The 57,671-nt window shown below is 54.8% G+C and carries 44 protein-coding genes and 1 pseudogene (1 of these 45 running past the window's edge); 31 read left to right on the top strand and 14 right to left on the bottom strand.

Annotated elements, in window-relative coordinates:
* On the top strand, positions 1 to 185 hold a 185-nt coding region (locus ACRZ91_RS18625), incomplete at its 5' end, for a hypothetical protein (protein WP_480907710.1).
* A 132-nt stretch (positions 186 to 317) separates the two neighbouring features.
* On the opposite strand, the gene ACRZ91_RS18630 is transcribed toward ACRZ91_RS18625, so the two are convergent.
* The 7 genes from ACRZ91_RS18630 to ACRZ91_RS18660 all read right to left on the bottom strand — a co-directional run bounded on the left by ACRZ91_RS18630 (position 318) and on the right by ACRZ91_RS18660 (position 6,529).
* The gene (locus ACRZ91_RS18630) at positions 318 to 2,636 is read right to left on the bottom strand and encodes a caspase family protein (protein ID WP_480907712.1); all 2,319 of its coding nucleotides are present in this window, start codon (positions 2,634 to 2,636) and stop codon (positions 318 to 320) included.
* Between the two features lie 16 nt (positions 2,637 to 2,652).
* Positions 2,653 to 2,991: a hypothetical protein gene (locus tag ACRZ91_RS18635; protein ID WP_480423537.1), complete on the bottom strand. Its 339-nt coding sequence runs from the start codon at positions 2,989 to 2,991 to the stop codon at positions 2,653 to 2,655.
* 272 nt (positions 2,992 to 3,263) lie between these two features.
* Positions 3,264 to 4,538, bottom strand: coding sequence for a DUF4384 domain-containing protein (locus ACRZ91_RS18640; RefSeq protein WP_480907714.1), 1,275 nt, complete (start codon positions 4,536 to 4,538; stop codon positions 3,264 to 3,266).
* 98 nt (positions 4,539 to 4,636) lie between these two features.
* Positions 4,637 to 5,047, bottom strand: a complete 411-nt coding sequence (locus tag ACRZ91_RS18645; protein WP_170472026.1) for an ExbD/TolR family protein — start codon at positions 5,045 to 5,047, stop codon at positions 4,637 to 4,639.
* A complete protein-coding gene (locus tag ACRZ91_RS18650) occupies positions 5,044 to 5,478 on the bottom strand; it encodes an ExbD/TolR family protein (RefSeq protein ID WP_170472023.1) in 435 nt (144 codons plus the stop codon). Before ACRZ91_RS18650 ends, ACRZ91_RS18645 begins: the two co-directional genes overlap by 4 nt.
* A gap of 10 nt (positions 5,479 to 5,488) precedes the next feature.
* Positions 5,489 to 6,109, bottom strand: a complete 621-nt coding sequence (locus ACRZ91_RS18655; RefSeq protein WP_010443391.1) for a MotA/TolQ/ExbB proton channel family protein — start codon at positions 6,107 to 6,109, stop codon at positions 5,489 to 5,491.
* A gap of 3 nt (positions 6,110 to 6,112) precedes the next feature.
* Positions 6,113 to 6,529, bottom strand: a complete 417-nt coding sequence (locus ACRZ91_RS18660) for a hypothetical protein (protein ID WP_010443392.1) — start codon at positions 6,527 to 6,529, stop codon at positions 6,113 to 6,115.
* Positions 6,530 to 6,943: 414 nt separating this feature from the next.
* On the opposite strand from ACRZ91_RS18660, the gene tssA reads away from it, so the two are divergent.
* The 22 genes and pseudogenes from tssA to ACRZ91_RS18770 all read left to right on the top strand — a co-directional run bounded on the left by tssA (position 6,944) and on the right by ACRZ91_RS18770 (position 36,390).
* Positions 6,944 to 7,981: a type VI secretion system protein TssA gene (gene tssA, locus ACRZ91_RS18665; RefSeq protein ID WP_480907717.1), complete on the top strand. Its 1,038-nt coding sequence runs from the start codon at positions 6,944 to 6,946 to the stop codon at positions 7,979 to 7,981.
* Positions 7,982 to 8,051: 70 nt separating this feature from the next.
* Positions 8,052 to 8,567 carry a type VI secretion system contractile sheath small subunit gene (gene tssB, locus ACRZ91_RS18670; RefSeq protein ID WP_010443394.1) on the top strand — a complete coding sequence of 172 codons (516 nt, stop codon included), beginning with the start codon at positions 8,052 to 8,054 and terminating at the stop codon, positions 8,565 to 8,567.
* Between the two features lie 3 nt (positions 8,568 to 8,570).
* Entirely contained in the window at positions 8,571 to 10,067 is a 1,497-nt protein-coding gene (gene tssC, locus ACRZ91_RS18675) for a type VI secretion system contractile sheath large subunit (RefSeq protein ID WP_010443395.1), read from the top strand.
* A 96-nt stretch (positions 10,068 to 10,163) separates the two neighbouring features.
* Positions 10,164 to 10,658, top strand: a complete 495-nt coding sequence (locus ACRZ91_RS18680; protein WP_010443396.1) for an Hcp family type VI secretion system effector — start codon at positions 10,164 to 10,166, stop codon at positions 10,656 to 10,658.
* An 84-nt stretch (positions 10,659 to 10,742) separates the two neighbouring features.
* Entirely contained in the window at positions 10,743 to 11,564 is an 822-nt protein-coding gene (locus ACRZ91_RS18685) for a type VI secretion system accessory protein TagJ (RefSeq protein WP_480907719.1), read from the top strand.
* Positions 11,557 to 12,051 carry a type VI secretion system baseplate subunit TssE gene (gene tssE, locus ACRZ91_RS18690; protein ID WP_010443398.1) on the top strand — a complete coding sequence of 165 codons (495 nt, stop codon included), beginning with the start codon at positions 11,557 to 11,559 and terminating at the stop codon, positions 12,049 to 12,051. The genes ACRZ91_RS18685 and tssE overlap by 8 nt, the downstream gene beginning before the upstream one ends.
* A 4-nt stretch (positions 12,052 to 12,055) precedes the next feature.
* Complete coding sequence (gene tssF / locus ACRZ91_RS18695; protein WP_480907721.1) at positions 12,056 to 13,933, top strand: type VI secretion system baseplate subunit TssF; 1,878 nt, start codon at positions 12,056 to 12,058, stop codon at positions 13,931 to 13,933.
* Complete coding sequence (tssG, locus tag ACRZ91_RS18700; RefSeq protein ID WP_480715673.1) at positions 13,897 to 14,967, top strand: type VI secretion system baseplate subunit TssG; 1,071 nt, start codon at positions 13,897 to 13,899, stop codon at positions 14,965 to 14,967. Before tssF ends, tssG begins: the two co-directional genes overlap by 37 nt.
* A gap of 2 nt (positions 14,968 to 14,969) precedes the next feature.
* On the top strand, positions 14,970 to 17,687 hold the full coding sequence (tssH, locus tag ACRZ91_RS18705; RefSeq protein WP_480907724.1) for a type VI secretion system ATPase TssH: 2,718 nt from the start codon (positions 14,970 to 14,972) through the stop codon (positions 17,685 to 17,687).
* A gap of 62 nt (positions 17,688 to 17,749) precedes the next feature.
* Positions 17,750 to 18,985, top strand: a complete 1,236-nt coding sequence (locus ACRZ91_RS18710; protein ID WP_170472003.1) for a hypothetical protein — start codon at positions 17,750 to 17,752, stop codon at positions 18,983 to 18,985.
* Positions 18,986 to 19,048: 63 nt separating this feature from the next.
* A complete protein-coding gene (locus tag ACRZ91_RS18715; RefSeq protein WP_170472001.1) occupies positions 19,049 to 19,906 on the top strand; it encodes an ion transporter in 858 nt (285 codons plus the stop codon).
* A pseudogene (tssB, locus tag ACRZ91_RS18720) lies at positions 19,899 to 20,396 on the top strand (type VI secretion system contractile sheath small subunit); the annotation flags it as partial. The gene ACRZ91_RS18715 and the pseudogene tssB (ACRZ91_RS18720), both read left to right, overlap by 8 nt.
* A gap of 573 nt (positions 20,397 to 20,969) precedes the next feature.
* The gene (locus tag ACRZ91_RS18725; protein ID WP_480907827.1) at positions 20,970 to 23,951 is read left to right on the top strand and encodes a type VI secretion system contractile sheath domain-containing protein; all 2,982 of its coding nucleotides are present in this window, start codon (positions 20,970 to 20,972) and stop codon (positions 23,949 to 23,951) included.
* 34 nt (positions 23,952 to 23,985) lie between these two features.
* Positions 23,986 to 26,106 (top strand): type VI secretion system tip protein TssI/VgrG, encoded by a 2,121-nt coding sequence (locus tag ACRZ91_RS18730; protein WP_170471997.1) that lies wholly within the window; start codon positions 23,986 to 23,988, stop codon positions 26,104 to 26,106.
* A gap of 11 nt (positions 26,107 to 26,117) precedes the next feature.
* Positions 26,118 to 26,729, top strand: coding sequence for a DUF6931 family protein (locus ACRZ91_RS18735; protein WP_480609474.1), 612 nt, complete (start codon positions 26,118 to 26,120; stop codon positions 26,727 to 26,729).
* Between the two features lie 101 nt (positions 26,730 to 26,830).
* Entirely contained in the window at positions 26,831 to 27,040 is a 210-nt protein-coding gene (locus ACRZ91_RS18740) for a PAAR domain-containing protein (RefSeq protein WP_480907828.1), read from the top strand.
* A gap of 10 nt (positions 27,041 to 27,050) precedes the next feature.
* Complete coding sequence (gene tagH / locus ACRZ91_RS18745; protein ID WP_480907726.1) at positions 27,051 to 28,508, top strand: type VI secretion system-associated FHA domain protein TagH; 1,458 nt, start codon at positions 27,051 to 27,053, stop codon at positions 28,506 to 28,508.
* 37 nt (positions 28,509 to 28,545) lie between these two features.
* Positions 28,546 to 29,886, top strand: coding sequence for a type VI secretion system baseplate subunit TssK (tssK, locus tag ACRZ91_RS18750; RefSeq protein ID WP_480907728.1), 1,341 nt, complete (start codon positions 28,546 to 28,548; stop codon positions 29,884 to 29,886).
* Between the two features lie 108 nt (positions 29,887 to 29,994).
* Positions 29,995 to 31,416, top strand: coding sequence for a type IVB secretion system protein IcmH/DotU (gene icmH / locus ACRZ91_RS18755; protein ID WP_480907730.1), 1,422 nt, complete (start codon positions 29,995 to 29,997; stop codon positions 31,414 to 31,416).
* Entirely contained in the window at positions 31,413 to 34,985 is a 3,573-nt protein-coding gene (tssM, locus tag ACRZ91_RS18760; protein WP_480907731.1) for a type VI secretion system membrane subunit TssM, read from the top strand. Before icmH ends, tssM begins: the two co-directional genes overlap by 4 nt.
* The gene (gene tagF, locus ACRZ91_RS18765) at positions 34,985 to 35,671 is read left to right on the top strand and encodes a type VI secretion system-associated protein TagF (RefSeq protein WP_170471984.1); all 687 of its coding nucleotides are present in this window, start codon (positions 34,985 to 34,987) and stop codon (positions 35,669 to 35,671) included. Before tssM ends, tagF begins: the two co-directional genes overlap by 1 nt.
* Positions 35,668 to 36,390, top strand: coding sequence for a PP2C family protein-serine/threonine phosphatase (locus tag ACRZ91_RS18770; RefSeq protein ID WP_480907733.1), 723 nt, complete (start codon positions 35,668 to 35,670; stop codon positions 36,388 to 36,390). The genes tagF and ACRZ91_RS18770 overlap by 4 nt, the downstream gene beginning before the upstream one ends.
* 58 nt (positions 36,391 to 36,448) lie before the next feature.
* On the opposite strand, the gene ACRZ91_RS18775 is transcribed toward ACRZ91_RS18770, so the two are convergent.
* Both ACRZ91_RS18775 and ACRZ91_RS18780 read right to left on the bottom strand, forming a co-directional pair.
* Complete coding sequence (locus ACRZ91_RS18775; RefSeq protein WP_480907735.1) at positions 36,449 to 38,650, bottom strand: serine/threonine protein kinase; 2,202 nt, start codon at positions 38,648 to 38,650, stop codon at positions 36,449 to 36,451.
* Positions 38,651 to 38,688: 38 nt separating this feature from the next.
* Positions 38,689 to 39,264, bottom strand: coding sequence for an OmpA family protein (locus ACRZ91_RS18780; protein WP_170543757.1), 576 nt, complete (start codon positions 39,262 to 39,264; stop codon positions 38,689 to 38,691).
* A 166-nt stretch (positions 39,265 to 39,430) separates the two neighbouring features.
* On the opposite strand from ACRZ91_RS18780, the gene ACRZ91_RS18785 reads away from it, so the two are divergent.
* The 4 genes from ACRZ91_RS18785 to ACRZ91_RS18800 all read left to right on the top strand — a co-directional run bounded on the left by ACRZ91_RS18785 (position 39,431) and on the right by ACRZ91_RS18800 (position 47,766).
* Positions 39,431 to 40,270, top strand: coding sequence for a M15 family metallopeptidase (locus tag ACRZ91_RS18785; RefSeq protein ID WP_480907737.1), 840 nt, complete (start codon positions 39,431 to 39,433; stop codon positions 40,268 to 40,270).
* Between the two features lie 209 nt (positions 40,271 to 40,479).
* Positions 40,480 to 42,171: a ShlB/FhaC/HecB family hemolysin secretion/activation protein gene (locus tag ACRZ91_RS18790; protein WP_480907739.1), complete on the top strand. Its 1,692-nt coding sequence runs from the start codon at positions 40,480 to 40,482 to the stop codon at positions 42,169 to 42,171.
* Positions 42,116 to 45,811 (top strand): two-partner secretion domain-containing protein, encoded by a 3,696-nt coding sequence (locus ACRZ91_RS18795; RefSeq protein ID WP_480907741.1) that lies wholly within the window; start codon positions 42,116 to 42,118, stop codon positions 45,809 to 45,811. The genes ACRZ91_RS18790 and ACRZ91_RS18795 overlap by 56 nt, the downstream gene beginning before the upstream one ends.
* A 20-nt stretch (positions 45,812 to 45,831) precedes the next feature.
* Complete coding sequence (locus ACRZ91_RS18800) at positions 45,832 to 47,766, top strand: caspase family protein (protein WP_480907742.1); 1,935 nt, start codon at positions 45,832 to 45,834, stop codon at positions 47,764 to 47,766.
* Positions 47,767 to 47,787: 21 nt separating this feature from the next.
* On the opposite strand, the gene ACRZ91_RS18805 is transcribed toward ACRZ91_RS18800, so the two are convergent.
* A complete protein-coding gene (locus ACRZ91_RS18805) occupies positions 47,788 to 48,843 on the bottom strand; it encodes an OmpA family protein (protein WP_480907744.1) in 1,056 nt (351 codons plus the stop codon).
* A 150-nt stretch (positions 48,844 to 48,993) separates the two neighbouring features.
* Between ACRZ91_RS18805 and ACRZ91_RS18810 the strand changes: the two genes are divergently transcribed.
* A complete protein-coding gene (locus ACRZ91_RS18810) occupies positions 48,994 to 50,481 on the top strand; it encodes a caspase family protein (protein WP_480907746.1) in 1,488 nt (495 codons plus the stop codon).
* Positions 50,482 to 50,495: 14 nt separating this feature from the next.
* Here ACRZ91_RS18810 and ACRZ91_RS18815 read toward each other — a convergent pair whose 3' ends face one another.
* The 4 genes from ACRZ91_RS18815 to ACRZ91_RS18830 form a co-directional block, all read right to left on the bottom strand.
* The gene (locus tag ACRZ91_RS18815) at positions 50,496 to 50,915 is read right to left on the bottom strand and encodes a hypothetical protein (protein WP_480907748.1); all 420 of its coding nucleotides are present in this window, start codon (positions 50,913 to 50,915) and stop codon (positions 50,496 to 50,498) included.
* A complete protein-coding gene (locus ACRZ91_RS18820) occupies positions 50,912 to 51,613 on the bottom strand; it encodes a hypothetical protein (protein ID WP_480907750.1) in 702 nt (233 codons plus the stop codon). Before ACRZ91_RS18820 ends, ACRZ91_RS18815 begins: the two co-directional genes overlap by 4 nt.
* A complete protein-coding gene (locus ACRZ91_RS18825) occupies positions 51,583 to 53,154 on the bottom strand; it encodes a caspase family protein (RefSeq protein WP_480907752.1) in 1,572 nt (523 codons plus the stop codon). The genes ACRZ91_RS18820 and ACRZ91_RS18825 overlap by 31 nt, the downstream gene beginning before the upstream one ends.
* 328 nt (positions 53,155 to 53,482) lie before the next feature.
* Complete coding sequence (locus ACRZ91_RS18830) at positions 53,483 to 55,048, bottom strand: sulfatase-like hydrolase/transferase (protein WP_480907754.1); 1,566 nt, start codon at positions 55,046 to 55,048, stop codon at positions 53,483 to 53,485.
* Between the two features lie 216 nt (positions 55,049 to 55,264).
* Here ACRZ91_RS18830 and ACRZ91_RS18835 point away from each other — a divergent pair, with 216 nt between their 5' ends.
* The 3 genes from ACRZ91_RS18835 to ACRZ91_RS18845 all read left to right on the top strand — a co-directional run.
* Positions 55,265 to 56,038: a DeoR/GlpR family DNA-binding transcription regulator gene (locus ACRZ91_RS18835; protein WP_480907756.1), complete on the top strand. Its 774-nt coding sequence runs from the start codon at positions 55,265 to 55,267 to the stop codon at positions 56,036 to 56,038.
* Between the two features lie 18 nt (positions 56,039 to 56,056).
* Positions 56,057 to 56,845: an inositol monophosphatase family protein gene (locus tag ACRZ91_RS18840; protein WP_480907758.1), complete on the top strand. Its 789-nt coding sequence runs from the start codon at positions 56,057 to 56,059 to the stop codon at positions 56,843 to 56,845.
* A 127-nt stretch (positions 56,846 to 56,972) separates the two neighbouring features.
* On the top strand, positions 56,973 to 57,671 hold the 5' portion of the coding sequence (locus tag ACRZ91_RS18845) for an N-formylglutamate amidohydrolase (RefSeq protein ID WP_480907760.1). Its footprint extends 63 nt past the window's final position; 699 of the gene's 762 nt are visible here — the first part of the coding sequence; its start codon is at positions 56,973 to 56,975; the stop codon falls past the right edge of the window.

The following is a 57,671-nucleotide window of genomic DNA, read 5'->3' on the forward strand; positions in this document are numbered from 1 at the left end:
CTACAATCCGCGACGGCGGCACTCAGCATTGGGCTGGAAAAGCCCGGTCGCCTTCGAACGGAAAGTGGCCTAAACGAGCACCTGGGGCGGCACTAATACGCGACAGGTCCAATCCGTTGCATCCCCCTTCGATCGATTGGATCATGGGGCAGATATGCGAGATCATGAGCTTACATTCGGCCTGACACTTAATTGTATCATGAGCTCACTACATCCATGCCCGACATAGTAGTTCGTGGAATTGGTTGTGTAACCTTTTGGTCGGGTGAGCTTTCCATGGTAAGCAACGAACGTCAGGTCAGAACCAAAACATACCGCTAAAATAAATCGAAACGCACCGGGTTTCTGGCCCAGTACACTCTTGCCGCTAGCAAGAGCCGTTCTTTCGGATCCTCCAGTGCGGCGTAGGGAATGGGCACTCTGTTCAAAGCAGTTGCGTTTTCCAGAGATTTTAGAGTCTGCGCTCCAACCTGGCCGTCTACTTTGATACTTTCACCTAATTCGTTCAGTGCCATCTGGAGAGCACGGTCCAAGGCCTCGCGTGGTACATTGTCCAACTGCGATTGTGCCTGGGCGGCTGCTTCAGTATCTGCCAACAACGCCGCTTTTGCAGCTCTGAGGGCGGCGTCTGCCGGGCCTTTTCCAGAAACCTGACCGTCGAGAATGATATAAGCGCCGTTTGCCCCACCCCAAGCATCGCCCCTTGCAAGTGATACATCATACCACTCCAACGCTTCAGAGCGAGATCGGCCTTCAAGCTGGCCACGCAAGATCATCCGCGCGATGCTGGCCGGGGCAGTTGGGTGACCACCTTCGGAGGCTGCCATGAAATATTGCAATGCCTTGTCATAGTCGACAGGGTTATCGCCGAGGCCAAGCAGTGCGACATAGGCGAGGTTGTCGTAGCCATAGATGTCTTTTCGCAATTCAGACGCCCGGAGATATCGCATGCCTCTCTCCGGTATGTAATGCGCCGAGTCTTCCCGCAGGAAATACAGTCCAAGCTCGTTCATCGAAAATGTGTGTCCAAGTTCAACTGCACGCTCGAGAAGCTCAAACCCACGGCTCTTTTCCTGTTGGGTATCACCTTCTCGTAGCAGCTTCTTCCCAAGGCGGTGCATGGCGTACGGGTCTTGTTCGGCGGTGCCCTGTTCCAGCAGGCTGAGCGCTTGTTGAGGGTCATACGGAATCTTGGTTACACCACGGTCGATCCGTTCCGAGTCGAGTAGCATGGCCAAGGCAAATTTCGCCCGTATGTGGCCAGCTTGTGCCGCCGCAGATATATTGGCATGTGCATCTACCAGTTGCCCGGCGGCCTGTTGCACCCGCCCAAGCTGATATCGAAAACGGGCATTGCCGGGATATTCGGCGACAGCTTTGCCACACGCCTTCAGACCGGCCGGGATGTCCAGTTCGTTTGGAAGGCGAAATACGCCGACACCATTGAGATCAAGTGCATCACCTGCTTCGATGTCACATGCGTTAATGTCTAGCTGCAATGAGACGTCGACGCGTTTGCGTTCCTGATCGGAGGTGACTACTTCAACGCTAAAACTGTCCCGAACGCCATTATTGCTTATCTCGACCGCACGGACATCTGAAATTTCAGGAGAATATGAAATCGAGGCGGTTTGCTGAGTATCTTCCAGTGCGATTACACCCTGTTCAGGGCGTTCGACAATCTGAACATCAGTGATTTCGGTCCCGAGCGCCTGCGACAACGTTTGGATCAGCGGAATGCTTTTGTCGAACTGCTGAACGAGGTCCAGCGACTGGCTGGTTTCGCTCGGAACGGCCTGGGGTTGCTGTTCAACCTGGTGTTGGGCCAGGTAAAAAGGTTTCACCAGCGTAGAGCTTTCCCACGGTATTTGCCGCCCACCCGTCGCCTGGTGGACACGTTCCCGGATGACCGGGAACAATTGTTGGATGTTGTCATATGGAGTGGCCCGTGCAGCTTCTAATACGGCTGAAGTATAGGGGCTGTTCTGGCCGATGTCGCCATCGCTGGCCACGGCACCGGGTGAGGTCGAATATGCGACTAGTGAATTCAAAGGCGTGCTAAAAACATCAAAGCCTGGTCGCGTTTCGAACAGGTTTGCATCAAGATCCGCTGCCAACCTGATATCGCTGAACGGATTGTCTCGGCATGAATCAAGGATCGCTACATGGGCTGAACTTCTGGCGGATAATGTGTCGATAATCCGGTCCAGTGTCATCGTGGCCAAAGGAACGTCGTAGATGCTTTCGAATTTTGCATCGACCGGTAAAAGGTAGTTGCGTCGCCCAATCTGAATGCCATGGCCAGCATAATAAAATAGGACGTTGGCTGAATCAGGAATGTTTAGAACCGCAGTTCGAAGAAGCTCCTCGAATTCTCGCTTTTCAAGATTGTATCCGTCGTAAACCTTAAAGTTGAATTCCCGTAACAGAGCAGCAATGTCTTGCGCATCTTTTTGCGCATTCGCAAGGTCGACGACTTCGGAGTAATCCTGATTACCAATCACAATTGCAATCCGAGGCGCTTCAGTAATCTGCGCTGTGCTCTCAGAACTTGATTGCGCCCAAACAGAGTCGCTTGCCGCAGACAAAGCGACTGTGCCCCCGAAGAGCGCGCCTAGCAGACTACGCTTCAACATGTTTTATATCCCTGCGCTAGTTCCAGCTACCGCCGCCGCCGCCGCCGGTTCCACCGCCGCCGCCACTGCCGCCACCACTGCCGCCATCATTTCCTCCACCGCCATCATTTCCTCCACCGCTATCGCCACCTCCGTCGCCTTGGCGCTCTTCGCCGGAGATCAACGTGCTTTCGGTTGGTGCGGGAGCAGTTTGGACCACTGGGGCCGACACTTGGGTAGGTGTTGGCGAAGCCGCTGAAACAGGTTGTGTTGCGGGGCTTGATGGAACGGTTTGTGTCTCTGCAGTCCACGGCAGTTCGCATCCTGCCAAAATGAACGTACCCGACAATAGTATTGGCAGTGAAACTCGGGCCATAATAGCCTCCCAACTCTCTGAACTAATCAATTTCATCTCCAAGCTTACGCTTGGTAAACTCTCTCTGTCCATTGTTGTTTGCCACACAACCTAGGCCCAGACTGTAATCTGCATCACATCAGAAGTTATGTTGCAATCTTGCCGTGCGAACAGATCCGTGCTTTGCGGTGAAAACGAGTATCCGCGCACCTGCCAAGGCATAGGTTTGTGGCTGATACGAAACGTATCCATCGATGTGTGCCTCAACTAACTCTTATGGAAAAAGACGATGTCTACCGCTCGGTCGTAGTGATGAAGAAGTAAACCCATTCTCCTTTGAAGTTCGGGTTGCTTTTGCGTGCTTCGGCAATTTGTGATTTCAGGAAATTCAGATATCCCTCGGCAGGTTCAACCAACGGTCGATCGTCTTGATACAGCGGTTCCGACGCTGCGAAGGCGACAGCTATTTCCTGCCCATAAGGTGGCCCTATCGTAACAAAGAGGCCTGCGTCACCCGGTTCCGCTGCGCCGATCTGCAAAGCAGCCTTTGCAGGCGTCGGCGCCATTGGAGTTGACACGTTTGGCCTGAGGTGGATCACCTGACCTTCGGCATCGAAATAATCGACATAGACGAAAGCGTCGTAATCCGCCCCGGTCAGGTCCAATATCAGCTGCTGTCCTTTAACATAGTGAAATTCGCGCGCATGAATGTACTTTCCGATGAGAAGCGGATTGGTGATTTGATCTGTAGATTGCGGCAATCCGACATCCGCGATGCCACTGAGCGCACCACATTGTGGGCGAGGTAGGATGTGAAGCTTGTCGTCAACCCGTATGTTGTTTCCCATTTGTGCCTGAAGGGCTGTCAGTACAGGATTGCGCAATCCGTCTTCGGGGATATGACCGATGACCTGCAATGTGTTGGTGTCGGGTTGAAATTGAACTTGCAACCGCGCACACGGGATTTGCGCCAGCAGCCCATCGATTCCATCCCGCAGATTCTGAGCGCTATTCCCGGCGTCTTCGGGTCGCATGAAACTCTGGATCGCCGCCAGAGAGACGGGGTCGATCGGTTCATTGCCCGTGGTTGAAAACACCTCGGACGCGTTGGTGGAAGGGATATCAGGGACTGTCTGCTTTAGGGCGACGGGTTGGGGTCTCACAGGCTGGGCCAGTTCCTGTTTTGGAGGTTTGGGGGGCAAAGCCTGCTCTTGCGGTGAGCTTGAAAGGATCGGATTCGCCTGCAAAGTAGCTGGGACCAACCGAGATGGTGACACTGCTGCGGCTTGTAAGGGCTGAGGCGCGCCGGTGACTTGCTGTATCGGCTTGGCCAAATTTTCAAGCGTTGCCAGAGCATCCGGTTTCGCCTGGGTTGCCGCAAGCGTCTGCTGTGGGAGTTGCTTCGAAGCTGCGGTCGATTGATGTATCGCGCTTTGATCCAGCTGCGCCCCAATTGCATCCGTTGTCGGCGCAGCCTCGACTTCCGGTCGTGCTTCGATAGCCTCGCTTTGTTTGACCTGATGGGCGGACAATTGCATCCGGGTCTCGGGCACGGGCTGCTTCGTCACCGGGTCTGGCTCAACACTCCAAATCAGGGCCAGAGCGCCGCCGACATGAAGGGCAAGCGAGCAGACTAACCCAACCCCCCATATGAACGGCCCCTTGATCACCGTGCAGGCCCGGGAGGTGTCACCACCAGAACTACGTCGCGTGCACCCATCGCCTCGAATTGGGCGATCCGGGGCAGGATGTCGCGTAATGCAGCGTCGCGATGCGCGTTGATCCGGATCAGAATGTCTGGATCGGCCTCCAGTTGGGACTGAATGCGCTGATCAATATCTTGCAGAAATACCTCTTCGCCGTCTAGCGCCATCGTCCCATCGGCCGCTACGGATAACGTGATGCCTCCCGCTGGCATGTCCGCCCCGGTCAGGGCCGTTGGTGGGGTTACATCAAACGGCGCAGTGGCGTCCATGCGGCCGATCAACATAAAAAAGACCAGCAGGAAGAACACCACATCGATCAGGGCGATGATCGTCTCGGGGTGATGGCGACGAGCAGGGCGAGATATCCTCACTGGCGGGCCTCCAGTCGGACCACGCGCATGTTCACGGCCCCAGCGCTTGTGACAATATCCATGACAGTTACAAGCGACTGTAGTCGAGCACCTCCGGTCGGCAGGATGATGACCTGAAGCGCAGGGTTCCGATTAAGGCGGACTGTCAGCAAGCTGATCAGTTCGTCCCGGGTGAAATCCTTACCTTGATGAAAGGGGGAACCGTCTGTTCCGATGCGAATAAGCAGTGTTTCGGATTCAGTCTCGGCTTCGGCTGCCTGCGAGGGGACCGGGCGGTTGGACTGTGCCAGCGCCGGAATCATGTCTAGGTTCAGATAAGTCGACGTGACCATGAAGAACACCAGCAGGATCAACATTACGTCGATCATCGGAACCAGAGAGATCAATGGCCGGGTCGGCTTGCGTCTGTTCAGGCTGATATCGCTGTACATCGAAGCTTCCTTAATGCGCGCCGCGCTCCTCAAGCACCATCAGATTGCCAACAGCGTTCTCTATGGACTGCGCTCCTGCTTCGGCACGTCCGGACAGCAAAGAGGCGCCAATGGCAGCTGGAATGGCGACCAACAACCCGGCAGCGGTCGTCAACAGCGCCTGCCAGATACCACCCGCCAGGACCGAGGCGTTAGCCGCACCCTGCGCCAGCTCCAATTCCTGAAACGACTGAATCATTCCGGTCACCGTGCCTAAAAGCCCCAGCAAAGGTGAGATCATGGCGATCAATTCTAAAACGCGAATCCAGCTGTTCATTACGGCGAATTCCTGATTGCCGCGACGCGTCAGCTCGGCCATCAGGGCAGGTCCTTTGAAGCCATCGATAAGCGCTTGCATGGCATAGGCACAAACACGGTCCGCCGGTGATTTACCTGCGGCGACGGCCTGTTGCGCGGATTTTTTGTCTCCGCCCGACCATTGGACAAAAGCCGCGTCCCGAGCGGGCCCTCCAGCGCGTACCGGCGCGAGCCTGATAACCTTGACCACGATCACTGTCAGCGACAGCAAGGACAGTAGGCCAAGAAGGACGATGATTGGGCCTCCGGTGCCCAGATTTTCCAACCCCGGCATGGTTTATTGCGCCAGATTCGCTGTTGTCTTGCTGTCCAACGCTAATAGCGGGAAGCAATCCACAGGGTTTTCGTTCTGAGGTTTGCACGCGGGCAGGTCGTGTAAAAGCACCTCGGAAATATCTGAGCAATCAATCTCGGGAATCTCAAAGAGCTTTAGAACGGTCCGTTGTACCGGAAGGGGGGCTGCGTCGATGGACAGCAAGCGATCGATCACTCCGTCGCCGTCGAGGATCGCCAGTGACATTTCAAATTCTTCAAAGCTGTTACCGGTCTGGTTGCGAAACAAAAAGAAAGCGCGGCAGCCCCCAGCCTCGCCAGTTTCAAACTTGTTCAACTCAATGGACAGTTTACCTTCGTCAGCCTGCGCCATCATGGCTGCAAGTGTCAGTGCAATGACTGCAAATATCCCTGTTTTCATTTTATTCCCGTTCTCGATTGCCGATTTCTCCTAGTCGTCCGCAGGCGTCGTCTGTGAAGACGGTGTGCCAGGGTCCGTTCGATCGGGTTCGGACCTTCCATGATAATTGCAGCATCGGACTGCATGCGAGAAGAGGAAATTTTAGTCCTCTGCATCTAACTTCGTCTGCGAAACGAAAAAAGCGTGCCTTATCGGCGTAGCGGCCAAACCATGTCGTAAAAAAAACGTATTTATTAGGTTTGACTTTGGGCCTGGTATGGGGCTGATTCATAACAATGACTGCGCATAAAACGCGAAATGTTTGCAAGCTTTGTCATCGTGTGAAGTAGTTCATATCGGTTGTCGGGAATATCACGTTAAGCGGTGCCAACAAACGGACAAGCGGCAGACAACCGCCACGTTATTGGGGAGAGTATGGAACTATCATCTTATCTGGAGCCTAGAAGCGAAGATCAGCCAAGCGGTGAAAACCTGGAATATGATCCGGCATTTACTGATCTTGAGATCGCGGCTCAGCCAGGGGAAGAACGTCAGATGGGCGACGAGGTCGTCGCCGCTGAAGAACAAGATTGGGCTGATGTCGAGGCCAAAGCGCTAGCGGTTATGGAACAGAGCCATGATTTGCGCGCCGCGATCTACCTGGCCGAAGCGGTTTTGCATACAAAGGGTCTTACTGAATTTTCAGCTTCGATAAATTACGTCAGATCTCTGCTGGATGAATTCTGGGATACTTGTCACCCTGAGTTGGACGAAGATGATGGCGACGCGACGATGCGGATCAACGCGGTGCGTGGTCTGGCCTCGACTGAACGTATGGTACGAGCGCTACGTCGCACTGGCTTGACGGAAAGCCGAACTTTCGGACGCATCACCCTACGTCATCTGGATGTTGTCGATGGCAGCATAAACATGCCGGCCGATCTGGACGACATCCCGGACGAAAACAGCGTTGCCGCCGCTTTCAAGGATACTGATGAAGAAACACTTTCCGCCAACGCGGAAGCGGTTGCATCAGCGCTTGAGAATGTAAACTCTATCGATGCTGTCTTTGCTGACAAGACCCCGGGAGAAGGCCCGAATCTGGACCCTTTGATTGACGCATTGAAGAGCATCAAGCAGGCGATGTCCCGTTACGCTGATGTCGGTGACACCGCAGATGACGACGTGGACGAAATGGATGCACCCGCGGCTAAATCAGGATCAGGACCAGCTGCTGCGCCTGCAGGCGGTGGTGCGGTCAACTCGCCCGAAGACGTTACCCGAATGTTGGAACGCATTATGGATTATTATGCGCGCTGCGAACCTTCCAGCCCGCTACCGATTTTGTTGGAACGGGCAAAGCGGCTTGTGAATGCAGATTTTATGACGATTATCGAAGATATGGCCAAAGAAGGTCTGGACGAAGTGCGCCAGATCGGCGGATTGAAAGATGATGATGACGATGGATTTTGATACGTTTCCGGCGATGGCGCTGGAACGTGGATCGAAACAAAAAGCTGACGGATGAGTCGAGGAGCAACAGATGGCTGACAGTTCACAAAAATTCATAGCCCGGAACAGGGCTCCGAGAGTTCAGATCGAATATGATGTCGAGCTTTATGGAGCCGAGAAGAAAGTACAGTTGCCGTTTGTCATGGGCGTCATGAGCGATCTGGCTGGCAAATCCGAGGTCGAGCAGCCCGCCGTTGCGGACCGGAAATTCCTGGAAATTGATGTAGACAATTTCGACGACCGGATGAAATCGATGGCGCCGCGCGCTGCGTTCACGGTGCCCAACACCCTGACAGGCGAAGGCAATCTGGCAGTAGATATCACCTTTGAAAGCATGGATGATTTCAGCCCGGCCGCGATCGCGGCCAAGGTCGAACCGCTGAAAGAGCTGCTGGATGCACGCACACAATTGTCCAACCTCATGACTTATATGGATGGCAAAACCGGGGCCGAGGATCTGATTTCAAAAATTATGCAGGATCCCAGCCTGCTAAAGACACTGGCAGCCCAGCCCAAGCCGGGCAACGACGCTGCTGAGGAGGAGTAAAAGATGGCCGATGAAGAAGCCAAGGTAGAAGCCGCCGAAGGCGCAACCGCATTTGGATCATCCGAGTTCGAAGCTCTGCTGACCAAGGAATTTCGCCCGAAATCGGACCAGGCCAAGACTGCCGTTGAAAGCGCAGTGAAAACACTGGCCGAACAGGCCCTGGCCAACACTGGTCTAATTTCGGACGATGCGCTGCGCTCGATCGAAGGCATCATTGCTGAGATCGACAAGAAGCTGACCGAACAGGTTAACCTGATTTTGCACCATGCCGATTTCCAGCAGATGGAAAGCGCGTGGCGTGGTCTGCACTATCTGGTGAACAACACCGAAACCGACGAGATGCTGAAAATCCGCGTGATGAACATCTCGAAAAAGGACATGCACAAAACTTTGCGCAAGTTCAAAGGTACCGCGTGGGATCAGTCGCCGATCTTCAAGAAGCTCTACGAAGAAGAGTTTGGCCAGTTTGGTGGTGAGCCTTATGGCTCATTGGTTGCAGACTATCATTTCGATCACAGCCCGCAGGATATCGAACTGTTGGGTGAAATGTCGAAGATTGCCGCTGCTGCCCATGCGCCGCTTATCACCGGTGCCAAGCCCAGCCTGTTCCAGATGGACAGCTGGTCAGAATTGGCTAACCCGCGCGACCTGACCAAGATCTTCCAGACCCCGGAATATGCTGCTTGGCGGTCTCTGCGTGAAAGTGAAGATTCCAAATATGTGGGCCTGGCCATGCCGCGCTTCTTGGGGCGTCTGCCTTATGGTTCCAAAACCGAACCGGTCGAGGAGTTCGCCTTTGAGGAAGACACCACCGGTGCGAATAGCGACAGCTATAGCTGGGTGAATGCGGCCTATGGCATGGCGGTAAACATCAATCGGTCTTTCAAGGAATATGGTTGGTGCTCGCGGATCCGCGGTGTGGAAAGCGGCGGTACCGTTGAGGGCCTGCCAGCGCACACCTTCCCGACCGACGACGGTGGCGTTGACATGAAATGCCCAACCGAGATTGCGATTTCGGACCGGCGCGAAGCGGAACTGGCCAAGAATGGCATGATGCCGTTGATCCACCGCAAAAACAGCGACGCTGCCACCTTCATCGGTGCGCAATCGCTGCATAAACCCGCCGAGTATGACGATGCTGACGCGACTGCGAACGCCAATCTGGCTGCTCGTCTGCCATATCTGTTTGCGACCTGCCGGTTTGCTCACTACCTAAAATGCATGGTGCGGGACAAAGTTGGTTCGTTCAAAAGCCGTCAGGATATGGAATCCTGGTTGCAGGACTGGATCAACCAGTATGTTGACTTCAACGCTGATATTTCTGCTGAAGCTGAGAAGGCGCGCAAACCGCTGGCTTCCGCCGAGGTTGTTGTTGAGGACGTAGAAGGGAACCCCGGATACTACACTTCCAAGTTTTTCTTACGCCCACACTACCAGCTTGAGGGGCTATCGGTGTCTCTGCGCCTAGTTTCGAAACTTCCGTCGGAAAAAGCCGGTTAAACCGAAAAAAAAGTGGCGGCGGGTGAAGTGCTTCACTGCCGCCATTTCAAACCTCGAATATCTCAGTGTCATCATTAGCCCTTGAAGGAAGGTAAAATGGAAAACGTATTCATCAAGATGGACTTCCCCGGTGAGGCCAGGGAAAAACAACATACCGATTGGATCGCTTGTAAAGAGATCAGCTGGGAGGTCGCGCGCACCCTGGATATGGGCGACATGGGCACCACCCAGCGTGGTTATGCGAATGCAAATTTCGGCAAAGTCACGCTGAGCACCGAGCTCAGCAAAGCCTCGGCCAAGCTCATGACCTATGTTGCTTCGGGCAAGTCCAACGGCGAGATGACGATTCATCTGTGCCGGTCGGGTGACGATGAGAAGAAAGGTATGGAGCCATATCTGATCTTCACCCTGCGCGACGCTATCGTCGACAGCTATTCGGTTAGTGGGGGCGAAGAATCGATCCCATCAGAACAGTGGACCGTTGCGTATCGCGGCATCTCGATCAAGTACAAGATCGCCGATTTCAAAACCGGCAAACTCAGCGACTGCAACGAGTTCAAGTGGAATCTGGAAACCGGCGACGTCAGCTGATTTTTGGAGAAAAAATTGGCCTTGGCGGTATGTTTTCCGCCAAGGCTGTTTCCTTTTTTAACATCCTGACGACGCGAGGGCTTCATGACGCCGGAAGAACATCTAAGAACAGGCGATCTGACTGCCACGCTAACTGCGTTGCAAGATAAAATCCGCACAAATCCAGCTGATGCTAAGCTCCGGATTTTCCTGTTTCAATTACTTTGCGTCATGGGAGATTGGAAACGCGCGATCACTCAACTGAAGCTGAGCGCGGAAATGGATGAGGCGGCCACAATGATGGCCAAGACCTACCGCGAGGCCATCATTTGCGAAGTGTATCGCGAAAAGGTCTTTGCGGCCGAGAAAACTCCGATGATCTTTGGCGAGCCCGAAGAATGGCTGGCGCATCTGATTGAAGCCCAGAAGTTGACCGCGGGTAGGAACCTTGAACAAGCTGCCGAGATGCGAGCGAAAGCCTTCGACGCGGCCCCCGCAACGTCAGGTACCGTGAATGGCGAAACGTTCGAATGGATCGCGGATGCTGACATGCGTCTGGGTCCGGTGCTGGAGGTTATTGTGAACGGGCGCTATTTCTGGCTCCCGTTTGCTCAGATTGCCCGACTTGAAATCGAGGCACCCAGCGACCTGCGTGACGCCGTCTGGACGGCCTGCACTTTGACTGTTGCCAGTGGTGGAGAAATTGCGGCGTTGATCCCTACCCGATACCCGGGAACGACAGAATACGGAGACGATGCCGCTCGGTTGGCGCGTGCGACAAGTTGGGTCGATGCGGGATCTGATACCTTTACCGGCCTGGGTCAGCGCATACTGACCACGGACAAATCCGATATTGCTTTGTTGGATGTGCGCGAATTGGTACTGAACGTGGCCGCCGGGGCCGGGGAAACGGCCGGAGATGGCTGAGAAGACCCTTGCCGAACGCTTGCAGCCTTCGCTTCTGGATCGGCTGACGGACGACGCGCCGGATCAGAAAAAGGAAGGGCGCGACTCTCGTGTGATCGACGTGGGCCGCCTGAGAGAAATCATTCAGCGTGATCTGTCCTTGTTGCTCAATACCACAGATCAATCCGATCTGATTGACGAAGATACTTATCCCTACGCGTCGAAATCTGTTCTGAATTACGGCATCCGCGAAAGCTCGGGGTCGTTTTCAACACTGCGACAAGCCCAGCGAATCCAACGCTCTATCGCGGATTCGATCGAGGTATTCGAACCTCGTATTATGAAGGGCTCGGTCTCGGTTGATTTGCGGTCCGAAAAAGGATCGGGCGAAATGCACGTAGAATACGATATACGCGCTGTAATGTGGGCTCAGCCGATGCCTTTGGAGCTCTACCTGCGCAGTCGCGTTGATATTACGACCGGCGAAGTCGCGATCGAGCGGAGTTAGTGCGATGGATACCCGCCTGCTCAAACACTACGAAACTGAACTGGCCTTTCTTCGCGAAATGGGGGCAGAGTTCGCTGCCGCTTATCCCAAGATCGCGTCCCGTCTGGGGATGGAAGGGATCGAAGTTGTCGATCCCTATGTAGAACGCCTGCTAGAGGGGAGCGCTTTTCTGGCGGCGCGCGTGCAGTTGGAACTGGAAATGCAGTTCCCGACATTCACGTCGAACCTTCTGGAAATAGTCTATCCACATTATCTGGCCCCGACTCCATCCATGATGATTGCGCAGTTTGAACCGGACGTTGGCAATGCGGCCCTCAAAGAGGGCTATACGATTCCACGTGGTGCGACGTTGCGTTCTTACTTGGCAGAAGGGGAGCAGACCGCGTGTGAATTCAGGACCTCGGCCGACATGACGCTGTGGCCGATTGAGATTACCGAAGCCGAGTACATTGACGGGCGCGGTGAACTGGTCGCAGCAGGTGTGGCCAAGGAAACTGACGCCCGGGCTGGCATCCGGTTGCGTTTGAGACGCACCGACGGCGAACCTATGGCAGAACTGGGTTTGGACGATCTTGTGCTGCATCTGGACACCCAGAGCGGCAAGGCATGGGCGCTTCATGAATTGCTGGCGACTCAATGCGTGGGCCTGACAGGGCGGTCGACAGATCGGCGTGCGGACTGGACCGTTCGCCTAAACCAGGCAGATGTTATCCCCAAAGGGTTCGAGCCTGACGAAGCTTTGCTGCCGACACCGCGCCAATCCTTTGACGGCTATCGTCTGTTGCAGGAATATTTCGCAATGCCCGAACGTTTCCTGTTCGTCGAATTGACCGGCTTGCAACAGGCTTTGAAACAGTCGGCGGGCAGTGATGTTGATATTTATATCCTGCTGCAGGACGGGATGCGCGATGTCGCTCCGGCGGTTACGCCTGCGGCATTTGCGCTGAACACAGTTCCGGCTGTCAATCTGTTTCACCGCCGATGTGACCGGGTTCATATCACGCAAATGGACACCGAGCACCATGTTGTGCCGAACCGGACAGCTGGTTTGGATTATGAGATATTTTCGATTGATCGCGTGACCGGGATTCAGTCCGATGAAGAAGGGGACATTCCTTTCCGCCCGTTCTACAGCGACACCGATCTGACAGCTGCGGGCGATAACCACTCGGCCTATTACACGGTCAAGCGTCGGATGCGGCAACGGAACGAAAAAGAACGGTTGCGCGGAGTTCGCACATCTTATCTGGGCTCTGAAGTGTATCTGACGCTGGTAGATCGGGCTCAGGCTCCTTACCCCGGATCGCTTGACCAGTTGGCGGTTGAGGCGCTGTGCTCGAACCGGGATCTTCCTATGCTGCTTGCGGCGGGAGGGACAGATGTGTTCCATCTGCCAGAAGGTGGGCCAGTAAAATCGGTACGCACACCCGTAACCCCAACTCGACCTCATGCGACGTTGGCTCAGGGGGATGCAGCCTGGAAATTAATCAGCCATTTGAGTCTGAACTATCTTTCGATCTCTGGTGATGGCGCGGAAGGCGGTGCAGGCGCGCTGCGCGAGTTGTTGGGGATCTATGCTCCTCTGGGAAATCGGGTGACCGAAAAACAGTTGGAAGGCGTGGCGTCTGTTACCAGTCGCCCAATCGTGCGTCGGATGAGCGACGAAGTGCTCAGCACAGCCGTGCGCGGTCTGGAGATCACGTTGGGGTTTGATGAAAGCTTTTACGAAGGCACCAGCGTATATGTTCTGGGTGCCGTGCTTGAACGGTTCTTCCGTAAATATACGACGATCAACAGTTTCACGGAAACCGTTCTGAAAACCGAAAGACGAGGAGAGATTGCCAGATGGCGACCAGCAGCCGGCCTGGGCAGGATCATTTGAGCCTGCTTGCCGCGCTGGCGGCAGACCCTGAAAGGCATCATGTCTTTCAGGCACTTCGGGTGATCGAGGCGCATTATTCTGATGCACCGAGGTTGGGCGAATCCCGCCGTCCGCGCGAAGACAAAGTGCGGTTGGGGCAGGATGTGTCACTGGCCTTTCCTCCCAATACTCTAACCCGTTTTGAACCGGCGTCAGAAAACGCACCCGGCAAGCTGAACAACCTATTCTTTGGATTCTTCGGCCCGCAAGGCCCTTTGCCGTTGCACTTGACGGAATTCGCCCGCGACCGGCAACGTAATCACCGCGATCCTACTTTTGTCGCTTTTGCCGACATGCTGACGCACCGAATGATGAGCTTGCTGTACCGCGCATGGTCAGCAGCCGAACCGGCCCCCAGCTTTGATCGTGGGGATGATCCGTTCGAACAGCGGGTGGCTGCTTTGGCCGGTTTTAAAGGGCAGTCGTTCGTAGATCGCGATGCGATGTCGGACATTCTACGCCGATTTTTCGCTGGGCATCTGGGATCGGGCACCAAGACAGCTGAAGGTCTAATCGCGATACTGTCCGACTATTTCGGCGTCGAGGCACACATCCAACAATTTGTAGGATCCTGGTTGGAACTTGAGCCCGATGATACCTGGCAACTGGGTGGGCCCGCTCGTCTGGGACAGTCAACCAGCATCGGGAGCCGGGTTTGGTCTCGGTCGGCCAAATTTCGAATCCGGATAGGGCCGGTTTCACTAGAAGACTACAAACGCCTGCTTCCCGGCGGCCTGTCGCAGCAGCGGTTAGAGGCGATCCTACGCACCTATGTCGGCGACACTCTGGATTGGGAGATCAATCTGGTTCTGGCCGGTGACGAAGTGCCCCGCGCATCGCTGGGCGGCACGACGCAGCTGGGTCACACAAGCTGGATCAAAAGCCGCAATGAAGCGGACACAACCCAGCCGGATGCAGATGATCTGATTCTGTACCCCGGCTACACGACACAAGAATTCGAGGCCAAAGAACTGGCACCCAACGAGAGGTATTGAATATGACGGAAATCAGCCGTGTTTCGCTTTTCGGCAAGCTAAACAAGCTGGGCTATCAAGCGATCGAAGGGGCCACTGTATTTTGCAAGATGCGCGGCAATCCTTATGTCGAGATCCAGCATTGGTTGCATCAAATCCTTAATGGCCAAGACAGCGACATTCACCGGATCATCCAGCACTATGATCTGGATCCGGGCAAGATCGCGTCGGAACTGACCCGCAGTCTGGATATGCTGCCGCGCGGGGCGTCCTCGATCTCGGACCTCTCCGACCATCTAATGGATGCGATGGAACGCGGCTGGGTCTGGGGTTCGCTTTTATACTCCGATAGCAAAGTACGCACGGGTTATCTGATTTTGGGCATGCTCAAGACGCCCGCGCTGCGCAATATTCTGGGCAGTATGTCGCCCGAGCTTGCGAAGATAGGCGCGGATGATCTGGCCGACAGCTTTGCTGAGGCCACAGATGGTTCTCCTGAGGATACGTTGGGCGCACAGGATGGTTCCAATGTTGGGGGCGGGGCCGAACCTGGTGAGGCCAGCAGTGCGATGGCACCCGGCGCGATGGGTAAAGGTGAGGCGTTGGAGCAGTTCTGCACTGACCTGACCGAACAGGCGCGCAACGGCGAGATCGATCCGATTGTGGGTCGCGATGAGGAAATCCGTCAGATCGTCGATGTGTTAATGCGGCGCCGTCAGAACAACCCAATTTTAACTGGTGAGGCTGGCGTCGGTAAAACGGCGGTGGTTGAAGGGTTTGCGCTGCGGATTGCACGTGGTGACGTGCCACCGGCATTGAAGGATGTGCGCTTACTGGTGTTGGATGTGGGCCTCTTACAGGCCGGGGCCTCGATGAAGGGAGAGTTCGAAAACCGCCTGCGTCAGGTGATTGACGAGGTGCAGGCCAGCCCGGCGCCGATCGTAATGTTTGTTGATGAAACGCATACATTGGTTGGTGCTGGTGGTGCCGCAGGGACAGGAGATGCGGCCAACCTTCTGAAACCAGCGCTCGCGCGTGGTACATTGCGTACAATCGGCGCGACTACATGGGCTGAGTACAAGAAATACATTGAGAAAGACCCGGCCCTGACCCGGCGTTTTCAGGTCGTGCATGTTGAAGAGCCAGATATTCCAAAAGCTGTGCTGATGATGCGCGGTATCGCCTCGATGCTGGAGAAACACCATCGTGTGCAAGTTCTGGACGAAGGGATCGAGGCGGCGGTGACGCTATCGGCTCGCTACATCCCCGCGCGTCAGTTACCCGACAAATCAGTCAGCCTTCTGGACACCGCCTGTGCCCGCGTTGCGGTATCCCAGCACGCGGTTCCGGCGGAAGTCGACGATAGCCAAAGGCGGATCGAGGCATTGACGACCGAGTTAGAGATCATCGAGCGGGATGAGACAGCAGGGTATGACGTAGCCGAGCGGCGCGAAGCGGTGAATGCCGCGAAAGTGGCTGAGGAAGCGCGACTGGCAGAATTGACTGGACGTTGGGACGCCGAGAAAAAGGTGGTCGAAGAAATTCTCGACCTGCGTGCCAAGCTGCGCGAGGGTGGTCAGGAGGTTGAAGGAACTGGAACAGCCGAGGGTGAAGCCGCGACCGATGAAGCCCCGGATACGCAACCCGTCGACCGGGAGGCACTGCTGGCCGAATTGAAGGCCAAGAATGCAGAACTGGAAAAGTTACAAGGCGATATCCCCCTGATCCTGCCCATCGTCGATCATCAGGCGGTGGCCAGCGTCGTCGGTGACTGGACAGGTATCCCCGTCGGCCGCATGGTCAAAGACGAAATCGAGACCATCCTGAATCTCGAAGAGCGCCTGGCCAAGCGTGTGATCGGTCAGGACCATGCGATGAAGATGATCGCCAAGCGGGTTCAAACCAGCCGTGCGGGACTGGACAATCCGAACAAACCGATCGGTGTGTTCATGCTCGCAGGTACCAGTGGTGTTGGCAAAACGGAAACCGCGCTGGCACTGGCCGAGGTTTTGTATGGTGGCGAACAGAACGTCATTACGATCAACATGTCCGAATATCAGGAAGCTCATACCGTCAGCAGTTTGAAAGGCGCACCTCCAGGTTATGTCGGCTACGGCGAAGGCGGTGTGCTGACCGAAGCGGTAAGACGCAAACCGTATTCGGTAGTTCTGTTGGATGAGGTCGAAAAGGCGCATCCTGATGTACACGAAATTTTCTTTCAGGTCTTCGACAAGGGCGTGATGGAAGATGGCGAGGGTCGCGTAATTGATTTCAAGAATACTTTGATTCTGCTGACTTCGAATGTCGGGACCGAGATGATCATGGATATGTGTGCGGACCCCGACTTGATGCCCGACCCCGAGGGGATGGCCAAAGCGCTGCGTGATCCGCTGCTCAAAGTTTTCCCGCCCGCGCTTTTGGGACGTTTGGTCACGATCCCCTACTACCCGCTGAGCCCTGAAATGTTGGGCGAGATCACCAAACTGCAACTGGGCCGGATCAAAAAACGTGTTCAGGACGCTCATGGCGTGCCCTTCGAATACTCTGACACAGTGGTCGAAGAGATCGTCAATCGTTGCCAGGAATTGGACAGCGGAGGCCGCATGATCGACGCGATTGTGACCAATACGATGCTGCCTGATATCTCGGCTGAGTTCCTTCGTCGTATGATGGAAGGGCACGAAGTTTCAAAAGTGGTGATCGAGGTCACAGACGGCGAATTCACTTATGGGTTTGACTGACAAAGGCCGCCATTCGGACGGATCATAACTCAATAGATTATCGCCAGTGGAGGAGTCCCAAGATGGCAAAGACAACAGTTACCAAGCACAAGTTTTACGTCGTCGATCTGATCCGGTCGAAGCCAAAGCTTGAATACATCGAAATCCCAAAATACCGGGTTGATGTAGAATTCGAGATCACGAAATCGGGTAAGCTGAAAAAGCCCGCACCGGTACCCTCAACCGCGCTGAAACGTCTGGAAGATGCCGGCATGAAGGTGCTGGACGACTACGAAAAGACGATCACTCAAGAGGCTGTCCGGCTCGACAAAAAAGTCGGGGAGTTGATGAAGACGCCTGGGAAAAAATCCCAGGACGAGGCGGAAAAGCTGATCCAGGGCGTCAATCAGTCGATCAAGAATGCCATGGCCTCCGCCGAAGGTGCGGCCAAGGTGGCGATCGAAAAGAAGCTGAAAGACGAAGCGAACAAAGACAAGCTGCTGAAAGAGGCGCGCATAAAAACCACGGTGAAGGTAACCATGGGCGTCATCAAGATCAGTGGCGCAGTCGCGAGGTTGGTGGCATCTTCGGGCGCAGATGCGATGGCCTACAAGACCATTGCCAAGCAAGTGTATTCTCTGGGCAAGGAGCTTCAGCAACAGCTCAAGGGTGAGGAAAAGCTGCGCAAGGACCTGTATAAGGCAATCCAGAATTACATGAAATTGCGTGAATCTGTCATCATGCAGGCGGCCGAGCGACAAGGTATCACGGATACATCCGGTATTTCGCCGAAAAAGCCGTTGGAGGCGATTAAGAAATTCACCGCCAAAGCTATTGCGATGGGTGAGGAAGTTACAAAGGGCAAAGACCCCAAGACCATCGCCAAGAATATGCTGGATTTCGCAGCGAAAGCGGTGAAAGGCAAGGCGGAGGACGCAAAGAAGGCACGCGAGAAATACCGCGAACATACGACGAAGACACGTCATAAAGTGGATGATCTGGGCGCTTCGGCAGACAAATTGATGAAGGCGGCCAGAGGCTCCAAGACCCTCAAAGAGGGGATCAAGTTGGGCGCTGAATGTATGAACGTCAAACGCTCGGCCAGTGAACTTTCAAAGAAGCTGGAAGATCGCGAGAATTTCCTAAATGATATGAACGCGTTGATGGAAGGCAATGGACTGAAAGTGGACGACACCGCGATCATCGACAAGATCAAGGCGTTGGATAAGAAAACCATCGCAACGGAAGCCAAGAACATGTTCACCAACATCAAGACCGTGAAAGGTATGATCGACAACATCAGCGACGCTGTAGGTTGATCGAACCCTGACATGTTGGGCGCGCCACTTGTGCGCCCAACAGATGCTAGACGACAGGAGGCCATGTTGGATACCGGTATCGAGAAGAGCGAAACGCTCCGCGACACCGTGCGTGCATTTGTTGAACGCAAGGCTGTGACCAACACCATTCTTGGCGTGATCATTTTCAATGCGATCACGCTGGGATTGTCGACTTCGGCGTCCATACAGGCCAGTGTTGGCCATCTCCTGACCACGTTTGACAGCATCGTCCTAGGTATTTTCGTGGCCGAGTTGCTGCTGAAATTTTATGCTTACCGGCTGAGTTTCTTCAGAAATGCATGGAACATCTTTGATCTTGTGGTCGTAACACTGGGCCTGTTGCCCAATCGCGATGGCCTTTCAGCCTTGCGAGGGCTGCGGGTCATTCGCGCCATGCGCCTTTTGTCAGTCATTCCACAGATGCGGGCTGTGGTACAGGCCTTGCTTGATGCGTTGCCGGGCATGGGCGCAGTGATCATCATGATTTCGATCGTGTTCTATGTCTTTGCTGTCATGGCTACGCTGATGTATGGCCCCGATTTTCCCGAATGGTTCGGCACGCTGGGCCGGTCTTTGTATTCGCTGTTCCAGATCATGACGCTGGAAAGCTGGTCGATGGGCATCGTGCGTCCCGTGATGGAAACACATCCAACTGCGTGGTTATTCTTTGTCCCATTTATCGTCATAACTGCGTTCTCAGTGTTGAACCTGTTCATTGGTTTACTGGTCAATACGATGCAGTCAGCGGTCGAAGACGAGTCAGTTGAAGAGTTTTCGCATCTTCGTGAACTGGTACGCAGCGAAACGGACATTGTTGATGATCGCGTTAAGGAACTGCTTGTCGAAGTGAAAGCATTGCGTCGCGAGGTTGCGGAGTTGAAAGGGCAGGGCGATGGCTAACAGTTCTCAGAAGTTCATTGCACGCAACAGGGCGCCGCGGGTTCAGATCGAATACGATGTCGAATTGTACGGGGCCGAGAAAAAGGTTCAGCTACCGTTCGTGATGGGAGTTCTGAGTGATCTGTCCGGGAAGTCCAAGGCCGAAGCCGTCTCGATTTCCGACCGCAAATTTCTCGAGATCGACGTCGACAACTTCGATGACCGCATGAAGGCGATGGCTCCTCGTGTTGCATTTTCGGTGCCCAATACTCTGACAGGTGATGGCAATCTGTCGGTGGACCTGACATTTGAGAAGATGGGTGATTTCAACCCGGCCCAGATCGCGGCCAAGATTGAACCGCTGCAGAAACTACTGGACGCGCGCACTCAGCTAGCCACGCTCATGGCCTATATGGACGGCAAGGCCGGAGCCGAGGCGTTGATCGAAAAGATTCTGGCCGATCCTGGACTGTTGGCGACGCTGGCAAGCGGCCCGGTTGAAGATCCTGACCCAGCGTCGACACTGGATGCATTGCGGGAGTTGGCCCCCGAGGACGCTCCCGAGGATCACTCAATGGCCGAGGCATTGGCGACGCTGCCCCAAACTGAGGTCGTCGAACATCCGGATGAGACGTCAGACGTCTTATCGAACCTATCTGTCAATGCTCCCGAAGACCCGCCTGAGGATACGTCCCTGGTCGATGCTTTGGCTTCATTACCGGAAGCGATTGCAAGCGACGACGAAACCGACATGACCGCTGGCGTGCTGTCTGATCTGGCAGGTGCAACCCCCGAAGAGGCCGTAGAAGATACTTCGGTTGAAGACGCCTTGTCTTCAGTTCCAGACATGGCAGAAGACGAGGCGCAAGATGAGGCAGCAGGCATTTTGTCCGACCTCGCAGATCAGGCCTCAGATGCTGTTGCCGAGGACAATTCCCTTGAAGAGGCGCTATCGTCCCTCCCAGAGACAGAAGAAGCAACCGAAACCGATTATTCCGAAATCCTGTCTGACCTTGCCGAAGCAGAGCCGGAGGTCGAGTCTGAAGACAGTGGTGTTGATGATCTGCTTGGTGAACTTGCCGAAATGGCGCCGGTTGAGGACACCGCCGAGGATAGTTTAGCCAGCGATGCTCTGGCGTCGCTGCCTGATGTTGTCGAAGCCGAGGACATCGACGACAGCAGTGACATCCTGTCCGATCTCGCTGATGTTGCGCCAGATGATGCCCTGGATGACAGCACTGTAGATGGCCTGCTGAGCGACCTCGCGGATTTGGCACCGGATGACGAAGCGCTTGAGGATACCTCCTCAGCAGACGCGTTGGCCTCGCTACCGGTCATTGAAGAGGCCGATGACGACGACGAGAGTGATGACATACTATCCGACCTTGCCGACGCTGCGCCCGAGGAGGACACTGAAGACAGCAGCATCGATGATCTTTTGGGCGATATTGCCGAAATGGCACCAGAGGACATGGATCAGGATGATGAAGCGGATGATATCCTTGCAGCAATTCCGGATCTCGATAGCGCGGATGACGCAGAAGATTTAGATGATGTTCTTGGCGATCTGGCAGAGAACGTTCCCGAGCAAAGTGCGGATGACGGTGACGATCTGGATGCTTTACTAGGCGATTTGTCAGACAGCGCGACCGAGGAGGAGACCTCGGATGAGGTTGAACTGGACGATCTGCTCGGAGACCTGGCCTTGGATGATGAGGGTTCCGAGGCTACTGCGGAGGAAGCAGACGGGGACGATTTGGACCTCGATGATATTTTCGAAGATGACTCGTCAGACGATAACAGTCCCGTATCAGAAGGCGATACCGACGACCTCGATCTCGACGACCTGCTAGACAGCGACGCGACCGAAGGAAAAGACGCTGGGGATACTTCTGAGGCGGACCTCGACGACTTGGATCTGGACAGCCTGCTTGGCGATGACGACACGACCGGCGAAGCAGAAGAAGCTGAAGGCACTGAGACCGATCAGGACGATTTGGATATAGACAGTCTGCTGGACGACACGGATGAAGAAGATCCTGTGCCTGATGAGCTGGATGACCTCGATCTGGACGATCTGCTAAGCAGCGAAGCGTCTGAGGATGATGACGCGGCGGATATATCCGAGGAAGACCTCGACGATTTGGATTTGGACGATCTGTTCAACGAGGATGACTCCTCCGATGACGCAGATGACTTTGATTTGGACGATCTGCTGTCGGACGATGACGAATCCGAGGGCACCGATAACGAGGTCGCTTCGGAAGGGGCCAAACCGGATGGGGAACCGATGCTCGCTTTTGGTCGGATGAGCGCCGACAGGCCCGATCCTGAACGCTTGAAGCGTAGCCGTTTTCGTATAGCAGTTTTTGGCGATTTCTCGGGCCGTTCTGCGAGGGGCCAGATGGAGACGGGGGACGCTTTGGCCGCGCGCAAACCGATCCTGCTGGATCCGGATACGATTGAGGATGTGATCGCCGGCTTCGCCACCACACTTGTGCTGCCCATCGGGAAGGATGGCGCAGGGATTGAGGTGAAACTGAATGAGCTCGACGACCTGCATCCCGATGAGCTGTACGAAAATGTTGAGCTTTTTGAGGGTCTGGCGGGCCTGAAAGGCCAATTGAGTTCCGGAGCAACGACGGATCACGCGGCAAAACAGCTGACCGCATGGGGAGAGGAATTTGGCCAGGCTGTGGTTCCACCGCGCAAGTCTTCGGGTGGCAACACCGTACGAGCTGATCTGAAACTGAGCGATTTTCAGAAGCTGATCGGTGATACCGGCGATGAATTGGCGCAACCCTCTCCGGTGGACGATCTGTTGAAGCGCGTGGTTGGGCCGCATATCCACAAACTACCCAGTCCCGATGTCGCAGCAATGCAGACTGCGGTAGATGACGCGCTAAGTACGGCGATGCGGCTGGTTCTGCACCACCCGGAGTTCCAGTCGGTAGAAGCGCAATGGCGCAGTCTGGATCTGATCGCGCGCAGTGTAGAGGACGACGATACGCTGGATGTGATCCTCTACGATGTTTCCGCCGAAGAAATCGCCGCCGATCTGGCCGCCGAAGAGAATCTGGCCCAAACCGGACTTGTACGATTGTTGACCGAAGAGCCGCTAGATGAAGAGAACGGACGTGGAGGATATTCCGCGCTGATCGGTCTTTATACTTTCGAGGAAACACCGCCTCATGCAGAACTTCTCGGGCGCGTGGGCCGGGTTGCTGCACATGTGGATGCGCCCTTTATCAGCGCTATTACACCCGCCTATCTGGACATCAAGAAAGACGACCGCCACCCATTGGTGGTCAAGGCTTGGGACACGTTTCGCATGATGCCTGAAGCCGGGCACGTAGGGCTTGCATCGCCACGCTTTCTGCTACGTCGGCCATACGGGGCCAAGTCCGAACCAATCTATGAGTTTGAATTCGAGGAATTCACCGAGGCTGAAGGATTGCGCGGAATGCTCTGGGCCAATCCAGCGGTGCTGGTGACGATCTTACTTGCACGGTCTTTCAAGCAGAATGGCAAAGCGATGAATTTGGGTTCAGTCATGAGCCTTGGTGGAATGCCTTATCATTTCGTAAACGACCGCTATGGCGATCAGGTGGCTCTGCCCTGCACCGAGCGCAATATCAGTTTGGACAAGCACGAACATTCGGTTCAGCGCGGTTATATGCCCCTGCTGTCTGTCAAAGGGCGGGATGAGATCAGGCTGGGATCCTTCAATTCGGTCGCGGGTCAGGAGCTGCTAGGGCCGTGGTCAGGCGTCCCGGCTCCGGCGCCATCACCGGATGTGCCGGATGAGCCCGAGGCGGAAGAGGCGGCCTCGGACGATGAGTTTGATATCGATGATCTGGGTCTGGACGATGATTCCGATCCAGATCTGGCCCTTGACGATGACGACACATCGGATCTGGATGACGATGACTTCGACCTGGATCTTGAGGACGATGACTCTGGCGGTCTGGATGATTTTCTCTCGGCATTTGATGATGATGCCGGGGATGACGGGGATGAAGATGAAATGGACCCGGAACTGGCGGCTCTGCTGGCCGATCTGTAACGGCGTGTCGAACGAGATTTGGAAGGAATGGTAAATGGCGGAAAGTCTTCAAAGTAAAGAGTGGCCCCTTCGGATCACCGGTTCATATCCATACAAGGGTAGTGACGACAAAGACGATCTGGTCCTCAGGCGCGCCATCGTGACCGAAGAGCTGGGAACACTAACCGAGATTCAGGTCGAATTCATGTCGGAGAAGACGACGATTGAACTGGACAAGCTGTTGGGAAAGGTGATGACGATTCACCTGGCCGCAGAGGACGGGGCAAAACGCAAATTCACCGGTACCATCGTTCGGGTAGAGCGTCTGGCCCTGCGAGACGGGTTGGTGCAGTTCTTGGCCGAGCTGCGCCCGTGGTTCTGGTTGCTGACACAGAGAACCAATAGTCGAATTTTTCAGGATATGTCGGTCGTCGAGATTTTTGAGAAGATTTTCAAAGAAGATCACAATATCTCGGATTACAAAAAGAGCCTGACCAACACACACCCCAAGCGTGAATACTGCGTTCAATACCGAGAAACCGATTTTGATTTCATCTCGCGTTTGATGCAGGAAGAAGGGATATATTATTACTTCGATTGTTCGGACGCCGACGGTAAAAACGAAAAGCTGGTTCTGTGTGATAGCCCTTCTGCGCATACGCCAATAACAGGAGAGCCCAAGGTAGAGTTTCGTGGCGGTGACGATTATGAACAGCGTCTGGGGGACTTTATTACAGAATGGGCTGCATCTGAATCGATCAGATCGGGTGTTGTGTCGCTCGGGGATTTTGATTTTGAAAAGCCCTCGGCATCTTTGGACGCCCGTTCGAAAACGGGCACAAAGCCGGGCCATTCCTTCAAAGAGGACTTGGAGTTGTACGACACGCCCGGGCATTACAAGGAAACTGGGCTGGGTAATACCAGAGCAAAAGTGCGTATGACTGCACAGGATGCATTGTTTTCTCGACGCCGGGCACGGGCTTCGGTTCGATCGCTGGAAACAGGCCGGAAATTCACGCTCAAAGACCATCCGGACAAAGAGCAGAACGGGGAGTATTTGATAACAAGTGCCAAGTATTTCCTCCAGACCACCGAAGGATACGGATTTGAGAAGAAGGATAAAGATCTGGACACTGGCGCGCTGGAGTTTCCAGAAGACAACAGCGAAATGTTCATGGTCGAGTTCGAGGCTCAGCCCGCCAAGACCGAATTCAAATCCCTTTGTACCATTCCCTGGCCCGAGATATCGGGTCTGCATACTGCCATTGTGACCGGCAAATCCGGAGAGGAGATCTGGACTGATAAATACGGTCGCATCAAAGTTCAGTTTCACTGGGACCGCGAGGGTAAAAAGGACGAAAAAACAACCTGCTGGGTTCGTGTGGTGACCCCGTGGTCAGGTAAGAACTGGGGCATGGTCCATATACCGCGGATAGGACAGGAGGTTGTCATTCAGTTCGAAGAGGGCGATCCGGACCGTCCGATTTGTACCGGTATGCTGTATAACGCGGAAACCATGCCGCCGTACAAGCTGCCGGATAATCAAACTCAATCTGGGATAAAAACGCGGTCTACCAAAGGTGGCGCCACCAATACGTTCAACGAACTGATGTTCGAGGACAAAAAGGACGCGGAACTGGTGCGCTTTCAGGCACAGAAGGATCATGAAAAGCTGGTCAAGAACAAGTCCACAATCACCATTGGCTACGATGAGTTGGACACGGGCGGGAATGGCGGTGATGGTTGTCTGAGCCAAGTGGTTAAGCAGAACGTTGACGAAACGATCAAGAAAGGGGATCACACCTTTACGATCGAAACGGGCAGCCAGACCATCGGGATCAAGACTGACCAGACCGAGACTATTGAGGGTAAATCCACCCGGACGGTCACAGGGAATGTCGCTGAAACCGTAAAGACGGGTAACAAGACAACCACCGTGAATACCGGCAACATTCAGGTCGATGCGAAATCCGGTAAGATCACGATGACCGCTATGCAGTCGATTGAACTGAAAGTGGGCGGGTCATCGATCAAACTGGATCCGACAAGCATTACAATCAAGAGTACGATGATCAAGGTTCAGGCGAATGCCAAACTGGATGCAAAGAGCCCGATGACGACTGTAAACGGCGATGCCATGCTGACCCTCAAGGGCGGCCTGACGATGATCAACTAGGGGGCTGACCGATGAGTGAACGATTTGCAGATATGGTCAAGGTCCCGCAGGTGCCCGCCGCCCGGATGTTGGCCGACGCCAACGCGCGGCTCAGTGTTGAACTTGATGCCCCGGCCAGCGCTGCATTGGATGTTGTTCTGGCTGAATTGGATAAAAAGGAAGCCTACATTGATGTACTGCGTCTGTTGGGTGTTGCGCTGCCGCCACGTGAGCGCGTGTGGTGGTCTTGCCTGGCCGCACGCGATTACATCGGCAAAGCGCCGGACAACAATACCCGCGCTTTAGCTGCATCCGAGGAATGGGTGTTTCGCCCAACGCCCGAAAACCGGCAAAAAGCGGGGGAAACCATTGATCTGGCTGACCCGGATGACGAAACCGTGAATTGTGCCATCGGCGTGCTCTATTCAGATGGCACGCTGGGAACCGGTGATCTGGCGACAATGCCAGCCCCGCTCGGGGCGGCGGAAATCGTGGCCTTTGCAATGAATGTTGTTGCGATGGACAATCACGAAGGCGATTTTGATGCCTACCTACAGTTGCTGATTGATCGCGGCGTCGATATTGCTCGGGGTGGGAATGGTAATCTGGACCGCGACGGTGCCGGTCCAGGGACGGAGGAATAAACATGGGATTTCCACAGGCCCGTGTAACTGATCTGCACGCATGCACGCTGCCGGCACCGCCGCCAGCGCCGCCGCCTCCTGCGCCGGTACCGATGCCGATCATGCCACCTTGTTGTCCAACCGTTCTGGTTTCAAAACTGCCAGCGGCACGAGTGACAGATTTGGCGACACCTGCATTTCCGCATCCTATATTGAAAGGATCGGCGACGGTGCTGATTGGCAAGCTACCGGCGGCGCGGGTGATGGATACTTGCGCCTGCGGTGGTCCGATCCTGCCGCCTTGCTGCCCCACCGTTCTGGTTGGAGGATGAAGACAAACGAATGACGGTCACACTGAAATTTCAATCCACCGGCATAGTGCCGGGCGACGGGCGCCCGGTGTCGATGCAGGGGGGTTCTTTGACCGTGGGGCGTGGACCGGCCAATGACCTTGTCCTCCCCGACCCTGAGCGAACGCTCAGCAAGAACCATTTTGTCATCGAAGATCACAATGGCAACGTAGTGATCGTGGACTTGTCGACTAACGGGACCTTTCTGAACTACTCCAAGATCGCTTTGGGCCGGACGCCCACACCGCTGAACAACGGCGATGTGCTGACGGCAGGTGGATATGAAATGGTGGTCGAAATCGGCGCCGATCTGCCGTCGTTCGAAGAGATGATTCCTCAGCCGACGCAACAGGATCGAGTCTCGCCGGGGCAGTCGCAAAATGCGCCGGACCCGTTGGCTCTGTTGGACGACTCAGGACCGGGCGGGGATTTCCTTGATGATTTGTTGGGGGGAGATGCGCCGAAAGGGCCGGGCCAAATTTCAACGCCTGACCCGATGGATGAGCTGTTGCCGCCCTTGGATGATGACGACCCATTTTTTGCGAAACCAAAAGATGCGCATCAGGAAATGGGGCCCAGCGATCCGATGCACAATCCATCAGCCTCGGATGCGTTTTCAGCTCCAAGCAGTGGCGCAAATCTGATCCCGGATGATTGGGATGATGACCTGCTTTCGCCACAAGGCGCGTCACCCACAGACCCTTTCGGGGGCGCACCACAAAACCCGGCTCCGCCGCCAACTAAACCGACACCGGGTGGGCAGGCTGCTGCACCACCACCGATCTCCAAACCCGAAGCTTCATCTTCCGAACCTGCGCCGCAACAAGCAAAAGTGGACGTACAGGCCGCTACACCTGTCGCGACTGGAGATCAGTCGGCGGCGCGCGCTTTGCTTGAGGCGCTTGAGGTGGATGATCTACGCATTGACGATGCTGACCTGCCCGCAACGATGGGCCGGTTGGGCCGTGTGCTGCGAACGATGATTGTCGGTCTGCGCGAGATCCTGATGACGCGCACCTCGATCAAGTCCGAATTCCGGATCGATCAGACGATGATCAGCGCAGGTGGGAACAACCCGTTGAAGTTTTCGATCAGCCCAGAGCAGGCAATCGAAGCGCTCGTGAAACCTCGTGTCAAAGGCTATCTGGCTTCGGAAGAAGCGACCGAGGAGGCGCTGAATGACATTAAGGCGCATGAGATCGCCATGGTGACAGGCATGGAGGCGGCATTGAAAGGCGTGCTGTCTCGTCTTGATCCCGAAGTTTTGGCCGGAAAAATTGAAGGGTCTGGCAAACTTGGGTCACTTTTCAAGGGTAAGAAGACCCAATATTGGGAAGTCTATGAGAAGATGTACGCGGAGATTTCGGATCAGGCAGAGAATGATTTCCACGATCTATTCAGCCGCGAGTTCGCACGTGCCTATAAGGAACAGCTGGAGAAGCTGAAGTAACGTCCAGATTGGGCGCGATAACAAGGGAGGGCAGCCATTGTCCTGGGACAGCAAGGTGCTTTGGACCGAAGGGTTGTTTCTGCAGCCCCATCATTTCCAGCAGGCCGACAGATATACTGAGGCTCTGGTGGCTGGGCTGGCGCGTAGAATGACGCCCTATGCCTGGGGTCTGAGTGCGCTTGAGATTGATGACGAAGTACTCAAGGTCGGTCAGATCGCGCTCAAGTCTTGCGCGGGTCTGACATCGGATGGGCAGGTGTTTCGCGTCCCGCAGGCTGAAGATCATCCACCGGCGCTGGAAGTGCCCGAGTCGATCAAGGATTGCGTGGTATATTTGACGGTTCCGCAAAGGCGGCAAGGCGCGTCCGAAGTAGACTTGAGCGGGGCTGAACAGTCGGTTAGCCGTCTGCGCCCGGCAGAGCAGGAAATCACGGATGTGATGAGCCAGCAAAAAAAGCCGGTGACCCTTGGTGTTGGCAAGCTGCGCCTGCAGTTTGCACTGGCTGTTGACGATTTGGCCGACAAGCTTGCCATTCCGATTGCCCGGATCATCGAAGTGCGTCCGGACAAAGAAATCATAATGGACCGTGGCTTTATCCCCTCGGTTATGGATGTTCGCGCGGCTCCGGCACTGGCGGGCTTCATGAACGAGCTTGAGGGTATGCTGTCACACAGGATGCAGGCCTTGGCCGGAAGATTATCTGAAGGCGGTCCTGCCAAGGGTGCTGCCGAGATATCGGATTTCTTGTTGTTGATGGTGATAAACCGAAACTTGCCTCTTGTTCGCCATTTCGCAAATATCGAAAATGTGCATCCTGAACATGTTTATCGCGTCTGTGCCGCACTGGCCGGAGAGCTTGCGACCTTTATGAGTGCCGAAAAGGAAGCCGTGCAGTTTCCAGCCTATCAGCATGACAATCTGACCGAGTCATTTGCACCAGTGATCCGCGTTCTGCGCCAGTACCTGAGCTCAGTTTTGGAGCAGACGGCGATCTCGATCCCGCTGGAGCCACGGAAATACGGCATTAGCGTAGGGGTAATTGCCGACCGCAAGTTGATCGGAAATGCCGGTTTCGTTCTGGCAGTCAATGCCGATATCCCAGCCGAGGATGTACGGAGGCATTTTGCGGGCCAGGCCAAGACCGGGCCAGTCGAGGAAATCCGTCAGTTGGTGAACTCGGCCTTACCGGGAATCACGCTGCGCCCGCTCCCGGTTGCTCCGCGCCAAATTCCGTATCATTCGGGCGTGGTGTACTTCGAACTGGACGCCGCCAGCCCGTATTGGGGCAAAATGACTACCTCGGGTGGGATCGCGGTGCACGTGTCAGGACAGTACCCAGGTCTGCAGATGGAACTTTGGGCAATCCGCAATCAGTAAGCGTTCGTTTGAAAGACGAGGCCTTGAGTGGTTGCCAAGAAACAATTTGATGGGGCTGTCCGCGTGGGTCACAGTAAGATGCGGGGGCCTTGAGGAAGCAGGTAAACGATGTCCGACAACGATCCTTTTGCCGAACCGGACGACACAGACAAGACGGTGATCCGACCTAACCCGGGTGGGCGGCGTCAGCCCGGCGGTACGCAGCAGCAGCCTGCCGCGTCTCAGCAACCAGCAGGTTACCCGATGGAGACTCCACCTCAGCAGCCAGCGGCGGGCGGGGCAGAAATTGGCATACCACCTGCGCAGGCTTCGCAACCGCGCACGTCGCAGGGTGGTACAGGGCAGGTGGCAACCACCGGCATGAACCGCCTGAATGCCTGTGCCTCGCCTTTGTTTTCGCTCATCAGTCGAATTCGTAACCGCGCGCAACACATGGACCCCGACAAGCTTCGCCAAAGCGTGGTAGCTGAAGTGCGCAGTTTCGAGAACGCGGCATTGCAGGCGGGTATCCCAGCCCAGTCAGTAAAGATCGCACGCTATGCGCTCTGCGCCACTTTGGACGATGTGGTATTGAATACACCCTGGGGCGGGCAATCCAGCTGGGCCACGCAGTCTCTGGTTGGGACCTTCCACCGTGAGACGGTTGGTGGCGATCGGTTCTATGATCTTCTGGCGCGGCTGGAACAAGAGCCTGCGAACAACATCGAATTGCTAGAGTTCGTCTACATGTGCCTGTCACTGGGCTTTGAAGGGCGCTTGCGGGTGGAACAGGGAGGTCCGGACAAGCATTTGCAGATTAGGCAAGGTCTTGCGCGGATCATCCGGGCTCAGCGCGGCCCGGTTGAACGCGACCTAGCTCCGCATTGGGAAGGCGAAGATAAGCCATATCGAGCGCTCAGCATGTGGAAACCGGTTTGGATCGCGCTTGGCGTGACGGCCCTTTTGCTGATGATCGAGTTTGGTGGCCTGTCCTACGCGCTGTCTAATAAAACAGAAAATCTTGTAGGACAGATGTCGGTAATTGATGCGGGTCCTGTGACCGAATTGCAGCGTCGTGCACCTCCACCTCCACCGCCTCCACCGCAGGCACAGGTGGAAAAGGTCGTAGAATTCCTGAAGCCCGAGATCGACGAAGGATTGGTCGAGGTATTTGAGAAGGGCAATACACTGGTCATTCGCATCAAAGGCTCGGGCATGTTTGGCTCGGGTTCGGATCATCTGCAGGATAAATTCCGCGAGCCGGTGCGCCGGGTTGCGGTAGCGCTGAACGACGAACCGGGTTCCGTGATCGTGGCTGGGCATTCGGACAACGTGCCGATCCGGTCCTCTCGGTTTCCGTCCAATCTGGCCCTTTCACTGGCTCGGGCCAAATCTGTCATGAACCAGATGGCGGCGGATTTGTCCGATCCCAAACGGCTTAGCGCTGAAGGTCGGGCCGACAGTGAACCAATCGCCGACAATTCGACTCGAGAAGGTCGCGCGACCAACCGTCGGATCGAAGTCCTGTTGGTTCAGGAGGAAACCCCATGATTGTCCTCAGATTTCTGAAGTTTGTTTTCCTGTCCATCTACACGGTTCTGTTCTTTACCGCGACTGCTCTGTCGCTGAGCTTGTATTTCTTCGGGCCTTTGATCGGATCGGATGAATGGCGCCCGTTGGATGGTGTGGCGGCGCGCCTGATCTGGTGTGGCGTCATATTTGCCATCTTTTTGGCTATCGCGCTGACGGTATTCTTTGTCCGCCGCAGACGCGAAAAGAACCTAACCGAAGAAATCACCGAAGCCGTCAGTGATGGCGGCGATATGATCGACAGCGAGATTTCCGAGCTGCGTGGCAAGTTGAAAACGGCAATGGCGGCGCTGCGTAAATCCAAGAACGGACGACGCCATCTAAACGAATTGCCATGGTATGTGATGATTGGCCCGCCAGGCGCAGGCAAGACCACGGCGATCGTGAATTCAGGCCTTAACTTTCCACTGGCCGATGAAATGGGAAAAACAGCGATTGGTGGCGTTGGCGGAACGCGCAATTGCGATTGGTGGTTCACTGAAAATGCTGTTCTTATCGACACTGCGGGGCGGTACACAACGCAAGAAAGTGACGCTGAAGTCGACAATGCGGCCTGGATCGGTTTTCTTGGGTTGCTCAAGAAATATCGTAAACGCCAGCCCATTAATGGCGCGATGATTGCGATTTCGCTTTCTGATTTGTCTCTGCAGGATGAAATCACTCAGAAAGAGCACGCGAAAGCCGTTCGCCGTCGGCTTGAGGAGCTGCGCGAGAAGTTGGGTGTGCGCTTTCCGGTCTATATCCTGTTTACCAAAGCTGATCTGATTGCCGGTTTCGCCGAATTCTACGACAATCTGGGCAAGGAAGATCGTGAACAGGTGTGGGGCTTCACGCTGCCATTGGACAAGTCTCGATCCGAGCAATCTCCTGTTGCTGCCTTCGATGAAGAGTTCGCCTCGCTGCTGGGCCGCCTGAACGCCCAATCGCTGGAACGGATGCAGACCGAAACCGACCCACAGCGCCGCGCTCTGGTTGCCGGTTTCCCGATGCAGGTGGCATCCTTCCGGAAGGTTGCGCATGAATTTCTAACCGAGGTTTTTCAGGACAGCCGCTATCAGCATCGCCACATGCTGCGCGGAGTGTATTTCACGTCTGGAACGCAGGAAGGCACCCCGATTGACCGGCTGATGCTGGGGATGGCCCGGACCTTCGGGATCGGGCGTCAGGCCATTGGTACGGGGCAGGGTTCAGGGCGCTCGTACTTCCTGACCAGATTGTTTGATCAGGTGATTTTCCGTGAAGCAGGTCTGGTCAGTGCTGATGATAAGGTTGAACGCCGGTACAGGATTACCAAATGGGTTTCGGTCGCCGCGACTGTTATGGCGGCCGTGACGGTTGGCGCTTTGCTTGTGCGCAGCTTCTCGGGAAATTCCGAGCTGATTGCCGAGGCGCAGGAAGGTGTGTCCGCCTATCAGGCTGCTGCAGCAACGCTTCCGCCCAGCCCGGTGGGAGATACCGATCTTGTACCTGTCGTGCAGGCTTTGAATACGTTGCGCGATCTGCCTGCGAATCCGACACTGTCAGATCCGGATCCGGAAACGCGCCTGACATATGGTCTGTATCAGGGTGACGTGATTGGCACGCAGGCGGCGCAGACCTATCGCGCCGCATTGAACCAACGGTTCCTACCGCGCTTGCTGCTGCGTCTAGAGGAGCAGATGAGCGCGAATATCAACAATCCCGATGTTCTATATGAAGCGCTCAAGGTTTACCTGATGTTGGGCTTGCAGGGTCCGATGAACCCGAACCTCGTCAATGAATGGATGAATATCGATTGGACGGTTTCGTTCCCTGGCCCCTCTCGTGAGGAATTTCGCGCCGATCTGAATGATCACCTTGAAGCTTTGCTGAGTCAGCCGATGCAGGCCGTTGCCTTGAATGGGCCGATGGTGGAACAGATCCAAGGTATTCTATCGGAGCTGCCCTTGGCGCAGCGGGTGTATAATGGGATCATATCCAGCCCAACTGCAACGGCCTTGCCGGAGTGGCGCATTACCGAAGTTGGCGGCCCTGCGGTTGGTCGCGTTCTGGTCCGGTCGTCTGGGAAGCCGTTAAATGACGGGATCGAGGGGATCTTCACCTACAAAGGTTTCAACGACGTATTTTTGGGCGAAGCGGTCGGAGTGGCCAAACGGGTACAAAAGGAAAGCTGGGTTCTAGGTCCTCGTGGAGAAGCCGAGCAAACCGAACTGGCCCTTGCGGCGCTTAGTCGAGATGTTTTGGACCTGTACTACAACGACTACATCGCGCGCTATGACGCCATGCTAGGCGATATCGACATCGTTCCCATGGAAAGCCTGAGCCATGCAGTTGAGGTGACCAACGTACTGTCAGGCCCGACGTCGCCTATCGTGAACATCCTAAATTCGATTTCTGACGAGACGAAACTGACAGAAAGCCGTTCAGCCCTGCCCAATACGGATGCGTTGAACGAAGGGTTGTCAAATGCCGCAAGCCTGGAAGTGCAATCCGCAACCTCAGTCCAGACACAAATCCTGCTGGAAGCGCTGGCCAAGTCCAGCGGTGCAACTTCATCAGAGCCGGTGCCAGAACCGGGCCAATATGTCGAAGATAGGTTCTCTTGGTTGCATCAGTTGGTGGAACAGCAACAGGGACAACCCTCGCAGCTTGATCTTCTGATGGGATCGCTGACCGGTGTGTATCAAGAACTGAACAAGATGTCCTTCAGTGGTGTCACTGGCGCGGAATCCGGTCAGGCGTTGCAGCAGTTCCAGCAGGAAGCGGCGCGTATTCCTGGCCCGATGGAACGCTGGGCATTGCAGATCATCGATGGGTCATCGGGAATCACGTCGGACAGCACGCGCGCATCTATTAATGCGCGCTGGCAGGCTAATGTACTGCCCTTCTGTGAACAGGTTGTGACCGATCGTTATCCGTTCAACCGCAGATCGGGCGCGGATGTTGCCATGGGTGATTTCAGCAAGCTGTTTGGACCGCAAGGTTTGATTGATACGTTCTTCAACGAAAACCTCGCGAAGCATGTGGATATGCGTACCCGGCCGTGGTCTTGGAAAACCAGTGTAAATGAGGCCGATCTGGGGATCAGTCAGGCAGTACTGACCCAGTTTCAGAATGCAGCCGAGATCCGAGAAGCGTTTTTTGCAGCTGGCGCCCAGCCGCGGATACAGTTTCAGATCATGCCCGAAGCGCTGGACCCCAAGGCCAAGGGCGTGAAGCTGGAGATTGACGGTCAGACGCTGGAGTTCCGTCATCGTGGCGGGCTTCCGTCACCGATGGCCATTGCCTGGCCGGGTCAGGTTGGGCTGGCGCGCGTTAGCTTTGAACCGGAAAAGCGCAACATTGAAAGCGTCTTGTCCAAGGACGGACCGTGGGCCTGGTTCCGGTTACTTGACGCAGCCGAGGTGCGGCGCACAAACGTGTCAGACCGCAAGAAGGTAATATTCAACGTTGGCGGTCGCATCGCGATTTTCCAGCTGCAATCAGGATCGGTCATCAACCCCTTTGCCTTGCCGGCGCTGCAGAAATTCAGCTGCCCCAAGTCTTTCTGATGCCGAAGGCTGGATTTGGCGCATTCGGGAAGATGCCCTCGGTCGGAGATTTCTTTCGGCTCGGGGTAGCACCCGAGTTTGTCCAGCCCTGGGACACCTGGATACAGCACAGCATGCTTGCCGCGTCCGAGTCGCTGGGGCCTGCTTGGGATTCGCATTACATGTCGGCGCCTATCTGGCGCTTCTGCCTTGCCCCAGGCTTGGCAGGTCCGCAGAAAATGCTGGGCGTTCTTATGCCTTCAGTGGACAGAGTAGGGCGACGCTTTCCCCTGACATTGGTTGCAGCGATTTCGAACGAGGGTTCTGCTATTCTATCTCATTTTCGGGCTGCGGAGATTTACGGTCAGCTCGAAGATCTCGCATTGGCTGCGCTCGAGGACGACATGACCCGTGACAAGTTGGCTAAGGAGCTTGAGGCTTTGATCGTTCCAGTGCAGGAGCCAACAGCCCCGGTTCGTGCACAAGGCAACACCTTGGTACTGACGCGCGGAGAAGTATCCGACGGCCTGCTGCCCGATCTTGCTTCGGGATTAGTATCTGATCGTTTTCGGATGCCGACAATTTGGAGCACTGAAATCGGTGGTGTGCCTCGAATGATGGTCTGCGAAGGTTTACCGGAAGGGGCAAACATGCAAGGTTTGTTCAACCTTCACGCTGCAGTCTGGACCGAGGCAAGGCCAATATGAATTCAAGTCACCGCGTTCGGTACAGCGCCCGCAGCCATGTTGGCCTCAAGCGTAAGCTCAATGAAGATGCGGTGCTTGCACTGCCCGAGGAAAAATTGTGGCTGGTTGCGGATGGGATGGGCGGTCACGAGGCGGGTGATTACGCCAGTCGGCTTGTTGCGGATATGGTTGCGGCTATCCCCCCGGGTCTGCCACCGTCAGACCGGATGGTCACATTGCGCGATGTGCTTCGGCAGGCCCATTTGGCGATCCGCGCCGAGGCCGAGGCACGCGGTGGCGGAACCATCGGCACGACTGTTGCCTGCATGATGTTGGCAAATAGCCATTTTGTTGGGCTGTGGGCCGGAGATAGCCGAATTTATTTGTTGCGGAACAATCAAATTCAGATGCTGACCACCGACCATTCCGTGGTCGCTGATCTCGTTTTGGCCGGTCAGATGAGCTGGGACGAGGCTGAGCAACACCCTCAATCCAACGCCATCAACCGTGCGGTGGGAGTTGGGGATGAGCTGGAATTGGACAAGATCCGTGGCGAAGTTCAACCGGGGGACCGGTTCCTGATATGCTCGGACGGATTAAGCAAATATGCTTCTTTTCCGATGCTCGAAAAAGCACTGTCCGAAATGCCGATTGAGACAGTGGCAGATCAGTTGATCCAAATCGCTCTGGATGGGGGTGGCGCAGATAATATCTCGGTGATTGTTGTCGACATTCCCTGAAGGCAAATGATGCCTTCAGGCGTCGCTAATGACCAATGGCTTGCAGTTCGAGGCCAGGTTATTGTTCCAGGGTAGTCAGAATACGGCTGTCCAGCGACAGGATCTGCGTATCGACGTTGCGATCTTGCTCGCGCAGCGCTTCGGCATATCCTGCTGCGGATTCGGTTGTTGGTCGCAGGGTGTCGAATAACTGTTTGTCACTATGCAACACGATGACTTTGCTTTTGCCCAAGGTGGAATCGTCAACCTCGAAAGCAATGCCTCCGTTTTCCTGGCTCTCAGGTATCGAATAAGCAACGCGTACTGACATGGGTCCTGTTTGGCCTTCCCTCAAGGCCGGGATGCCGTTTTCCTGGCGCGTCACATTGGGCAGCAGGTGGAATACGTTTCCTGAGACATCAAGAACTGAAACAGACAGAAATCCATCCTGTGCATCATCTGGCAGTTTGACGTCGATCACCGGGTTCTGGCCGACGATAAAATCACCATTGGGATTTGGCGCGTTACCCTGTTCACCATTATAGAATGCGATCGAAATATCGCTTGTCGGTGCAGTTGGAAGATAATTCTCGATCAGACACAGGGTAGGATTCAAGAGCGCAATCTGATCCAAATCCACGGGTCGTGTGCCAACAAGCGCCGTCAAAGCGGTTTCAAGCCCGATTAAGCTGTCCTGAGACGCCAGTGTGCCGCTCACCCGAACCGGGGTTTCAAGCCCGTATCCGGTTGTGGGCGGGTCAACCAATTGCAACGTGCCACAATCGGCCAAGCCTGCCAAAATTGGTCTGATCTCTGCTGCTGTAACGAATAGAGGTTCAAGTTCCAGATCGACTGTTCCCTGCAGCCCAGCCGGTAATCCTGCGGAAAAAAGCTGCTCCAACTCTGTGTGCAGGGCCTTGTTCGTGGTCTGTCCGGTCAACTGGGCGTCATTGCCGTTCACGACCAGACGCCATTCTTCCAGGTCCATCACCGCGTCTACGACATCGCTGACGGCGCTTCCCCAGGATTCTGAAATGTCGCCCGATGCCAATGTCAAATTGACCGTACCGCCATCTCCGGTAATCTCGCGTGTCATAGCATCCCGAGTTTCTTCCGATGGTACGAACCCGACCGCACGGGGGGGCTGCCCATCGCGTTTGTCCGCTACCAATGTGTAGGGCGCGACGGCGGGGTATGACGGGCCCAACAGTCCATCGAAGGTGCCGCTTAGATAGCCGCCAATCCCGGCCCCTCCGACGATAACAACGCCCAAAGTCGCCATAAGCCCTGTCCGTGACTTTATTGCGGTTGCAGGCTGAGAGGGCTTCGGCGTCTGCACTTCCTGAGTAGGCGTGGATTCAGGCGCGGCCATCGCAGGTGCGGGAGCGCTACTTTTAGGAACAATTATAGTGGCATCTTCATCAGTGTCAGGGATTGCCCTCTCAACTGGTTCTGATCGTGCAGAGGCAAGCGCCCTTAGTACATCACCGGCCGATTGAAATCGGTCATTTGGATCCGGCGCGGTCATCTTGTCGAGGATGGATTTCAGAGGCTCAGGCACATTTGTTGTGTCCAGGGGCTCTTTCTTGCTTTCGACAACCTCCAGCAGGTTGCGCCCTGAGTTTGCTTTTTCGCCCCGGAAGTTTGCAAGTAGCAACGCGCCCAAAGAGTAAATATCTGTGCGTTGATCGGTTTTACCCGACAACTGCTCGGGCGCTGCATAGGCATATTTGCCGGCAAATTCACCACCCACGATGGTCTCCGCGCCAGGATTGGTGTCCTTGGCAATACCGAAATCGATAATCACCGCCTGTGCAGGATCGCCGTCACGCAGGATGATGTTATCCGGGCTCAGATCGCGATGGACGATATTGCGGGCATGGGCGGCCTCCAATCCCTCGCACACCCGTTTGCACACAGTGAGAATTTCAGGCGCAGACATCGGACCCTCGGCCAGCTTCCGGTCCAGTCCGGGTCCGTCGACGTAATCCATCACCAGATAGACATGTCCGTCGGCGGTGCGGTTATTTTCAGAATACCGCACAACCGCGTCGTGGCGGATGTCGCGAATTTCTTCTTCTCGGGTCAGAAGGACAAGATAATCGTCGTTACTGGAGAATTCGGCCTTCAATACCTTCAGTGCGGCAAGGCGCCCCGAAATCTCGGAGCGTGCCCGGTAAACGTCTGACGTTCCACCCCGCCCAAGGATCGCCTCGATCCGATAGGTATTGTTCACCAGATCGCCCGGCTGAAACAGGTCACCTGTGCGGGATTCAGTCATGCCGCCCTCGAATTTAGTTGTTATCAGAGGAGACTAAATCAGCCGAGAGCCTGAAATTCAACGCGGCGATTTTCATCAGCACGCGGGTTATCCTTATTCAGAGGTTGTGCTTCACCGACGCCGAGCACTTCAAGGCGTTGGTCCGAGATGCCGCAATCGCTGACAAGAAAGCGTTTGACTTCTTTTGCGCGCAACAGAGACAGGTTTTGATTGTACTCCGCAGATCCTGCGCTGTCGGTGTGCCCGATAATCTGGAAGACATTCACGTCGACGTTCTTCATCGCCTGACAGAGCGAGGCCAATTTCGGTTTTTCATCGTCCCGCAGTGCGGCCGAGGCGAAATCGAAACGAACCTGAATGTTGACCTGATCTTCTGTTGCGACGGGCTGATACTCGGCGGGCGCTGCAGCAACAGTGGTTTCAGCGGTGTCTTGTGTAGTTTCGGTGCCGGAATTTGAGGGCACGATCACAAGTCCGCGTGTTTTTTGTTTGTTGAATGCGTCGGTGATTTCGTCGGCTGTCAGTTCATTTGACTGCGCCAGTGCAAATTGTGTCGCACATACAAATGCAAAAGCCGAAGCCCCGATAGTTTTCGTCGATGAAAATGCAGGCATTACTGAAGTCCTTCCATATTTGAGACAAAGAGTACCCCTGCCTCTGAGCAGCGACAATGAAGAAAGTCACATATGAGATTAACAATTTCGGGCAAAGACGTGACATCCTGTCCGTCGACTTCTAGGTTGATGCACAAAGGCAGTGAGACACAGGAAAACACAGCAGATGCGCACCGTTCCAGCGATAATCCTTGGTGTGGCGATAATCCTTGCCCCGATCATCTGGTATGTCTTCCCCAAAATAGTCCCTATTGAAAGTGATTTTGAGGGGCCCGCAATCGACTCAGGCGCTCGGATCGAGATTGAAATGCTGAGCCAGCAAGTCGAAGACATGCGCAATCAGATTGAGCAGTTATCTCTGGAAATCTCCCGATCGCAAAGCGGTGGACCTTTGTTGCAACAAGGTGCCGACGGAGCCGATGATTATGGTTATGACAGCACCACACCAAACGACATCATCGATGCCTATGCTCAGGTTGTTCTGATTGCCAATCGTAAGAAGGTAAATCAGCAACTTCAGCTGGCAAATTCAACATTCTTGAAAGAGACGTTTGGTCTGCCGCGCGAGGACTTGACAGACAGTTGCCAGTCAATGACTAATCCGCGTCTGGAAAGTCTGCTGATCCTTGAAGAAGTGGGGCCTGTTCGTGTGCGGATGCTGAAACCTGCAATCGATTCCCTGCGCACTGTATTCGACAATATCCGACGAACCGATCCTGATTTATTTGCCCGTATTAATACGGCAGGGTCTTTGTGCGTCCGCCGAATTCGAGGAGCGACATCCTCAGCCTCGGCGCATGCTTATGGACTGGCTGTTGATCTGAACATCGACGGTGTGCTGGACACTTTGGGCGATGGAAAAACTCAACTTGGCCTCACTATCCTTGCCGATTTTTTCCGCCAGGAAGGCTGGGTCTGGGGGGCTGCATGGGGGCGCGAGGATTCCATGCATTTCGAAGTCAGTCGAGACAAGATAGAAGAGTGGCTGGAACAAGGTCTGCTGTAGTTGCGCGTTATGTGAAGTGGGACACGGACTTCAAAGCCACTAAACGTGATACCCAGAACAGTAATTCCAACGAGTTTTCGTAAATGGTAAATACAATCTTGCTTTGGCGTATACGCTGGGTTTTTCTGAGTACTGTTTCTCGCCTTCACCAAAGGTCACCAATGTCGAAGCTACTGCCTAGGAAGTTTCAGCGCCTCCAAAATATCGGTGTGATATTTTCACTTGTTGCCGGCAGCTTGAACATTCTTGCGGATAGCGCCTGGGCGCAAAGCGCGTCCAACATTGCACCTTCGACGTTTCAGCCACAAAATCAGCAAAGCACTGGGCCAGTGACTGTGGCGCGGGATCCGGGTGCTCCGATCCCGGAGGGCGCGGACCGGTTATTCGTGACGGTTGGGCGGGTCGATATCGAAGGCGCTCTGCCACAGATGGAGAGTGCAAATACCGCCTTTGTTGAGCGGTTGTCGGGCAAGCGCGTCGCGGCGTCTGAAATCTTTGCGGCGACCAACCGTCTGGAAAGTGCGTACGCCAATGCCGGGTTTGTCCTAAGTCGTGTGGTTTTGCCTCAGCAGACTCTGCGCGACGGTGGAACCCTTCGCATTGTTGTGGTTGATGGGTTTGTCGAGCGTATCGATGCCCGGAAGGTTCCCGAACAAGTTCGCGACCGGGTGGTGGCGATCACTGAACCACTGATCGGCAAACGCGGTATCAGGCTGCAAGAGATTGAACGGGCACTATTGCTAGCGGGTGATACATTTGGAGTTCGGCTGGCATCGACACTATCAGCTGGGGACGCCAATGGCGGAACGATTCTAACACTGGACGGAGAATTCAAAGAAATTACCGGTTCATTTGGGTTCGACAACACGTTGTCGGATGAGCTTGGTCCCGTGAACCTGAGCCTGGGGCTTGAGATGAACGGTTTTCTCGATCTTGGAGAGACCTTCTACTTCAATGTGGGCGGGTCCCCTACGCGGTTTTTCTCGAGTAATCCTGAATACCGAATAGTCGCGGCAGGTACCGTATTCCCGATTGGCTATGATGGTCTGACGTTTAATGCAGAAGTAACATCCAGTAAGGCGCGCCCCGAAACAGACCTTGTTCCGAATGAAAGCGAATTCGAGAGGTTGTCTCTGAGGCTGTATTATCCTTGGATTCGATCGAGGCAGCTAAATCTGACATCGCAGCTGATCTTTGACCGTATCAGCGATTCTCAAGATTTGCTGATCGGATCAGATTCAGTCCCGGTATACGACGACGATACAAGCGTCTTGCGCGCAACATTAGATGTTACGCGAAACTATGATAACGGGGCATTCTTGCGCGGCAGTGCTATCCTGTCTCGTGGGTTAGATGCATTTGGAGCCAGCACATCGGTCGGGCCTGATGAAGCACCTTTGTCTCGGCAGGGTGCCAGTGCCGAATTCACCAAACTCGTTTTGGCCGGTCAATATCAGCGCCCGATAAATGCCAATTGGTCGTTGAATCTAAGCGGCCGCATTCAATCTAGTTTTGGCGATCCGCTGGTTACATCAGAGCAGTTCAGCGTCGCCAGCTCCAGCGAGCTGTCAACGTTTGACGCGGGCTCGCTACGTGGTGATGATGGTTGGGTCGTGCGGTCCGAAGTGGGACGATCTCAACAGATTGAACTCGCCGGAGTTCCGCTGCTGTTGAAGCCCTATATCTTTGGTGCTTATGGGGAACTGGGATTAGAACAGCCTACGATATTTGAGCAAAGCACCACCACGGCCTATTCCTATGGGATCGGCGCTGATTTGTTTATCATTGAAAACTCGACCTATAAGTCGGGTTCGTTACGAGTTGAGTATGGGAGAGGTGAACGCGATGACCTGGGAGCTGATGGAAACCGCTTCAGTATCGTTGCGAGCCGGAGATTCTGAGCGCACCGACAAGATACTTCGGACTGCGATAGTTTCAGCCACGGCATTGCTTTGGGGCACGACTGCGATGGCGCAGTCCTTGCCGACAGGTGGTTCCGTGGCCTCAGGCAGTGCGACAATTTCACAGCCCAGCAGCACACAACTGGACATAACTCAAAGTTCAGACACCGCTATTGTGAACTGGGACGGATTTTCGGTCGGTTCCGATTCGACGGTTAACATTCATCAGCCCAGACAGCAGAGCGCGATCCTGAACCGGGTGACGGGTGATACCACTAGCCAAATCCACGGGCAGCTGAATGCGAACGGGCAGGTGTTTCTCGTCAACCCCAATGGCATTTTCATCGGGCCGAACGGTCATGTAAACACAGGCGGATTTGTAGCCTCGACCCTCGCTATCTCGGATGATGATTTCCTGAACGGGAGATATCGTTTCGAAGGTAACGGAAATTCAGCTTCGGTTGAGAATGCCGGAACGATCTCCATCGTTCCCGGTGGCTATGCGGCGCTGATCGGCGGCAAGGTATCTAACTCGGGCTTGATCAGGGTGCCATTGGGCAAGGTCGGTTTGGGTGCTGGTGAACAGGTAACCCTTGACGTCTCAGGCGATGGGTTTTTGCAGGTGGCGGTTCCATCGGACAGCGATGATGCCACGATGGAGGCCTTGGTCACCAATTCGGGGCGGATCGAGGCCGAGGGTGGTCTGGTTCATCTGAAAGCAGCCAGCGCGCGCGATGCCGCGCGGCAGGTGATCAACATGTCTGGAGTGATTGAGGCGAAATCCGTCGGAGGCGTTTCCGGCGCAGTTGTTTTAGGTGGTAGCGGTGGAGTGGTTCGTATCAGCGGAACAATCGACACTTCGGCCCGCGAGACGATTGTAGAAACCTCGTTGCGGCCAAGGGTTCGTGCGCAAGATGGTGGAACAATCACGATCACGGGCGAAGCGATTGCATTAGCCGGTGCCACGCTGAGCGCTGATGGGGCTGGTGGTGGTGATGGCGGCACAATCTTGGTGGGCGGAGACTATCAGGGTGGCGGTACGCTGCAGACAGCACAGACAACCAGTGTGGACGCAAGCTCTACCCTAACCGCCGATGGTGGTGAGGAGGGCAATGGCGGACGCATCATCGTTTGGTCTGACTATTCTACGATCTTCTCAGGCTTCAACTCAGCCCGCGGGGGCGAACAGGCGGGTGATGGCGGATTTGTCGAGGTTTCTGGTAAAATCGAGCTCAGCTACCGAGGACTGACCGATACGCGCGCGCCCAGCGGTTCTCATGGGACGTTGCTGCTTGACCCGTCTAATATTTTTATCAATTCGAGCGGCGCTCTCGGGACAGTCGACCCGGCGACGATCGTTGCCAACCTCGACCTTGGTGATGTTATCATCACCACTGCCGGAACCGGAGAGCTTATCCCCGGCAGCGGCCCGCCAGTGGATTTGGGTGGACCTGACGGCCAAGCGGGGGACATCACTGTCGAAGAGGCTGTTGTCTGGGCTAGCTCTTCCAACCTTACCCTACGTGCGGACAACGATATTGATATCAACGCCGCTATTACAGCGCCTGATGGCGGATTAACGATCGATGCGGTTGGTGACGTTGAAACCGGCTCTGGCGGCGCAATCGATGTTGCGTCGTTCACTCTGGAAAGCGGCTCATGGGATCAGAACGGCGGCGCGATTCCGTCCTTTTCGGCGGGCGATTTTTCGATCACGGACGGGGCCACATTCCTGAGGGCGCTGGGTGGTAGCGGAACTGCCGCCAGCCCCTATCGGTTGACGGATGTATATGGCCTGCAAGGAATAGATAGCACGGGGCTGGATGCTGACAGCTTTGAATTGGTGAATAACATCGATGCGTCTGTCACATCCGGCTGGTCCGGAGGGTTTGACCCAATCGATACTTTCTCGGGGTCACTGGACGGAAATCGGTTTGCGATTGATGGGTTGAACATTGATCGGGGCGGTAGCACTGCCATGTTCGGAATAATCGAAACATCGGGATCAGTTTCCAACTTGTCCGTAACCGATGCAGATATAGATGGCGAAACCGCGGCTGTTTTGGCTGTGTTCAACGACGGTTTGATAAGCGGAGTCTCAGTCGATGGATCGGTTACTGCCGAAGGCGCGGGTGGCGGATCTGTAGCGGCAGGTTTGGTTGTTTCGAACATCGGTACAATCGAAGACAGTTTTAGTACAGCTAGAGTCGAATCCATCTTTCCTATCGACGCGTCCAGTACATTCTTATCCGCGGCAGGACTAGTCGGTGACAATGTCGGGACTATCGAAAGGTCTAACAGTTCCGGCCCCGTCATTTTGTCCAGTCAAACGGGTGGTGGAGACGCTATTGGCGCGGGTTTGGTGACGTTTAACAGGGGTATTATCCGAGATTCATACTCCACATCAGACATTACGGCCGTCAATATTGATGATACCGTAACCATCGGTGGCCTTGTGGTCGACAACGAAACAGACCCTGATTTTGGAACTGTCGGTACGATCGAACGCACATTTGCGACTGGCGACATAACCTCTGGCGGGTTGGCGTCGACAACCTTCGGCGGTCTGGTCGTCTTTAACGATCCCTCAGCGTCGGTCACGGCTTCATTCTGGGATAGCCAATCTACGGGGGTTAGCACCAGTGACGGTGGCACTGCACTGAGCACATCGCAGCTGCAGAACACCGAAAGCTTTTACAGACGCGCCTCTTCTCAGGGATGGGATTTCACCAGCGTGTGGGCACCGGGAACAGGCAGCACAAACCCTGCGAATTACACAACTTCGCCCGTGCTCTTCGCCATACCTGACGATGTTGCCGTCCCGGCCGGCGAGACATCTAGCGCCTCCACGACGGGTACGGTCTATGGTGGGCCATCGCTTTATCGGTTTGGTCCGGCATCCGATACGCTGAATACTTCCAGCGTTTTCAGTCCGTTGAATTTCGCCAGCACTTCACCCGGGGCGACGACCTTTACATTGGGCAGAAGTTCAGTGACCAGCAGCGGCGGGCAGGTCTATACGATTGCCGCTTTGCCGGGGGCGGCCGTCATTACAAACGGCACGATTATTACAGTTCCTCCGACGCCTACAATTGAGGTTACGCCGACCGTCGACACTACAATCACCGGCGGAGGTGGCGGAGGCACAGCCGTGACAACTGTCGCCGAGGCAGAAGCCGCGCTAGGGACGGTCGAAAATGTGTCGCAGGAATTTGACGAAGAGATTGCATCCTGTGCCAGTAGTGGTGAAAGCGTTAGCGAATATCTTGCCTGTCTGGCCCAAGCGATGGATGAGTATGCTGCCGATCTAGATGGGATCGTTAAGGGCCTACCACCGGGTCTGGATTCCGTTGGGGATATCATTCGCGGTGCCAGTGCCGGTATCCGCGAAACTGGCGAAGAAGCCAGCCGCCGTCTGTCGTTTGCCACGACCGCAGAGGAACGCAACGCGATTCGACGCGAAGCTGTCCAGCAGGCACGGCGTCAAATTCGTCAGGCTCAGAGGGAGATCCGAAAAGCTATCACGTTGATAAGAGCAAGCGACCCCGAACTTGCCATCATCCAGAACCAGCAGGTAGAAACGATAGTGGCGGCTGTTGGTCAGGCGGAAATCGGACTGACGCGCGCCATCGGTCTCTAAGACGTCGGAGAACTTAGCCAGTGTACCTGAAACGTTGCCTCGCGGCGCTTCTACTGTTGATGTTCGGTGCTTCAATCGCACTGGCTGACAAACGTGTTGCGCTAGTCATCGGCAACTCGGACTACCTGTCGGTGAGCCCGTTGGACAACCCGATCAACGATGCGTCCGATCTGGCCATCGCGCTTGAAGGGCTCGGGTTTGAGGTGTTTCTGGGCACCGATCTGACGCATGATGAAATGCTGTCACTCGCAGAATCTTACGGTGCAACTGCGGCGGATTCCGATGTGTCGCTGCTTTTTTATGCAGGCCATGGGTTTCAAGTGGGCGGGCGCAATTATCTGGTCCCAGTTGATGCTCAGATCACGGAACCGGATGACATTCCGGAACAGACGATTCAGATGGACGAATTCGTTAGCCGAATGGAACGGTCAGACGGTATTCGACTGGTTTTTCTTGATGCCTGTCGCGACAATCCTTTTGTAGGCACCGGGATTGAGGTTGGCGGTGATGGGCTGGCACGTGTTGGCAGCGCCGCGGATTTCATGTTTGCCTACGCGACCCAACCTGACAACGTGGCCTATGACGGCACCGGTCGAAACAGTTTTTTCACCGAAGCGTTGCTGAGCCATATCTACACGCCCGGACAGGACATCTCGGATTTGATGATTTCGGTCCGTAAGGATGTTCTGGCTTCAACGGGGGGACGTCAAATTCCTTGGGACAACTCGTCTTTGACGCGGCAGTTCCGTTTTGACAACAGCCCCGTTACTGCCTCGGAGGAGACGTTGCTGTGGCAGGTTGCGGCTAATGCGCAGGATGCCTCGCTCATGCAGCTTTACATAGATCGCTACCCGCAAGGCGCACATGTGAACGAAGTCGTGGCATTTCTGGACCGGGCAGGGCAAGCGCAAACGCTGACCCGCGCGGTGACCGTCGAAGAGGAAGACGAGCAAGCCGAGCGTCTTTGGAAACTTGCACAGCGCAGCCGCATGCGCCCGCTGCTCGAATTCTATCTGGAGCAATACCCCAACGGTGCTCATGCCGGTCAGGCGCAGCGCTTAATTTCATCAATTCCGCGCCCCGAAGACAGTACCCCGGGCGGTATATGTGAACGTCTTGCGACCCATCCCCGAGACCGAACGGCCAGCATCCCTGGGGTGCCATTCAGCCGCCTTCAGGAAAACGCATTGACGGCTATACAGGCCTGCAGTGCTGCCACTGCGCAGACGCCTGATCTGTCGCACTACGTAGCCTTGTTGGCGCGGGCAACCATTGCTGCAGGGGATGTGGATCGCGCCGTTACGCTTTACAAGCAGGCGGCTGAGGCAGGTGACTTGCGGGCGATGGTTTCGCTGGCGCAACTGCATGAAAGCGGAACAGGGGTGCCACAGGATCAAGACATGGCGCTGTCTCTCTACGAACGCGCGGCAGAAGGCGGCAGTTTTGACGCCATGATCAATCTGGCTGTGACACTATTCGAAGGGAATATCGTGCCTAAGGACGAGGCGCGCGCGATCGCGCTATTGCAGCAAGCCGCCGAAGGTGGATCAGCTAAAGCAACCTTCAACCTTGGTGTGCTGGCGCAGGATGGGGTTTCCGGAGAGCCAACAGAGGCGCTGAACTACTTTGAGAAAGCCGCGCGCGATGGTGAATATCAGGGGTATCTGGCGGCGGCGATCTTGTTGGATGAGGGGCGTGGCGTTGCACAAGACCCCGTCGAAGCAGCCCGCATGTTGCTGCGGGGTGCGGCAGAAGATAACGGCACGATTGTGAACCAGTTGTCACTGGCCTCGGATCAGTGGACGCGGGATACTTTGATGGAAGTGCAAAAACTGCTGCAAAAAGCCGGCTACTACTCCAGTACCATCGACGGTGTGCCAGGGCCAAATTTCATTTCAGCCCTGCAACAATGGCGCAGCGGCGGTTTCAAACCGATTATTCTGGCCGGGGATTGAGCCCTTGTTCTTCAATTTCGGTTAATTCACCGGCACAAATTCGATCCGACGATTGCGCCGCTTGCCTTCGGCCGTGTCGTTTGAAGTCACAGGACGGCTTTCACCATAACCGACGGTTACAAGACGTTCGGGTGCGATACCCTGATTGACCAGATAGGTGTTGACGGCCTGCGCGCGACGTTCGCTGAGCACCCGATTTGCTGAATCCGAGCCGTCACTGTCTGTATGGCCTCCGATCTCGATCGTCAGTTCAGGGCAGCGATCAACGATATTGTGCAGGTTGGTCAGCAGCGGGATGGACGCATCTGACAAGCGGGCGCTGCCCGAATTGAAGTAGATGTTGCCTGTACGCGAAAGAATCTCCATGCGGCCTTCACAGGCTTCGCGGTCAAGATTGCCTTTGGTTTCAAGCGCTGCGGCCCCGGGGATCGTCGATGCCGCGACAAGTTGCGGAGGGGTGCCGGCTTGCGCCCGGTCGAACACGAAGCCAAAGCTGACGAAACCGAAGGGCAGGATGTCAACGCCCGCAGCCTCCTGCAGTTTGCCCCGCCCTTCCTCGAGGTTGAAATCGGGCAGTGCGATTGCAATCGGTGTAGTATTTGCCACAGCGACACGGTCATTGTCGACCAATGTGATGGCAACCTGCGCGACACCGTCCTTTGTTACGCCGTGCAGCGACAAGGTATAGGGCAGGTCAATGATTTTGTGACGTGCCTGATGCAGGTCAACCAACTTTTCAGGTGGAAGCTGCGCTGTGATGACAGCCTCAGGGTAATTGAAGGTCTCAAAAAACAGAAACCGCATGCGCACATTGCGCAGATCAATGTTGGTGTCGACGCTGTCCATCAGAACTCTGATCTCTGCGGCACCATCCGGGTTGATCACACCTGTGAGTGTTGCAAATCCACTGTTTTCAGCCACCGAATTTTTCTTAACGGACAAAAACTGCAATTCGGAGGTTTCGGCATCAAGCGTCCAGCCATGCTCAAATGGATCAGCGCTCTGTGCCGATGCGGCATTCGAAAGTACCAAGAGCGCGATGGCAATAAGAACTCGCATCAAGGTTGAGCGTGGCATGTGTGAACCTCTTCCTTTGCTTGATACTCAAATCGGAATATGTCAGTCCGTGGCCATAATAAAGCCAAAAGACACATATAACCAATTTCTAGCTGGCTTGATGTCTCGGCGTCACGGATATGCTAGGATGATGGTGGCAAAGGATCTGGCGTGTTTCGCATTTATTACGTTCTGATTGCGATGATATCGATATCATGGGCCGCTCAGGTAGGGGCCGAGACGCGTATTGCGCTTGTGATTGGGAATTCTGCCTATGGTTCAGTCTCGCCGTTGGACAATCCGGTCAATGACGCAAAGCTGATTTCGGAAAAGCTCACTGACCTTGGCTTTGATGTCCGAAATCTGACGGACAGTAATCAGATTGAGATGAAAAGGGCGATTTCCCAGTTTGGCCGCGACCTGCGTCAAAGTGGTGAAGATGCGGTCGGGCTCTTTTACTATGCCGGACATGGCGTACAGTCCTTTGGTTCGAATTACCTGCTACCGGTCGATATCTCACTCAGTGATCCGGCCGATCTGGATCTGATGGCAGTGGAAGCGCGTTCTGTCCTGCATCAGATGGCATCAGCACATAACAAGACCAATATTGTCATTCTTGACGCTTGTCGGAACAATCCATTCGAAAGTCTTTCGAACATGGATGACAATGGCCTGGCCGAGATGAAGGCCCCGACGGGCACTTTTCTTGCCTATGCCACCGATCCCGGTGGGGTTGCACTGGACGGCGAAAAAGGCAACAGCCCGTTCACACTCAGTCTGGCAGAACATATCGAAACACCGGGCATGGCCATCGAACAGTTGTTCAAAAAAGTTCGCGTTGACGTACTGCAAGAAACGCGCGGCCTGCAAACCCCTTGGGATACATCGTCTTTGACACAGGATTTTGCATTCTCACCGCAGATCCAAACGCAAATTGCCAATAATCAAAGTGAAGATGAACTGTGGCAGGAAGCGATTACCACACGCGACCCTGTTCAAATCATGCTCTTCTTGCGGGCGTATCCCAATAGTTCGCGTGCCGAAGAGGCTAGCAGTCTTTTGCAGACGGTTATGGCAGAGTCCTTTGGGACATCCCCGCTGCTTGGAGCGAATGCGCCGGAGCAGCAGGAGGAAGTTGCCGAGGCTAACGAGACAGAACGCCTGATGTATGAGCTCGCTCTGGCCGACGATACCGTTCACGCCTACGAAGTGTATTTGCAGAGCTTTCCCGAAGGTGTGTTTTCGAGCAAAGCGGAGGACCGTCTGGCGGCCCTGAGGTATGGACAGGAATCCGTGACACGTAAGACTGCGCCCGATTCCGACGTGTCAGAGCCCCAAGGCGGGGTTGATGCGTCAGTAGATGTGCTGGTTACGCTGGACTCTCTGCTTGATTTTGGAAACGCGTATGTACGCGGTCAAACCATCAATCAACTGGTGGTGGGCACGCCACAATTTCCGCCAATCGAGGGGTTGCCGGACGAGTTGTGGAAAGACCAGAACTGCTCCAATTGCCATCAATGGACACCCGAAGCCCTTTGCGATCAGGCACAGACCTACGTGAATCGCCCCGAGGCCGGGAATGTTACCAAACAACACCCCTATGGAGGTGGTCTAAAGGTCAATCTCCGCCGCTGGGCTCTTGGTGGGTGCCAGGGTTAATGCGCTGAGGCGGATCAACCCGACAGTTTGGCAAGATCGGCACTCAGGGCGCGGGCTTCAGCGATGCTCTTTTGTAATGCTGCCAGTTTATCATCCGGGGTTGCACCGGTAGGCGTGTCGTTCAGCACACGGTCGATGCGGGCAGCCGTTGCGGCGTCGCCCCCTCCGATTGCATCGCGCTGTTGTAGAATATCCAACTTCAACTGTGCCAATTCGGATTCAGAATTCCGGATTTGCGCGGCGAGGGCTTCGTTGCGCGCCTCTGCGGTGGCCACATCCCCCTCGGCAGCAGCGATGCGATCATCATAGGCTCCGGTTGTGATACCTGAGACTCCGGCAAAGAAACCGCCGTCCGCCGGATCGGTCGTGGTCTGACATCCGGCCAGCAATAGGCAGGGCAGGGCGGCGAAACGAGTTGCTGTGCCTTTCGTCATAGCGAAGATGCCAGATCGTTTGCGATCCCGCGCATTTGCGTGATCTGGTTCGATAGGGCTGCTAAATCTCCGTCAATCGGTGAGGCGGTCTGACCGCGTTTAATCGTCAGGTTCCGGGCCTCATTGAATTCAGCCTGACGTTTGGTAGCTCCGTCAATTGCAAGCTCCATCTGAGCAAGATTGCCATTAGCCTCGGCAAGCTCTTTTGTGACCTCCGCCTGATCGGCTGTGCCCGCTGCTACGCTGGCGTTCAGTGCATCAAGTTCGGCTCTTTGCGCCGCAAGAACCTGGTTCATAACGTTCAGCGTCGTTTGCATTTCACTGGCATTGCGATCCAGATCTTTTTTGATTTGCCTCAGACGTGCCTCGCGGCCAGCATAGTTGCGCTGAACGAAGGCGACGTAGGTTCCGGCCAGGGCACCCGCCCCGAGGCCAACTGAAATACCTGTCCCAATATCGTCACTACCGCCAAGGCCAAATCCGATCGCGCCACCGGTGACACCACCTGCGATGGCACCTTGCAGGATTGTTTTCTGCATCGCCGCGGCCTGTTTCGCTAGATCGGCCTCAGCCTGTGTTGCTCCCGTGGAGCCAGTCGCAGGGGCCGAGGAGTGACTGCTATCCCCGCAAGCCGAGAGGGCAAGAGATACCGCAACAAGTGCAACACCTATTCGGGAGGGATGAGATCGGTCAGCCATTGGTAACTTCCTTTTCTACTATCTTCTGCCTGCGAAACGTGCCGCAAAAAAAGAGCTGCGTCGTTTGTCATTCGCGCATCGGCGATGTTCAGATCCCGCGGTGCCGATGCTTTGCTTATTATTGACGCATCGATGCCAGGAGGGAAGAAGATGACAGCGCGATTTAGAACTTCTTCGTAGTAGCTTCGGCTTTGGTCCAGCCGGCGCAAGATGATTCCGCGCGATCGATAGATATCATAAATGTCGTTGCGCGCCTGTTGCAAAATGGGCAAGGCATTTGCGTCGGTACGGGCAATATCCTCGATTTGCCGCAATGCATCTTCGGCGATACCAAGCGTGCGTTCCAGGCTGCGCAACGCCACAATATCGGTGCGTAGTCTTTGCAGCGTGGTGGTGGCCAGAAAAATCGACACTTGCGCCGCGTCTTGAAGCAGGCGGTCAGCCGAGGCAGTTTCGCGTTCTGGCAATTGGCTACGATAATTGTCCAATGCCGGGCCTAGATCGCGCGTTTGGGGGTCATTCAAATACCCCAGAGCTACCAATGCCGAGGCAATTTTGTAGGGATCGGCTTCGGTTAGCGAGGTGTTGATCGGCGCCAGCAAAGCTGCTGGTTCCGGTAGGGGAGCGGCTATCCTTTCGCGCGCAAATGAAGAAAACAATCCCTCCGGGTGGGCCTCTAGGTATCCCTCGAAATCCTGTGCATCTGAACTGGAGGCGATGCGCCGCCAATGTTCCAGATCAATAGTGTATTCGTCCTTAGGGGCACTGCCAGTCAGAACCGGCGCAAAGCTGTACTCATCCAGAACGGATTCCTCGACCCAGGGAATTTGGCGTCCATCTGTCTCAAGAACGACCTGTTGGCGTACGCGACCCAACATCAGTCGAACGTCCAGATTGGGTGTCGCAATGTGATCGAGAAGACCCGAGGTGAAAACGCTGTTTTCTTCCAATCCATCATAGGCCACATTGCCGGGGTCAGTGGCATAAGCGATCAGCAAACCGGCTCCGCCACGAATTCTGACCAACCCATTTTCGACCATCCCACTTTCGGTAAACGGGTTGTTGCGACAAGCGTCCAAGAGCAAGATCCCGATATCTGGTCCGGCCCTGGACATCACATCGCGCACCAAATCTAGGGTCATCGAGCTTTGCCTGAGTGCCGATAGATCGTTGCCTGCAAAATCTGTGCCAATCAGATGGTTTTCTCCTCCGATCTGAACACCGTGTCCGGCGTAGAAGAAGACCGCCATCTCAGCACCCTTCGCTGCGACGCCGAATTGCTCTACCGCCCTTTGCATGGCCCTTGCGTTCTGATCCGTGGCTTGGATGACGGCAAATCCAAGCTCCTCCAATGCATCGCTCAAGGCTGCGACGTCATTTGCGGGATTGCGCAATGACATTTCTGGGGCTTCATAGTTTGAATTGCCGATTAATAATGCCACACGCTCTTGGGCATATACCTGCGTCGCAAAAAACAAGACGTTCAAGAACGTCATTATGAGAAAAATGCTAGTTGGCTTGGCCGGATGGAGCGGGCTCATGCAGTTAGGTTAGCGCAATAGATTGAAAATTTACAATTGGAGTTTGTATGGTTTGGTTTGTCCGCAAGCTATTCTGATAGATCGGCTCCATTCAAACTCTTTTGACCGCAAAAATCGCTGAGATCAAAGACAGTACCGTCAAAGGGCAGAGTGAGCAGAAACCTTGGGGAAAGCTCTGCATTCATGTTGTTCCAGAATGATTTTTGTTGCGCCAGGTCTGAGCAAGATCAGCATTGAGGCCGCAATTCCTGTAAACGATGACTGATCTAATGGAAGAATTCACGCCTGATTGCTGACTCTACTACCATTTGAGCACCACGCGGCAAAATTAAGAGGCTTTCCCACTCTTTTCCACTTGTGATGCCAGCTGCGAAGGATGGAGGGGCCCGTCCGAAGTAATCATCCAATTGGACAAGGTTTTGTCCATGTGACGCATGCGATGCCGTAACATCTCCTGCGTCATTTGGGTGAGGACCTGCGAAAACTCAGGTCGTTCTGCGACGTTTTCCATTTCGCCTTTGCCTTTGTGGTCAAAAAGCAGGGGTGGTAGGTCGGCTCCGAATTGGACAAGCGTGAACCGATCGTCGCGCAGAATTCCAAGACAGCTGTCCGAGATGTCCGTGCCAAGCGTCTTCTGCCAAAGGGTTGGCGCGATTGGGTCCGCAAAATCGAGCTCAGAGAAAGAATATTTGCGCCATTTCTCGGGTTGGTTCCCTTCAAGAAGCGGCATCAAAGTCATACCATTCATTGCGTCATGAGCTGGTTGCCCAACCCAATCGAGGATCGTTGGGACAATATCGATGCTCTCCGTTGGCTTCGAGATCTGTGCGCCTTCGACACCGCCCGGCATCCTGACAATCAGGGGTGCATGGTATGCCGCGTCATAGACCGACATCTTACCCCAACTATGATGGTCACCCAGCATCTCGCCATGATCGGCTGTGACTACCAACAATGTGTTGTCGTATTGGCCGCTGTCTTTCAGAAACTGCACGACACGACCGATGTGGTGATCAACTTCGGTTGCGAGGCCCAGATAGATAGACCGAAGGGTCGCGACGACCTCGTCAGTTGGCTCGAGTTCGGGGAAACCTTCAACAAATCCTGCGACAGTATTGTTTGCCCTGGCAGGTGCGAAGAACGGATGGAGCGCGTCTTCTGCTTGTGCTGAAGCATGGCGCGTTGGATTCGGCAGTTTGGCCGGATCATACATTTGGTTGTAAGGGGTTGGTGCGACCAGCGGCGGATGTGGTCGTAGATAAGTAAGATGGGCGAACCATCCTTTGTCCTGATCTGCATAAGCTGGCATGGTTTCCAGAAACCGGTCAGTCAGAAATGCTGTGTCACTGTCTTCTGCAGCATAGAGCGCAGGATCATTCAGTTTCGGGGCGTCCCCGGTTGGCGAGACGGGTTTAAAAACATCAAAATAGTCGTCGAAAACATATCCTTTGTTCTTAAGGTGTGATCGCCAGGGAAAAGACATCTCCATGCGCATTTCCAGCATTTCCTGAAAACCTGGCAGGTGAAACTCGTAAGAACGCAGTGCCGGATCATTGGCGTCAAATACGCGCGGGTCTTGCGAGGTGTCGGTATATCCAAAAAGCATAGGAAGGTAGCCTGCCTTGCGCATCTCTGATGCGATCGAAGGCGTGTCGTGGCGAAGAGGCGTGCCGTTTCGAACCGAGCGGTGGTTCATCGCATATTGCCCCGTCAGCAGCGATGCTCGCGATGGCCCGCATGGATTTGTAACTGAGAAATGACGGGTGAAGGTGACGCTGTCTTTCATCAGCGCCCGCAAATGGGGTAGATCAACGTGGTTCGCCAGCGCACCAAACACACAATCAGCCCGCATCTGGTCGGTGATAATAAAAAGGACGTTTCTTTTGTCGTGCATCGTTTGACGCTCCAGATGAATTGACCGACGGCTCAGTTGATGTCAGGAATCTAGCTGTTGTGATTCTAACTTGCTTGTACCGAGCAAAGAATGCGCTGCACGCCCAGTCAAAATCCACATTAAACATCAAATATCAACATATGGACGCAAGAATTGTTGCTTTTGCAAAAAATTGTGGGATAACGTGGAAACTGTGAGGGATATTGTGGAAAGCGGATGTCGCAGACACACCGAGAAATTGAGCTTCTTGAAGCGCTAAGGCGCCTGGGTGGCTCTGCGCGGAACACAGATCTGGCGAAAGCGCTCGACGTTTCCGAGGAAACAGTACGGAGGACAATCAAGTCCCTTTCCAAAACCGCAATGGTGGCCCGCGTGCGTGGTGGTGCTTATTTGGTGGGCACACAGAACGACCCCAGCTTCTTTCGGCGCATTACTCAGCGCCCGACAGAAAAGCGGCTGATTGCCAATGTCGTTAGTACGCGAGTCTCTGACGGCATGACCCTTTTTCTCGATGTTGGATCGACCACTGCATTTGTCGCGGAAGAACTGCGACGGCATCAAAACCTGACAATCGCTACCAATTCGATTGGAGTGGCCCAGACACTGGTCAACGTGAATGGTAACCGGGTGCATATTCTTGGCGGAGAAATGCAGGCCAATGAGCGTGGTGCGTTTGGTCACGTAACCCACAGACAGGCCCAGCGACTGGTATATGACATGGCGATCCTCAGTACGGATGCCGTTTCACTACGCCGAGGCTTTTTGTATCACAGCAATGCAGAGGCAGAGCTTGCGCAGATCGTGGCGGAATGTGCCGACCAGATTCTGATTGCATTCGACCACGGCAAACTCAGCGAATCTGCGCCCTTTGTAGGACCCGCCCCGCGCCAGATTAGTCATATTGTGACCGATAAAGCGCTTAGTAAGGCACTCGCGCAATCACTGGATGCCTGGGGTATCAAAGCAGTAATTGCAGATGGATCGTATTGAATGTTGAGCCCTTCAGAAATGGTTAGATCGACTACGGACGGGAAAACACATGCAGAGCATGCGACGCAGATTGCAGCTTTGGCCGCTGACGCAGCTCGGGGTTATTTTCGTGGCCGCCTGGGCGTTGAATTCAAAACCGATGAAAGCCCTGTGACTCAGGCAGATAAAGGCGTCGAAACCATCGTGCGTGCCTATCTGGCTGAGCACTTTCCAGAAGATGGAATATTTGGTGAGGAACAGGGTGCCGAGGGGTTGAATCGTGATCATGTCTGGATCATCGATCCGATTGACGGCACCCGCTCGTTTCTGTCAGGCCATCCTTTATTTGGCTTCTTGTTGGGTTTGCTTGTTAAGGGTGAACCTTTGCTTGGCGTGATTGGAATGCCCGCACTGAATGAATGTCTGCTTGGTATCAAAGGGCAAGGGGCCATGCTAAATGGCCAGTCGGTTTCAGTCAGTGGAACAGAGAGTTTGAGCCACGCAGTATTCTTCGTGAATGAAGGAGATAAGATTTACCGTGATCACCCTGATTTGTTCGGAGATTTGATGCATTCCGGTCAAACCCGAAGGTTTGCCTACGATTGCTATCCCCATGCCCTGGTTGCGATGGGGCACGTTGATGCGGTTATTGACTATGACCTGCAACCTTACGATTTTCTTCCGGTTGCGGCTGTCATCGAAGCTGCCGGTGGTGTGATTACTGATTGGAATGGTAATCCGCTTAATCTGAATTCGGATGGTCGTGTGATATCAGCCGCGACGCCTGCATTGCATGCCGAGCTATTGGCCATGACCCTGGGACGCTAGATGGTAAATGGCAGATTTCTATTTGAATTTGTGCGCGCGGCGATGCTGATGGTTTTGTCGTTCATGTGGTGCGTCGTGGCACAAAGTTCAGCCTTGGTGCAAACCTGTACAGGGAGGTGGCAGGCGCATGATCGACCCGGTTGAGATATTGAATCCGAATGGCAAGGGTCGTGTCGTGTTGTTGTGCGAGCATGCAAGTTCCACAATACCCGAAGCTTATGACGAATTGGGCCTTGCCGAAAAAGACAGGTTGAGCCACGCGGTTTGGGATCCTGGTGCACGTGAAGTTACATTGGCCTTGAGTGTCGCCCTGGATGCGCCCGCCATACTATTGCGGGTTTCGCGGTTGGTTTACGACTGTAACCGTCCACCGGATGCGCCAAGTGCGATACCGGAAAGGTCCGAGCTGATTGAGGTTCCGGGAAATCAGAATCTGAACCAGTCACAGCGCGAGGTAAGAATACAGTCTGTCTATGGACCATTCTGTGCGGCCGTGTCAGGCGTTTTGGAAGCCCGCAACAACGATCCGGTGGTTGTGACGATACACAGTTTTACGCCGACATATTACGGCGCAAAGCGTGCGGTCGAAATCGGGCTGTTGCATGATGAAGACAGTCGCCTGGCCGACGCGATGCTGGCGCGGAAAACTTTACTTTCGCATCGTCGAGTAGAACGAAATGAACCTTACGGACCCGGCGATGGGGTTACACATTCGCTCAGGTTGCACGCCCAGTCCCGTGGATTGGCGAATGTCATGATCGAAGTGCGCAATGATCTGATGCGCTCTCCGGAGGATGTGGCGGAGATCACGGAAGAGCTATTGACG

The sequence above is a fragment of the Ruegeria sp. O11 genome (genome assembly GCF_056535285.1).

Bases quoted from the DNA above. Each gene is read 5' to 3' on its own strand.
- ACRZ91_RS18835 (WP_480907756.1), top strand. From the start codon at position 55,265: ATGTCGCAGACACACCGAGAAATTGAGCTTCTTGAAGCGCTAAGGCGC.
- ACRZ91_RS18730 (WP_170471997.1), top strand. From the start codon at position 23,986: ATGGCGGAAAGTCTTCAAAGTAAAGAGTGGCCCCTTCGGATCACCGGT.
- tssB (WP_010443394.1), top strand. From the start codon at position 8,052: ATGGCTGACAGTTCACAAAAATTCATAGCCCGGAACAGGGCTCCGAGA.
- tssH (WP_480907724.1), top strand. From the start codon at position 14,970: ATGACGGAAATCAGCCGTGTTTCGCTTTTCGGCAAGCTAAACAAGCTG.
- ACRZ91_RS18830 (WP_480907754.1), bottom strand. From the start codon at position 55,048: ATGCACGACAAAAGAAACGTCCTTTTTATTATCACCGACCAGATGCGG.
- tssG (WP_480715673.1), top strand. From the start codon at position 13,897: ATGGCGACCAGCAGCCGGCCTGGGCAGGATCATTTGAGCCTGCTTGCC.
- ACRZ91_RS18785 (WP_480907737.1), top strand. From the start codon at position 39,431: ATGCGCACCGTTCCAGCGATAATCCTTGGTGTGGCGATAATCCTTGCC.
- tagF (WP_170471984.1), top strand. From the start codon at position 34,985: ATGCCGAAGGCTGGATTTGGCGCATTCGGGAAGATGCCCTCGGTCGGA.
- tssE (WP_010443398.1), top strand. From the start codon at position 11,557: ATGGCTGAGAAGACCCTTGCCGAACGCTTGCAGCCTTCGCTTCTGGAT.
- ACRZ91_RS18715 (WP_170472001.1), top strand. From the start codon at position 19,049: ATGTTGGATACCGGTATCGAGAAGAGCGAAACGCTCCGCGACACCGTG.
- ACRZ91_RS18740 (WP_480907828.1), top strand. From the start codon at position 26,831: ATGCCACCTTGTTGTCCAACCGTTCTGGTTTCAAAACTGCCAGCGGCA.
- tssM (WP_480907731.1), top strand. From the start codon at position 31,413: ATGATTGTCCTCAGATTTCTGAAGTTTGTTTTCCTGTCCATCTACACG.
- ACRZ91_RS18770 (WP_480907733.1), top strand. From the start codon at position 35,668: ATGAATTCAAGTCACCGCGTTCGGTACAGCGCCCGCAGCCATGTTGGC.
- icmH (WP_480907730.1), top strand. From the start codon at position 29,995: ATGTCCGACAACGATCCTTTTGCCGAACCGGACGACACAGACAAGACG.
- tssA (WP_480907717.1), top strand. From the start codon at position 6,944: ATGGAACTATCATCTTATCTGGAGCCTAGAAGCGAAGATCAGCCAAGC.
- ACRZ91_RS18775 (WP_480907735.1), bottom strand. From the start codon at position 38,650: ATGACTGAATCCCGCACAGGTGACCTGTTTCAGCCGGGCGATCTGGTG.
- ACRZ91_RS18815 (WP_480907748.1), bottom strand. From the start codon at position 50,915: ATGACGAAAGGCACAGCAACTCGTTTCGCCGCCCTGCCCTGCCTATTG.
- ACRZ91_RS18780 (WP_170543757.1), bottom strand. From the start codon at position 39,264: ATGCCTGCATTTTCATCGACGAAAACTATCGGGGCTTCGGCTTTTGCA.
- ACRZ91_RS18635 (WP_480423537.1), bottom strand. From the start codon at position 2,991: ATGGCCCGAGTTTCACTGCCAATACTATTGTCGGGTACGTTCATTTTG.
- ACRZ91_RS18725 (WP_480907827.1), top strand. From the start codon at position 20,970: ATGGCGCCGGTTGAGGACACCGCCGAGGATAGTTTAGCCAGCGATGCT.
- ACRZ91_RS18685 (WP_480907719.1), top strand. From the start codon at position 10,743: ATGACGCCGGAAGAACATCTAAGAACAGGCGATCTGACTGCCACGCTA.
- ACRZ91_RS18820 (WP_480907750.1), bottom strand. From the start codon at position 51,613: ATGGCTGACCGATCTCATCCCTCCCGAATAGGTGTTGCACTTGTTGCG.
- ACRZ91_RS18630 (WP_480907712.1), bottom strand. From the start codon at position 2,636: ATGTTGAAGCGTAGTCTGCTAGGCGCGCTCTTCGGGGGCACAGTCGCT.
- tssF (WP_480907721.1), top strand. From the start codon at position 12,056: ATGGATACCCGCCTGCTCAAACACTACGAAACTGAACTGGCCTTTCTT.
- ACRZ91_RS18650 (WP_170472023.1), bottom strand. From the start codon at position 5,478: ATGTACAGCGATATCAGCCTGAACAGACGCAAGCCGACCCGGCCATTG.
- ACRZ91_RS18680 (WP_010443396.1), top strand. From the start codon at position 10,164: ATGGAAAACGTATTCATCAAGATGGACTTCCCCGGTGAGGCCAGGGAA.
- ACRZ91_RS18825 (WP_480907752.1), bottom strand. From the start codon at position 53,154: ATGAGCCCGCTCCATCCGGCCAAGCCAACTAGCATTTTTCTCATAATG.
- ACRZ91_RS18655 (WP_010443391.1), bottom strand. From the start codon at position 6,109: ATGCCGGGGTTGGAAAATCTGGGCACCGGAGGCCCAATCATCGTCCTT.
- tagH (WP_480907726.1), top strand. From the start codon at position 27,051: ATGACGGTCACACTGAAATTTCAATCCACCGGCATAGTGCCGGGCGAC.
- ACRZ91_RS18795 (WP_480907741.1), top strand. From the start codon at position 42,116: ATGACCTGGGAGCTGATGGAAACCGCTTCAGTATCGTTGCGAGCCGGA.
- ACRZ91_RS18710 (WP_170472003.1), top strand. From the start codon at position 17,750: ATGGCAAAGACAACAGTTACCAAGCACAAGTTTTACGTCGTCGATCTG.
- tssC (WP_010443395.1), top strand. From the start codon at position 8,571: ATGGCCGATGAAGAAGCCAAGGTAGAAGCCGCCGAAGGCGCAACCGCA.
- ACRZ91_RS18840 (WP_480907758.1), top strand. From the start codon at position 56,057: ATGGTTAGATCGACTACGGACGGGAAAACACATGCAGAGCATGCGACG.
- ACRZ91_RS18660 (WP_010443392.1), bottom strand. From the start codon at position 6,529: ATGAAAACAGGGATATTTGCAGTCATTGCACTGACACTTGCAGCCATG.
- ACRZ91_RS18735 (WP_480609474.1), top strand. From the start codon at position 26,118: ATGAGTGAACGATTTGCAGATATGGTCAAGGTCCCGCAGGTGCCCGCC.
- ACRZ91_RS18805 (WP_480907744.1), bottom strand. From the start codon at position 48,843: ATGCCACGCTCAACCTTGATGCGAGTTCTTATTGCCATCGCGCTCTTG.